The following is a 56537-nucleotide window of genomic DNA, read 5'->3' on the forward strand; positions in this document are numbered from 1 at the left end:
TGTTCAGCCGCTGGACTGCAGGTGTCGACGCATGAGTCATTCAGTGGAAGAAGTACGTCTAAGCCTGCCGCACATCGAGTTGGCGGCGCATTTGTACGGTCCTGAAGACGGCAAGCCAGTCATTGCGTTGCATGGCTGGCTCGACAATGCCAACAGCTTTGCCCGGCTTGCACCGATGCTCCCTGGGTTGCGCATTGTTGCGCTGGACCTGGCCGGGCATGGTCATTCCAGCCACCGCCCGCCAGGCGCGAGTTATGCGCTGGCTGATTACGTTCACGACGTATTGCAGGTTGCCGAACAGCTCGGCTGGCAGCAGTTTTCATTGCTGGGCCATTCTTTGGGGGCGATTATTTCGGTGTTCCTGGCGGGTGCACTGCCTGATCGTGTGTCGCGGCTGGCGCTGATCGATGGGCTGGTACCGCCTTCCGGTGAGGCAGATAACGCAGCTGAACAGATGGGCAAGTCTTTACAGGCGCAGTTGCGTCTGGCGAACAAGCGCAAGCCGGTCTATCCCGATCAAGAGCAGGCGATTTGCGCCCGAATGAAAGGGGCGGTCGCCGTCACCCATGAAGCCGCCGAGTTGCTGGCCCAGCGCGGCTTGATGCCGGTGCCGGGTGGTTACACATGGCGCAGTGACGAGCGCCTGACGTTGCCCTCGGCCATTCGCATAACGCGGCCGCAAGCCATGGCGTTCGTCGAGGCCATTCGCTGTCCGACACATTTGGTAGTAGCTTCTCAGGGGTTACTGGCGCAGCAGGAAGCGTTGCTTTCAACGTTGCCTTTTGAGGTTTCAGGCCTGTCAGGAGGCCATCATCTGCATCTCAACGATCCCGTCGGCGCGCGTGCTGTTGCAGACTGTTTCAATCGCTTCTTCGCTGCGCCTTGACTTGCGTCAGGCAACTGTCGAGGCTGGGCGGGTTGAAACAGGAATCAATCATGATGGATCTATGTATCGCTGCACCTTTTAAACTGCCCGTAAACGCTTTCTTCCCGAACGTGACGCAATGAGCGCGCGTATGGGGGTTACTCGTGCATTTGGATTGACCTTGTGTGCATCTGCACTCAGTACATCCTTGTGGGCTGCCGACGTCCCCGGCAGCAGCGATCTGCAGATCGTGCCGAGGCTGACGGATGCCGAGATTGTCGATTACCGTCCTGCTGCCGAGCTTGAGCGCATCTATCCCATGGGTTCGATCCGCAAAATCAGCGGGCAATTGCGCTTTGATGGCCAGATCAATGCCCGCGGCAATGTCACTGGCGTGACCTATCAGCTACCTGCTGAACGTACCTCATACGAGGCTTTTACCGCTGCTCGCGAAGCGTTGCAGGCGCAAGGTGCCGAGCTGTTGTTCTGGTGTCAGGCAAGGGATTGCGGCGAAAGCAGCCTATGGGCCAACGAAGTGTTCGGCAACGCCAAACTGTACGGTGCTGACGAGCAACAGGCTTATCTGTTGCTGCGGCTGGCCGAGCCAAAGGCCGACACGCTGGTTGCCCTATACAGCATTACGCGTGGTAATCGCCGGGCCTATCTCCATGTAGAGCAGTTCGACTCCGCTGCGCCTCTCGGCGAACTGATGCCCACTTCGGGTACGCTGCTTCGGCAATTGAAAAGCACCGGTAAGCTAGCGCTGCCAAAACTGATTGGCGCGCCTCAGGACGCGTGGCTGACAGTGTTGTCGCGTGGTCTGAATCTGGACAGCAGCTTGCGTGCCACGGTCTCGGGTCCGCAGGCTGAAGCCTGGCGTCAGGCACTGGTTGGTAAAGGCGTGCGAGCGGCGCGACTGGAGGCGGGAACCGGCGATACCCCCGGGCTACTTATCGAACTCATTCGCTGAGTAGCGCTCTTATCCGCTTCCACGGCGAACACTGACGTTGTCACTGTTCGCCGGTATGCTTCACTTCTGATGTCCTGACGATTCTTGACTGGAAAACCGCCCCATGTTCAATAACGACCGTCTGTTGGTGCAGATTCTGCTCCTGGCGCTACTGGGTGCCTGTGTCTGGGTGATGGCGCCGTTCTGGTCGGCGCTGTTCTGGGGCGCAGTGCTGGCATTTGCCAGTTGGCCTCTGATGCGCCTGCTGACCCGCTGGCTCAAGGGGCGCGAGTCTCTAGCGGCGCTGATTCTGAGTCTGGGCTGGATGATCCTGGTGGCCGCACCGCTGGTCTGGCTGGGGTTCAACCTGGCGGACCACGTACGTGACGTCACTGTGTTGATCAAAGACATACAGGTTGATGGGTTGCCCGATCCTCCGGGTTGGCTGGGCAGTGTCCCGCTGGTAGGTGAGCGCCTGGTTGCATTCTGGAACAGCATTGATCAGCAGGGCGCAGCGTTGATGACCACCATCAAACCGTATCTCGGTCAGGTCGGTAACTGGTTGTTGGCGCGCAGCGCGCAGATCGGCGGCGGCATTCTCGAACTGACCCTGAGCCTTGTGTTCGTGTTCTTCTTTTACCGTGATGGCCCGCGGCTTGCGGCGTTTGTTCTGCGGCTCTTGGAGCGATTGATCGGTGAGCGTGCGCAATATTATCTCGATCTCGTGGCTGGCACTGTGCAGCGAGTTGTCAACGGCGTGATCGGTACTGCTGCCGCACAGGCTGTGCTGGCGTTGATCGGCTTCCTGATTGCAGGTGTGCCTGGCGCGTTGGTGCTGGGCATCATGACCTTCATGTTCAGCCTGATCCCGATGGGACCGCCACTGGTGTGGATTCCCGCAACCGCCTGGCTGGCGTGGAATGGCAGTTACGGCATGGCGATTTTCCTTGCCATCTGGGGCACGTTCATCATCAGCGGGGTCGATAACGTGCTCAAGCCTTACCTGATCAGTCGCGGCGGTAACCTGCCGTTGGTTATCGTTCTGCTGGGCGTATTCGGCGGCTTGCTGGCCTTCGGTTTCATCGGGCTGTTCATTGGCCCGACACTGCTGGCGGTGGCCTACAGCCTGGTGACCGATTGGGCGCGTAGCGAGCGCCCGGCAAGAAGCTGATCCAGGGCGCTTTCACACGACCGGGAGGGCGGCGTCTGTCGTCTCTTCCGGACGCTTAATGACGGTCCGGGTTTCCGGCAGCTTCAGCAGCAACAACAGCGCGGCTGTCGCAATTGCGGCAAGTGTCAGAAACGCCGCGCTATAGCCCGCATGCTGAACAATCAGCCCTGCCAGGCCGTTGCTTAAAGCAGCACCCAGACCAAATATCGTCGAAATGACCCCAAGGCTGACGCTGAAGCGCCCGGTTCCCTGAGTCAGGTCCTTGACCACCAGGGGGAATAACGCTCCGAACAATCCGGCACCGATGCCGTCGAGCAGTTGTACTGCAACCAGCCAGAACGGGTTATCGGACAGCACATACAGCACGCCGCGGATCGGCAGAATCAGAAAGCCGGCCAGCAGCAGCGGCTTACGCCCCCAGACGTCGGCCTTTGCCCCCACCAGCAGCGCCATAGGCACCATGACCCACTGTGCGGCGACGATGCAGGCCGATGTCAGCGGTGTCGCCAATTGCAGGTTCACCTCAGCGAGCTTCTGGCTCACTAACGGCAACATCGCCGCGTTGGCCAGGTGGAAGAGGGCGCAGCAGGCAGCGAACAGCAACAAGGTTTTATTGCTTGCCAATGCTTTAAGGCCTGAAGGCTGTGCGTGGTGCTGTGCATCGCCAGTGCTCAGCTCCCGAGCCACATCGTGATCAATTGCAGCCGCGGATACGCAACTGACGGCGATGACGCTGGCGACCGCCATTGCCGCCATCAAATAGAACACTGCGATCGGGCCAAACAGGTACGCGAAACCACCTGCGAGCATGGCGGCACACGCGTTACCCGCGTGATTGAAGGTTTCGTTGCGTCCGGTGCGCCGGGTAAACGCCTTGGGGCCTGTAATACCCAGAGAGATGGCGGCAATAGCCGGAACAAAAACCGATGCTGCGATCCCGCTGATTGCCTGGGTGATGGCAATCAGGCTGACTGAGGACGTGAAGGGCAGGATCAGACAGCTGGCGGTTACCAGTAGCGCGGCGACTGCAATCACCGCCCGTTTGTAATGAGTGCTGTCGATCAGCGCCCCGGCCGGACCTTGGGTCACCAGACCGGCGATTGCCGCGACCGTCATCACAATACCAATGCTGGCCGGATCCCAGTGATGCACCGCCAGCAGATAGATCGCGAGGTAAGGCCCAAGCCCGTCTCGAACATCGGCGAGAAAGAAATTGAGGGCATCCAGTGAACGGTTGTTGCGGCGTTGGGTATGGGCGTCCACGGAGTTTCTCGATCAGGCAGCTCTGATTGAGCTTTGAGCTGTCGAGGCAAAAAAGGTTTGGTGCCCTCAGGACTGTTTTTGCAATCAGCCGCGTTTTTTCGGGAAACCCTGTGCTAAAGCCGCCTGTATGACAGGCAGCTTTAGCGTTGTCGTGCACATTACTGTCTTGAGAGTGCTCCACCTCTATTGTTGAGCGTGGATACCCTGTCTGACTCGATCCAGATGGTGCTGGTGTTTCGGTTAGCGAGCTCCTTTGAATTCCAGTTATTCGCGGTCTGTGGGCTGGTAGTGCCGGTCAGGCATGACGCCTGTACATCACAATATGAAACGGCACTGTCCACCACTGAGGGCGAAATGGCCTGTAGCTGGCAGGTTTGTGCTGCTGAGCTTTGCTGGAAGGAAGCTGCGTCACATCCCGCGTAAGCCATGCCGCTTGTTACCAGCGTGAGTGGGGCAGAAAGCATCATCCATAATGCCTGGGTTTTCATTTTTCAATCCTCGGTAGTTGTCAGTTCAGGTGGTTGCGATGCAACCCCCGACCTTTAAAGCATAGGGAGGAATAACCGTTACCTTGCGGGGTTACTGATCAACGGGGCGTTATGAAAAGACTGTCTTGAAATGACGCTCGCGCCGTTAATCGCGCGGGGCGATGATGGCTCCCCGATGAGAAACTTGCGGTCAACGGCTTGCTTTCAGGCCCTCCATTTCGGCGAATGAAAAGCATCATGATCACGGCTCAAAATTGTTGAATTCGTAACTCTCTCCAATTGTCCTACCGACATTGGGCAATGATCCGTCGTTGCTGAGAACTTGTTCCTCAGCAACGTTTCGGGTGCTCGTTGGCATGGAATGGAGGAACCATGAGTCAGGCAGTCCTTGATAGAGAAACCGATCGTCGACAGTTGCAGCGCATTATTGGTGGTCTTTCTGATGGCGTTCTCTTGATCGAGCTGGATCAGAGCATTCTGTGGGCCAATGAATCCGCGCTGGAGATGCACGGCGTCAGCCACGTCAAGGAGCTGGGTAGTAACGTCAACGAATATGCTTCGCGGTTCAACCTGCGCTATCGCAACAATCACCCGCTTGCGCTGGAGAATTACCCGATCAGCCGTATCGCCGAGGGCGAGTCCTTCAGTGATGTGGTGGTGGAGGTCAGGCCGGTGGGTAACGAAGACAAATGCTGGGTGCACCGCGTGCGGAGCATGGTGCTGGATGGCCGCTCCGGTGAGCCTGAGTTAATGGCGCTGATTATCACCGACGCCACCGAACTGGCCAGTGCCGAGCAACGCTTCGAGCGAACCTTTGCTGCCAATCCGGCACCCGCCGTTATTTGCAGGCTCAGCGATTTACGTTACATCAAAGTCAATCCGGGCTTTCTGGAAATGACCGGCTACACCCGTGAGCAGGTCATCGGACGTTCCGTGTATGAGCTGGACGTTCTGGAAAACGCCGAACGCAAGGATCTGGCCATCGAACGTCTCAACGATGGCGGCACCATCCCGCAGATGCAGGCCGAGCTCAAGCTGCCCGAAGGTGGCAGCAAGCTGGTGATAGTTGCCGGACAGCCGCTGGATATCAATGAAGACGACTGCATGCTGTTTTCCTTCATGGACATGGAACCCCGTCGCAAGGTCGAGACCGCGTTGCGACAAAGCGAGGAGCGCTTTGCGAAAGCCTTTCGCCTGACCCCCGTACCGACTCTGGTATGTAACGCCGAGTCGCAGTTCGTGGTTGAGGTCAATAATGCATTCATCAACACCACCGGGTTTACGGCTCAGGAGCTGACTGGAAGATCCGTGGAAGAGTTGGGTTTCATTGACGGCAAAAAGACGTGCGAGCAGATTTTCGAGGTATTGAAGAAGACTGGCAGCATTGAAGGCATGGAGCTCAAGGTGCGCAAGCGTGGCGACGAGCTGATAGATTGCGTGCTCTCTGCCGACACTGTCGTCATTCAGGACATCCCGTGTTATTTGCTGGTGATTATGGATATCTCGGAGCGTAAGCGATCCGACCTTGAGCTGATCGCGGCGATTGAAGAGGTCATGCAGGATGCATCATGGTTCGCGCGTTCTTTGATCGAGAAGCTTGCCAACGTCAAGAAGGGCAAGGCGCCGCAACTGCCGGGCATTTCGCTGACAGATTTGACCAGTCGTGAAAAAGACGTATTGGGTTTGATCTGTGAAGGCCTGGCAGACAAGGAAATCGCGGCACGCCTCAAGCTGGCGCCTAATACCGTGCGTAACCACGTGGCAACGATGTACTCCAAGCTGGGCGTGCACAGTCGCGCTGAGGCGATTGTCTGGGCACGCGAGCGTGCACTATTCACTAGTGACAATCGCAAGCAATAGCACTAACAAAAAGTGCAAATGCACTAGTGCTATCAGTGCAAATTCGTCTGGCTGATCGCGCATGGCGTTCTTTACCCTGACGGTCCATTTTCTGGACCTTGTCAGGGGCCTCCGTTGCAGACTTTTAAACGCTCCCGGATTCAAGATGGCTGGCCACAGGGTGGTCAGAAGTGAGCTGGCTATCACAGGTCCGCCGTGAAATCGAAAGCAGCTTCGAACCTTTGGCGTGCGAGTGCGTCATTGGCGCCGACGCATCCTTGAGTGTGCGCATTTATGATCGTGATTCGGGGCGCGTTGATCTGATGGTCATCGGTATCGCCCTTGATCAAGTGAAGACGCAGCACGACGTGGCGGCATTGATCAGCGAGTTACGTGATGAGCTGGGCAGCGTCGGCATGAACCCTCTCGATATAGAGCCGTCCTCACAGGCTTGAATGCCAGGGGATCGGTTCGCGGCTGGGCTGCTGCTCTGCGCTGCCCAGCCCGACCATCTCGTCATGCACGGCGGGTTGGATCAGAAACAGCGGCACCTCCGGTACACCTTTCAGATTCTTGCGAGCCTCTTCCATTGAGGCGACATGCAGGGTGTCTCCCTTGGCGTTGATCAGTGGGTGAGACTTGCCACTCTTCAATGCGTGCATGACGTAAGAGCCACCCTCCATCGCGACCAGATGGACTTCTTCGATCTCACCTGCTTTTACATGAGTGGCCAGCTTGCTCAGTTCCATGACGTCACCTTTGTCTGCGTGGCGGGCGATTGCCTGCCTCTTCGGATTCGAGGCGCAAGGACGGGCTGAGTTCGAACTGATGGATTAATGGTCGGCGAAGTGACCTGTGCGCTGCCCGCGTCACCAGCACGGTCAACGCCATCGAGAATCGTAGCCAGACTGTGCAGTACCCCAGCATTGATGTGGCGCGTCTGCCTGTTCAATCCAGGCACGTCAGTAAGGTGCTGGAGGTGATCCGTGAGATTGCCGAGCAGACCAATCTGCTGGCCTTGAACGCGGCTATCGAGGCTGCACGGGCGGGTGAGCAGGTTGACGCTGATCGCCACCGTTTCACAGCAGCAGGCCCAAGTGGCTCGTTCGGCTGACGGCAACCTCATGAGCATTCGCGATTTATCGATTCAGAGTGCGAATGGTGCCCATCAGGCAGCAGCGGCGAGTTCCGGGTTGTCGCGTCTGGCAGTAGACATGAACAAGCTGGTGGGACGATTCTCGCTTTAATTCCTGCAGGGGAGAGGTGTACCGGGCGAAAAAGCCGGTACGCCTTGTCCAGTCACTTCGTATCAACCCCGTCGCTCATACGCGACGCGCAAGCGTTCACGAATATTGCTCAAATGGCGGCGCATGGCGGCTCTCGCACCGTCCGGGTCACGATTGGCGATGGTCGCGTAGATGTCGTGATGTTCCTGGCGCAGTCTGGCGCTGTAGTCTTCGATAGCGGTATTGGCCAGGGCTGCCGAGTTGAGCCGGTTGCGGGGAATCAGTGTCAGGCCCAGATGTTCGGTGATATCGGCGAAATAGCGGTTGTCAGTGGCCAGCGCAATTTGCTGGTGAAAATCGAAATCGGCAGCCGCCGCTTCGGCTCGGCTTACCGTCGGGTCCTCGATGATCTTCAGCGCCTGGTGCATGCGCGCCAGTTGTTCCTCGGTCCTGCGCAGAGCGGCGAAGCCTGCGGAATCGACTTCGATACCGATGCGTAATTCGATGACGGCCATGACGTCGCTGAGCGTGCGGTCTGCTTGCGGGTCGATCTGATCAGCGCGCTGCCGGACCACAAACGTGCCGATGCCATGCCGGGTTTCCACCAGCCCGTGGGATTGCAGGTGGGAAATGGCTTCTCGCACCACGGTACGACTCACGCCATGTTCCTGGGTGATATGTTTTTCCGGCGGGAGCTTGTCACCGACCTTCAGTTGGCCGTCTTCAATCATGCTGGTCAGGATATTGGCCAGCGCCAGAGTCAGATTGCGCGGACGTCTTATGGACGAGTCGGTCTCTGCTGGTTCGGAAATCGGGGTGGGGTTCATGGTGTTCCACCTGATGAAAAAATGCGCTTTCCAGTCGCACCCATTGTCGCGCTGTCAGCTATTCACGACGTTCACATAAAGAAACGGCGCGGCTTGAGGGCCGCGCCGTTTCTTTTACAGAGCACTGATCAGGTCAGTCTCAAGCGATGGGCTGATCGCTCCACTCGCTGTTGACCAGACGCTTGAGGCCCAGTGGGTTAGCGTTCTGCAGCGCTTCTGGCAGCAGGCTGTCAGGGTAGTTCTGATAGCAGACCGGACGCAGGAAGCGATCGATGGCCAGAGTGCCCACCGAAGTACCACGTGCATCGGAAGTCGCCGGGTATGGACCACCGTGGACCATGGCTTCGCAGACTTCGACGCCGGTCGGGTAACCGTTGACGAGGATACGGCCGACTTTTTCTTCCAGCACCGGTACCAGCCATTGGTACTTCTTCAGGTCGCTCTGCTCGCCGATCAGGGTGGCGGTCAGTTGGCCGCGCAGGCCTTGCAGGGCGCTTTTCAGTTGCGCGTCGTCAGCGACTTCGATCACCAGGGTAGTCGGGCCGAATACTTCTTCCTGCAGCAGTGGGTCGCCATTGAGCAGCAGGCTGACGTCAGCCTTGAACAGCTGAGCCTGAGCCTGTTTGCCCTCCTGCGGTTTACCCGCCAGGTGCGTAACACCCGGGTGCGACAGCAGGTGCTGAACGCCTTTGCTGTAGCTGCGCAGGCCGCCTGCGTTAAGCATGGTTTGTGGAGCCTGGGCGCCCATGTGTTCCTGAAGTTGCTCAAGGAACTTGGTGAAGGTTGGCGAGCTGATGCCGATCACTACGCCAGGGTTGGTGCAGAACTGGCCTGCGCCCATGACCACCGACGCTGCGAGGTCCTTGGCCACGGCATCGCCGCGAGCGGACAGCGCTTCAGGCAGCAGGACAACCGGGTTGATGCTCGACATTTCCGCGAAAACCGGGATTGGCTCAGGACGTTCGGCAGCCATTTTGCACAGTGCGTCGCCACCGCTCAGGGAGCCAGTGAAGCCAACGGCCTTGATCGCCGGATGCTTGACCAGACCTTCACCAACGCCGCTGCCGAAAATCATGTTGAACACGCCTTTCGGCATGTTGGTTTTTTCTGCGGCACGAATGATCGCGGAGCCAACCAGATCGGCAGTTGCCATGTGGCCGCTGTGCGCTTTGAACACAACCGGGCAACCGGCAGCCAGTGCTGCAGCGGTGTCGCCGCCAGCAGTGGAGAAAGCCAGCGGGAAGTTGCTCGCGCCGAAAACAGCAACCGGGCCCACACCGATGCGATATTGGCGCAGGTCAACGCGTGGCAGTGGTTTGCGATCCGGCAGTGCCAGGTCGATGCGTGCACCCAGGTAGTCGCCGCGGCGCAGGACTTTGGCGAACAGGCGCATCTGGCCGCTGGTCCGTCCGCGCTCACCCTGAATACGGGCAGCCGGCAGGGCGGTTTCCTGGCAAACGATGGCAACGAAATCATCACCGAGCTGGTCCAGCTCGTCGGCGATTGCATCAAGGAATTCTGCACGACGCGCCGGGCTCAGCTGGCGGTACTCAACAAAAGCGCCTTTGGCTGCCAGAGCTGCTGCGTCAATTTCCGCATCAGTGGCCTGATAAAAGCTGTAAGGCAGTGCTTCACCGGTAGTGGCGTCGAGACTTTTGTGTTGCGGCTCGCCAAGTGCGCTACGTGCGCCTGCGATGAAGTTGTGGCCGAGAACATTAGGCATCTGTGTCTCCTGTTTTTATTTGCGGGTTTAATCAGGCTGGTGCCTGTCTTAGAGATCTGCCGACCGTTCGATGACGGTGTGAGCGGCCTGTAACTGGCGTGGCTCAAAAATGTTGACAGTCATCGTACAACCACGATTGAAAGTGCGCAACTGTGGAGTGTCGGGCACCCAGTGTTCGCTTTAAGGCACATAGGTTATAGAGCTGGAATACTGCCACAGGGCCGCGTTTCAAGTCAGGATTTGCAGTCGCTTTAGCCCTCGCAACGCATCAACAACCTCGCGCAACGCCCGGTTGACCGGCTTGTCCTGACGCATTACCAGGCTCAGGGTACGAACCAGAGGCGGCGTCAGGTTGTGTATTTGCAGGTTGCGCTGATGGTGGGCGGTGGCTACCGCGATGCGTGGCACGATGCTGTAGCCCAGCCCGGCAGCGACCATCTCTTTGATCGCTTCGATGCTGCCCAGCTCCATCACCGGTTTAGGTCGAACACCGGCTTGCTGAAACCACTGATCGATCAGCAAGCGCGTGCTGCTGCCTGCTTCGAACACCACCAGAGGAAGGTTGCTCAAGGTATCGGCATTCAGGGGCGACTTCAGATCGGTCTGTTCAGGGGCAAATATCCCGACCATTTCGTCTTCCAGCAGAGCCGTGACGTGCAGGCTACGACCGGCTGCGGGCAGGGTGACCAAGGCCAGGTCAATGCGGTTTTCTTCCACGGCCTTGAGGATCGCCTCGGTATTGCCGGTGCGAACCCGTACATCCAGTTTCGGGAAAGCCGTGCGCAACGCTTTCAGGATGGGCGGCAATAGATGAATACACGCGGTGGCGCCAGTGCCGATGACCACCTGGCCAGCGACCCCTTCGGCATGACTGGCCAGATCCTGCAGGGCATCGTCGATCACCGAACCGATACGACCGATATGGCGTAACAGAGTCAGCCCGGCCGTTGTCGGTTTCAGACGCTTGCCCACCCGCTCGATCAGGCGCAGGTTCAGACGTTGCTCCAACAGACGTATATGCAGGCTCACAGCAGGCTGTGTCAGGTTCAACGCAGTGGCTGCAGCCGAAAAACTGCCGTGGTGGATGACCTCGGAAAAGCTGTTCAGGTGATTCAGGTTCAACGGCTGCATGGCAAAGTTTTACTTATGCTTGGGATGAGTAATCATAGCTTTATTAAGGTGTCGGGCGTCGTCATGATTGCCGCACTTGTAGTCGTTACCGAGAACCAAGATGAATCACGATCTAATCCTGCGCACCGCTCGCGAGGATGACATGCCCGCAGTACAGGCGATTTATGCGCACCACGTGCTGACCGGCATTGCCAGCTTTGAACTGCAGCCGCCGACAGTGGAGGAAATGTTACGCCGCCGCGCTGAAGTGCTCTCACGCGAATTGCCGTACCTGGTTGCCGAACTGGCGGGAGAGGTCGTTGGCTATGGTTACGCCACCCTGTATCGACCCCGACCCGGCTATCGTTTTACAGCGGAAGATTCGGTGTATATGGCAGAAGGCATGGCCGGTAAAGGCATCGGTCATGCGCTGTTGAGCGCTGTCATCGATCACTGCGTGCAGGGTGGCTGGCGCCAGATGGTGGCGGTGATCGGCAACAGTGAAAACCACGCCTCGCTGCGCCTGCATGAAAAGCTGGGCTTTCGTCGGGTCGGCGTTTTTGAGTCGGTTGGCTTCAAGCACGGGCGTTGGGTTGACACCGTGTTGATGCAGCGAGCGCTGGCGGAGGGGAGCAGTACGCTGCCCAACGATCAGTGATGGGCGATGGTCGATAGACTATTTGCATATTAGTTTAGAATTTAAATGCATTTTCGGAATAAATAATCCAGTGATAAGGTTTTAACCAGTCACTGGAAACCTTGAGAAAAGTTATAAGAAAGGGATTTCGGCTGGCGGCCTGACTTATAACTTCTCAAGGAATACCTGCATGGCAGCTTTTGATCATCTCACCCGCCGTCGTCTGCTTGGCCTGACCGGTGTTGCTCTTGCCAGCCCGTTACTGGCTTCTGTTCCCGGGTTTGCCTGGGCTGCCGACGAACATGCCGGGCACAACGTCGGCGGCGCTGATGCCGAGCCCGCGGGCACCGGGGAATTCATCAAGCTTGCCGAAACACGCAAACTCAAGCTGGCGGTCAATCTCAACGCGGTATGCCTGGCGCCGGTGGTGATTGCCCACGGCCAGGGTTTCTTCACCAATCACAATCTGGACGTCGAACTGGTCAATTTCGGCAACTCCACAGAAGTGCTGCTTGAGGCCATAGCCACCGGTAAAGCTGACGCCGGTGTCGGCATGGCCTTACGCTGGCTGAAAGCATTGGAGCAGGGGTTCGACGTCAAACTCACCGCGGGCACTCATGGCGGCTGCCTGCGTCTGCTCAGTGCAGTCAACAGCCCGGTGCAGAAGCTCGAAGACCTCAAGGGCAAGGCCATCGGCGTGACTGACATGGCCAGCCCGGATCGTAATTTCTTCTCGATCTTGCTCAAGAAACACGGGGTTGATCCTGTGCGTGACGTTGAATGGCGACTGTACCCGGCCGACTTGCTGGGCACCGCTCTGGAGCGCGGTGAGGTACAGGCAGTCAGCGGCAGTGACCCGTTCATGTACCGGCTTATTCAGGGTGGCAAAGCCCGCGAACTGTCGAACAACCTGGTCGATGAATACGCCAATCTCAGCTGCTGCGTGGTGGGCGTTACCGGCAAGCTGGTGCGCGAAGAGAAGCGCGTCGCGGCGGCGTTGACCCAGGCGATTCTTGAAGCCCATGACTATTCCGTGAAACACCCGGAAGTCGTCGCCAAAGGCTTTCAGGCCCACGCGCTGAACACGTCGGTCGAAGAAGTGAAGGCCATCCTTCATGACCACACCCACGGCCACCATGCGGTAGGTGCAGCATTGACCAAGGAAATCGTCACCTACGTGACCGATTTGCAGACGGTTGAAGTGATTCGCAAGAACACCGACCCCGTGGCCTTCTCCAGGGAGATCACCGCCGATGTCTTCAATTGAAGCTGCACCGCAAATAGCTGCGCTGGAGCGAGCACCCGCCAGATTCTGGCGGCAGGGTGCGGTGGCCGTTGTCGTCTGGATCGGCGTCGCGCTGCTGATCGCTTATTTCCCTAACGCTACCCGTAACTGGCCGATGACGCAGGGGCTGGCCAATCTGTGTCTGGCGGTCGCCGCGTTGATTGGCCTGGCGGGTATTCTCGGTCGCTGGTTTCCGGTTGTGCAGCGTCGCGCCCATCCCGCCGGTGCCTGGCTGATTGCCCTGCCACTGTTGTTAGGGATATGGGAGCTGCTCACCGCCAAGCTGGCAGTGCTGCCTGTGCCTTTTTTTGCGCCGCCACAAGCGCTGCTCGATGTGTATATCGAAGACTGGCCGCGGCTGGCCGACAGCTTGCTGAACTCGGCATTGCTGTTGGGTACGGGGGTGGCCTTGGGGGCAGTGACCGGTTTTGTCGCGGGTGTTGCCATCGGCTGGTCGACCAGCATCGGCTACTGGCTGCATCCGGTCTTGCGCATTCTGGGGCCGGTGCCGTCCACCGCCTTGCTGCCGCTGTGCTTCTTCCTGTTCCCGAGCAGTTGGAGCGCCAGCGTGTTCCTGATTGCACTGGCGACGTGGTTTCCGGTCACGGTGCTCACCTGGTCGGGTGTTGCCAGCGTCGACAAGGCGTACTACGACGTTGCCCGGACACTGGGTGCGAAGCCGGGCTTTCTGATTTTCAACGTGGCGATTCCAGCCGCTTTGCCTCATGTGTTTGTCGGTCTGTTCATGGGCCTGGGCGCATCGTTCTCGACCCTGGTGGTAGCCGAAATGATGGGCGTGAAATCGGGCATTGGCTGGTACCTGCAATGGGCCCAAGGCTGGGCCGCCTACGCCAATATGTATGCGGCATTGTTGATCATGGCGCTGGCCTGTTCCGGGTTGATTTCCGGACTGTTTCTGATACGTGATCGCTTGCTCGCCTGGCAACAAGGAGCCATGAAATGGTAGCCACTGCATCTGCTTCAACAGTTTCAACGTCCGCCGGGCTGGCGCTGCGCATTGAGCATCTCAACCACGGTTTTGCGCTGGACGGGCAGCATCTGCCTGTTCTGGAAAACGTCTCGCTGGACGTTGCTCCGGGTGAGTTCGTCGCGCTGCTGGGGCCGTCGGGATGCGGCAAGTCTACTTTGTTGCGATTGGTAGCCGGGCTGGAGCCCGCTGACAGTGGGGCGCTACTGGCGGACGGCTTGTCGATCAGCGGCCCCGATCCGAGTCGTGTCGTCGTCTTTCAGGATCCCACGCTGTATCCGTGGCGACGTGTGTGGGACAACGTTGCGCTAGGGCTGCAAGCTCAGGGTCTGCTGAAGACTCACTCCGGCAAAGTGGATGCTGCATTGGCCACGGTGGGGCTCAGCAGTTTCGCCCGCGCGTATCCGCGACAACTGTCGGGTGGTATGGCCCAGCGTGTGGCGCTGGCCCGCGCGCTGGTTAACGAGCCGCGGCTGCTCATCCTCGACGAACCTCTGGGCAAGCTGGATTCGCTGACCCGCATTACCATGCAAAAGGAATTGATCGACTTGTGGCAACGCCAGGGCTACACCGCGTTGCTGGTGACGCACGACGTGGAAGAAGCGCTGCTGCTGGCCAATCGCGTCATTGTCTTCAGCGACCGACCGGCCAGCATCAAGGCTCAACTGACCATCGAGCGGCCATATCCACGGCATCGTGATGATCCGTATCTGGTCGACCTGCGCAAGCAGATTCTAGGGCTGCTCGGGTTGGGGGAAAGCTGGTAGCGGTTTTGGAAACAGTTTTCAGAAACGGGCTTTTAGAAGCGGGCCTGGGCTGAATACTCCGGCCCGTCATTGAAGCAGGCCAGGTCTACCAGCAGGGTTTCCCACTCCACGCCATCGACGAACTGGTCCAGATGCGCCTGACCCGCGTCGGCATCCTCGGCGGTGATGCTTTTCATCGGTTCCGGCTGAACGGTGAAGCTTTGCGGCGTGGCAGTTTTGATCGCAAGGCGAGAGAGCAGCGATTCCTTGAGCAACAGTAGATAGGACATGGGCTAATTCCTTTCTGATGGCGTGAGTATCGGTCTGCGCTGCACTGTTATTGGACCAAGCACCGGCGCAAGACTTCGAATTGGTGCGCCTTGGGCAACGATAGGTCCGGCAGTGCGGCAAATAGCGGCCTGACACCCGTCTCCTTGAAAATAGCGTGCCAACCTGGAACGCTCGTTCAGTTTTATGGCCGGACTTCAATGATTGCGACGGTTTGTCTTTGCCGGTAGGGTAGCCGGCTGTCTGGCAAGGAGCTTGAAATGACTCAGTTAACCCCGCCCGGAGTGGCGGCTGAAGCGCTTGAACGTCCTAAACAGCGTCGTGCCCCCAAAGGTGAAAAACGCCGTGAAGAGCTGCTCGATGCGGCCTTGCAGGTGTTTTCCCTGGAGGGCTACAGCGGCGCCTCGGTGGCACAAGTGGCGTCAATCGTGGGTATTTCGGTCGCCGGGCTGTTGCATCACTTCCCCAGCAAGATATCGCTGTTGATGGGCGTGCTGGAGCGTCGTGACAGGGCCAATAGCCGGATTGCCGAGGAAGTTCGTTCAGACAAGAGTCTGACCGGCTTGCTGGGCAGTCTGCGCGCAATCAACCGTTCAAACGCAACCGCGCCTGGCGTGGTGCGGGCGTTCACCATTCTCAATGCGGAAAGCCTGGTCGAAGGGCATCCGGCCTGGGAGTGGTTTCAGGATCGCTACGAGTTAATCCATGGAAGGCTGATCGGACAATTTACCGATCTGGTCGAAGCGGGGGAGGTGCGGGCCGATGTTGACCTGCCGGGGTTGGTCCAGGAGATCCTGGCCATGATGGATGGCTTGCAGATCCAGTGGCTGCGTTTTCCGGAGAAGGTTGATCTGGTGGAGCGTTTCGACAGCTACATCGCACGGGTCGATGCGGCGATAAGGGTTCGTCCCTGAACCCGTCTTAAAACTTCTATCCTTGAGTCAGCCGATCAATTACTCGGCTGTTTCATCACTATCGCTGTTTTGGTCAAGCAAGCCGCCAGTTTTGACAGCCGACTCGCGCAACGTCGAGTTCAGCGCCGAACGCGGCAGCGGGTTGCTGGTCGTGGTCGACAGTTCCTGACGGAACGAGTTGGTCAGCTTGGCGTTGAGGCGAATGTCCTGAGACGACGCGCCCACCGACAGGTTGAAGCTGTCCGCATCGACGATCCACTGCTTGCTCTTCTCATCGAAGTAAGCGAGCGAGCGGTCGTTCAGTTCGATGGTTACGCGCTTGCTTTCACCCGGATTGAGGAACACTTTCTTGTAGCCCTTGAGCTCTTTGATCGCGCGATCCACTTTAGGGTTCTGCTGGCCGACATACAGCTGGGCCACTTCCGAACCGCCCACCTTGCCGGTGTTGGTCAGGTCAAACGACACTTTGATCGGCGTATTGCCCACCGCGACACCTGGGGTGACGCTGATGTTGCTGTAGCCGAACGTGGTGTACGACAGACCGTAACCGAACGGGTAGAGCGGCTTGATGCCTTTCTTCTCGTAACCGCGATAGCCCAGGAACAGGTCGTCCTTGTAGTCCATCGTTTCAAGCGAGTTGTCGTTGGCAAATTTCGGGAAGCTCTCGAAGACCGGGTTGTCTTCGATGTTGCGTTCGATACTGATTGGCAGCTTGCCCGACGGGTTGACCTTGCCGAACAGAATCTCGGCCAGGGCCTGACCACCGTTCTGGCCTGGGTAGAACGCATGCAGCGCTACCGGAACCTGATTGATCCAGTCGCTCATTTTCAGGCCAGTGCCGCCGAACATGGTCACTACCGTGTTCGGGTTGACCTTGGAGATGCTCTGGATCAGTTGGCTCTGGTATTCCGGCAGCTCAAAGCTGTGGTCGAAACCTTCGCCTTCGTATTCAGCGCTGTTACCCACAGCGACGACTACGGCGTCATACGCGGACAGATCCTGCGGAGCGTTGAGCGATGCCCAGCTCATCTGCACGCCTACCAGGCCGCCCATGGTCGACAGGTATCCGGCACGACGCGAGTATTCAAGCTTCACGTCGTAGGATTTACCGGCTTCCATTTCGACTTTGGCGAATTCCGGAATGGTTGGCGGAATGCTGTTACCCGGGATTGGATTGCCTTCGCCGTTATCAATGATCTTCTTGCCGTTGACCCACAGACGGATCGCACCGTCAGCACGGACCTTGAACACTTGCTCGCCACTTTGGGTAGGAGTGACCTTGCCGCTGTAGCGAATCGACGTGGAGGAGGTGTCCCCGTTCAGTTCGCCAGAAGTCGAGCCTTTGTTGGTGTACGGGTCGGAGCTGCCGGTATTGCTTTCAAACGGCAGGTCGGAGTCGTTTGCCCAGTCCAGATCAATACGCTTTTCTGTGCGGGTCACGGCTGGGTCGCCGGACCAGTTGGCATTGGCGAAGTATTCGGCTTTCAGGCCCTGAACGTCGTTGCCAGCAGTGTTGGTGCTGGACCAGACCGAAGTGGTTGGGTCCAGAGAAAGGCCGTCGATGAACTCGACTTTGGCGCCCGGTGCCAACTGCTGCAAACCGCTCAGCTCGCTGATGTAGTGAGCCGCTTCAACATTGGCGCTACCGAAACCGGTCGGTGGTGCGTATTTGGCGAGGTTGCCGACGACAGCGATCTTCTTGACCTTCTGCTTGTCCAGCGGCAGCAGGTTGTCCTGGTTCTTCAGCAGCACGATGCCTTCACGCGCAGCGTTCAGAGCCACCTTGTTGCTGGTGGAGCTGTTCATGTTGTGCGTGGTCAACGGCGCTTTGCTGTCGAACTTGTACAGGTAGATCTGCTTGAGGATGCGACGGACCTTATCGTCGATGGTCGCAGGGTTCAGCTCACCGCTGTCCAGGAACGGCTTAAGCACGCTGCTGTTCATCTGGTAGCCCATCATGTCCAGGTCGGCACCGGCCTGAGCGGCAGGAAGACCATGAACGATGGCGTTGTAATCGCTCTGAACAAAGCCTTTGAAGCCCCATTCGCCTTTGAGGATGTCGCTTAGCAGATGCTTGTTTTCGCAGGCGTATTCGCCGTTGATCTTCTGGAACGAGCACATCATCATCGCGACTTTGCTGTTCTTCGACGCCGACTCGTAGGCTGGCAGCGACATTTCACGCAGTACGCGCTCGCTCATGATCTGATTCAGCTTGAAGCGGCTGCTTTCCTGGTCGTTCGCGGCATAGTGCTTGGCGTTAGCCCACACGCCACGCGACTGGATGCCGTTGATGACGGCCGGAGCCAGGCTTGCGCCCAGGAACGGATCTTCACCGGAGAGGTATTCGAATGCACGTCCACCATAAGGCATGCGATAGAGCGTGATGCCAGGGCCGGTAACAAACTGATAGCCACCGGTAGCCGTGTCATAACCCAATGCGCGACCCAGATCGATTGCACGACGTGGGTTCCAGGTGGCGGCCAGGTTAGGGCCGGACGGGTAGACCACGCCTTGAGCGTTGCCTTCGCTGGTGTAGCGGACGCCGATGCCGCCATCCGTACCGTGAATCTGCGGTACGCCATATTGAGTCAGGGGCTTCACGTCCCAGCCGCCGATACCGCCGATATAGGCCAGCTTTTCTTCCATGGTCATTTTGGCCAGGGTTTTTTCTGCGGCTTTTTCGGCACGGCTGACTTTGCCTTCATCCAGCGCAGGGCTGGTGGCTGCATGGACCTGCGAGACGGCCAGTGCCAGCAACGCAAGGGCTGACTTTGCACCGATCATTTTCCGTTTGTTCATGTATTTCTCCGACTACTGATTTTCAAGTTCTGTGCTTTTTAGAAGCTGATAACGTCTGATTGCTCACGAATTTTATTCGGGCAATAGTTCACCTTCTTCGCGACTTTCCGAGTGTTGATCTCAGTGCAATAGTTAGTGTTTTTCAGGTGTAGTTATATTGTAAGAATTATGTGTTGCATGTCTTTACTTGATATCTAAGTGCCATCGCAAGGTGGCACTTTGATTCGCGTTGGCGGCGTAATTAAGGCAATTCCGGGCTTCAAATGTCAAATAAAAGCTGGTTTTTAGCGAAATTTGTTTTTTTTGCTTACAAAAATGAACTCATGCTAAACCTACTGGTCGATTGGTTTAAGAATTTTCGGTGTGTCGAGTTTCTCCTGCCGCTGGTGGGGTGCCGAAGTTCAGCTTAGTTGCGTTGTTAGTGCTCCCGGCAAGGGACCGCTTTTGCGTGGCTTATTATTTTTATTGTTTGGAGAATCGTTATGAAGTTGCCTCTGATCGGTGCAGGTGTTGTATTGGGTTTCGTATTGTGTGGCGCAGCCGTTGCAGCTGAAGCGACCGATGCCGATGCGAAATCCGGTGCTACCGATTCCACCGTGCTGACCCAGACTCAAGACGCCAAGGCGCTGAAAAAGCAGCAGGCACAGACCACCAAAGGTGGCCGTCCGCTGGACAACACAAAAAACAATTCGCAAAAAACCTCGAATTGATGGTCTAACCGTTTTTCTCCCGGCCTCCTGATATCATCAGCGGCCGGAAGCCTTGCTCCTTCGATCTGTACAGATGCCCGCACCTATGTTGTCAGCCCCCGTCGATACCTCCCGATTAGTGATCCCCGATGCCGAGCAGGTCTGCGCGTGGCTGATGGAAAATGCCGGTCTGAAGACCGTTGATCTGGAACGTGCCCGTCGTTTGGCTCAGGAATCGGCTCAGGAATCTGAAGCTGCCGAGCTGTTGGGCCTGCTGACTCGATTGGGTCTGGTCTCCGAATTTGAACTGGCCCGTGCCTGGGCGGCGCTGCTCAATGCGCCGCTGGTATTGGCTGAGTCCGCGCCACCACTGCTTGACCCGTTGCCGCCGTTGACCGAGCGCTTCATGCGCCACTACCAGATCGTGCCGCTGGGCTGGAGTCATGGTGGTTTAAGTGTGCTGGCGGCCAATCCGCACTTGCTCTATCCATTCCAGGCGGTGGCCTATGCCTGTGATGTGCCGATCTGGCTGTCGGTAGGGCCACGTAACGAAGTTGAAACGCTCATCGAGCGTTATTACGGCCAGGGTCGTTCAGCCATGGGCACGCTGATCGAGAACCTCGACGAAGAGGGCGGCTCGCTTGAAGACATTGAACACCTGAAAGACATGGCGTCCGAGGCACCGGTGATTCGCCTGGTCAACCTGATCCTGCAGCGCGCCGTTGAACATCGGGCATCGGACATTCATATCGAGCCGTTTGAAAGCCAGCTCAAAGTCCGTTACCGCATTGACGGTGTACTGCACGAAGCCGAAGCGCCGCCGTCCAGTTCATCGGCGGCGGTGATCTCCCGCGTGAAGATCATGGCCCGGCTGGACATCGCCGAGCGCCGGTTGCCGCAGGACGGGCGGATCATGCTTCGGATTCAAGGCAAGGAGCTCGACTTGCGGGTGTCCACCGTGCCTACCAGTTTTGGTGAGTCGGTGGTGATGCGTCTGCTGGATCGGCAGACCATCAACTTCGACTTCCCGAGCCTCGGTTTCGACGGCGAACGCCTCGACGAATTTCTTGAAGTGCTGGAGCGTCCTCACGGCATCCTGTTGGTGACCGGGCCAACCGGTTCCGGTAAAACCACCACGTTGTATACCGCGCTGTCCCGGCTTAATACTGCCGAGCGCAAGATCATCACCGTTGAAGACCCGGTTGAATATCAACTGGAAGGCATCAACCAGATTCAGGTCAAACCCGCTATCGGTCTGGACTTCGCCGGCGCACTGCGCTCCATCGTGCGTCAGGACCCGGACGTGATCATGATCGGTGAGATGCGTGACCTGGAAACCTGCCGCATCGCGATTCAGTCATCGCTCACCGGTCACCTGGTGCTCTCGACCCTGCACACTAACAGTGCCGCAGCCAGTATCACGCGCTTGCTGGACATGGGCGTCGAGAGCTACCTGATTGCTTCAACCGTGAACGGCATTCTGGCGCAGCGGCTGGTGCGTCGTCTCGATCCTGCGACCCGCGAAGCTTTTGAAGCGCCGCCTGAGCTAATAGAAGAGCACGGGCTTGATCGTTTTACTGACGAACGTCCCATCATGCTGTACCGTCCACGCCCCGATGCGCCCGGCGGCGGTTATCGCGGACGAAGCGCGATTACCGAATTGCTGGTCATGAACGAGGAACTGCGCAGTCTGTTGATGCGTCATGCGGACGCGTCGACCCTTGAACAAGCCGCTCGCCGTGGCGGTTTGCGGACCTTGCATGAAGAGGGGCTGCGTCAGGCTGTGGCCGGTGTCACCTCTCTGGAAGAAGTCCTGCGAGTCACCCGTGGGGAAGGCAATTGAGCCTGTTCAAGTTTCGTGCGCTGGACAGCCAGGGTGTCGCTCAGAACGGGACGCTGGACGCCAAGGATCAGGACACTGCCGTCAGCGTTTTGCAAAAGCGCGGCTTGCTGGTCCTACACATTGAAGCGGCGGGCATGGGCGGTCTGCGCAAGGCGCTGGGTCGAGGCATGCTTAACGGCGCGGCGCTGGTCAGTTTTACTCAGCAGCTGGCGACATTGCTGGGGGCCGGTCAGCCTCTGGAGAGATCGTTAGGCATTTTGCTCAAACAGCCCGGCCAGCCGCAGACGCGAGCGCTGATCGAGCGTATCCGCGAGCAGGTCAAGGCGGGTAAGCCGTTGTCGGCAGCGCTGGAAGAGGAGGGTAGCCAGTTTTCTTCTCTTTATATCAGCATGGTCCGTGCGGGCGAAGCGGGCGGCGCGCTGGAAAGTACCTTGCGGCAACTCAGCGACTACCTGGAGCGCAGCCAGTTGCTGCGTGGTGAAGTCATCAACGCGCTGATTTACCCGGCGTTTCTGGTGGTGGGCGTGCTGGGTTCTCTTGCATTGCTGCTGGCCTACGTGGTGCCGCAGTTCGTGCCGATTTTCAAGGATCTGGGTGTGCCGATCCCGATGATCACCGAGGTGATTCTGGGGCTGGGTGAATTTTTGAGCGCGTATGGGCTGGCGGTGCTTGCCGCAATCATCGCGTTGATCTGGTTCATGGCCGTGCGCATGCGTGACCCGCAAAGGCGTGAACGCCATGACCGACGTGTGCTGGGTATTCGCATCATCGGCCCGCTGCTGCAGCGGGTCGAAGCGGCACGTCTGGCCCGTACGCTCGGCACGTTGCTCAACAATGGCGTAGCCCTGCTGCAGGCGCTGGTCATCGCCCGGCAGGTCTGTACCAACCGGGCGTTGCAGGCCCAGGTGGCGCAGGCCGCCGAATCGGTAAAAGGTGGCGGGACGCTGGCAAGCGCTTTTGGCGCACAACCGCTGCTGCCTGACCTAGCACTGCAAATGATTGAAGTCGGCGAACAGGCCGGTGAGCTGGACAGCATGCTGCTCAAGGTCGCCGACGTGTTCGACGTCGAGGCCAAGCGCGGCATTGACCGCATGCTCGCGGCGCTGGTACCGGCGCTGACCGTGGTCATGGCCGGGATGGTGGCGGTGATCATGCTGGCGATCATGCTGCCGCTGATGAGCCTGACCAGCAATATCTGAATTTTCGAAAGAGGAACGATCCTGATGAGCTTCAGCCGTAAACGCTTTAAACCTGGCCGCAAACAAAACGGCTTCACCTTGCTGGAAATGCTCGCGGTCATCGTGCTGCTGGGTATCGTCGCCACCATCGTCGTGCGTCAGGTCGGCGGTAACGTCGACAAGGGCAAATACGGCGCGGGCAAGGCGCAACTGGCAAGCCTGAGCATGAAAATCGAAAGCTATGCGCTGGACGTCGGCTCGCCGCCCAAGTCTTTGCAACAGTTGGTCGAGAAGTCCGGCAATGCCTCCGGCTGGGCTGGCCCGTACGCTAAACCCTCGGACCTCAAAGATCCGTTTGGCCACGCGTTCGGCTACCGCTTCCCGGGTCAGCACGGCACCTTTGACCTGATCTTTTTCGGCCAGGATGGCCAGGCGGGCGGCGAAGGTTACAGCGCCGACCTGGGCAACTGGGAATAACCACCGATCATGAACAGTCGTGCTGCAAACCGTGGTTTTACCCTGATGGAAATGCTGGTGGTCATCGTTCTGATGAGCATCGCCATTGGCCTCGTAGGGTTCGGCCTGCAGCAGGGTCTGAGTGCAGCAAAAGAGCGTCAGACTGTCGGGCAGATGGTCAATGCGTTACGTGCCACGCGGGTCAAGGCGATTGTCACCGGTCAGCCCGCACGTACGGTTTTTGACTTGCGCAGCAAAGCGTTTCAGGCCCCTGACCAGCGCGTTCATCACTGGCCTGCGGAGTTGCAGGTTACCTTGCAAACCGCCGCCGAGATGGGCTCGACCGTAGAGTTCTACCCGGACGGCGGTTCCACCGGCGGCAACCTGACACTGATTAATGGTGACAGGCGCTGGCGCATCGATATTGGCTGGCTGACCGGCAGCGTGCAGTCCAAGGCGTTGCCATGAGCGGCGGCACTCAAGGTGGTTTCACCTTGCTGGAAATGCTCGCAGCGCTGACAGTCATGGCTGTGTGCAGCAGCGTGTTGTTGGTCGCTTTCGGTCAGAGCGCGCGGTCCTTGCAGCAAGTGTCGCAGAGCGACCGGCTGACACATGCCGCGCGTACGATCATGGATCAAGAGGCTGCCGGTCCGCTGGAAAGCGGTACGCGACAGGGCGTGCTTGCGGGCGATATCCGTTGGCAACTGGATATCCAGCAGATGCCGGGGCGTAACGGTCAGGCGCGGATGTTCCGACTGGATCTGGACGTGCGTGAACACCAGCGCAGGGCGCAGTTCAGCACACTCAGGTTGCGTGGCGCTGTCACTGGAGCCGGCTCTTGAGGCCGGCCCAGCGTGGTTTCACGCTGCTGGAAATCATGCTGGTGCTGAGCTTGTTGGGTGTGTTGTTGACCCTGGTGGGCGGCGCGATGCTGGGCGCTAATCGGGCGGTGCTCAAGGCTCAGCGTTACACCACCAGCCTGGACGAGATGCGTGCTGCACAGAAATTCCTGCGCAGCTCCATCGGGCAGGCGCTGCCGCTGGACAGTTCGGAAGACGACAGCGAAAGTAGCGGCTTTTTTGTCGGCTCAGCGCAACGTTTACAGTTTGTAGCGACGTTGCCGGGTGAGTTGGGCGGCGGGATTCAACTGCACACCCTTGAGGTGAAGGACCACGATTTACAGGTGGCCTTCGCGCAGATCCTGAGCACTGCGGATGGCACGACGTCCAGGCCGTGGGGCGATCCGCAAGTGCTGATACGTCATGTTGAGTCCTTGAATTTGAGTTACCGCGGTGTAACGCCCAAGGGCGAACCTACCGGCTGGATGGCCGACTGGCCTTGGCCAACAAGGCTGCCAAGGGCCGTACGCATTGATGCGAAAGTTAATGGGCCGGTGCCATGGCTGACTGAGGTCGTGGCGCTGCGTCTGGACCTGTCTGGTGGAGCGGGGGGCCAATGAGGCCTTCATCTGGCCAGCAGCGCGGTGTTGCCCTGCTGCTGGTGTTGTGGGCGTTGGCGCTGCTCAGCCTGTTGCTCGGTGGTCTGGCCAGTTGGGTGCAACTGGAAAGCCGCCAGGCATTGTGGGCACGGCAACATACTCAGGCGCAGTTGGCGGCAGAGGCCGGTCTGGCCATGGCGGTGCAAGGCTTGAGTGACCCGCAACAACGTAAACGCTGGGTAGCCGACGGCCGGGAAGTCGCCCTGCGCTTCAATGACGCACAACTGCGCGTCAGTGTACGCAGCGAGCGTGGCAAGCTGGATCTGAACAGTGCCGTGGTTGGCGACATTGCCCGTCTGGCTCAGGCGTGCGGTGCCGCAAAAGATCAGGCCACTGCTATGGCGCAAGAGATCGAAAGCCGCCGAGGCTCAGGCTCGCCGCCGCTGCGGGTGATTGAAGAGGTCCGGCAACTGCCGGGGATGACGCAGGCGCTGTACCGCCGGATGTTGCCGGAGGTGACCCTGTGGAGCGGGCTGGATCGGCCGGAGCCAGCGTTTGCTTCGCCTTTGTTGCGGCGAGCCTTGAACCTGCCGAATCAGAGCGCGGTGGGCAGCGATCCGGGAGAAGTATTAATGATTGAAAGCTACGCGCTACGTCCCGGCGGGTTTCATGCCGAGCTGCAGACCACTGTTTTATTGAGCCCATCGGAGGGAAGCGCACAGCCTTATCGGGTGCTGCGTTGGCAAGAATGAATCGATTATTTTCAGCGCGGCAGATGACATTGCCTGCGCCCTTATTGGCCTTTGCCGAGCGCATTGCACAGCAGTGGCGCGGCAGTCTGCTGCAACGCGGCTGGCGTTTATGGCTGCTTGAGCTGCGGGCCTGCATGCCTGAAAAAATGCAGCGGTTGTTGATTCATGACACACCGCAGCATCTGCATGCCTGGCCATTGGTCGCGCCCTTGCCCGTGCTGTCGTCCAGTGTGCAGCAGATTTTGCTGTTGCCCCCGTCAGCCGTGCTGGTGCAAACCTTGCAGCTGCCTTTGGCTGCGGCCCGTGATTTGAAAACGGTCGTCGGTTACGAGCTGGACCGCTTCACGCCGTTCGATGCCTCGCAGCTGTATTTCGTTGCCCGGCAAGAGAAGCGCAGCGGAGCGTTTATTCAGGTCACGCTAGTGGCTATTTTGCGTGAGCGTCTGGATGCGATTCTCAATGAATGCGCGGCACTGGGCTTGCAACCCCATGCGGTAGACGTGGGGCATGACGAAGCGTCACGGTTGCAGATTGACTTGCTTCCAGCGCCCTTGCGTCCGCGTCAGCAGCGTAATGGACTGGGCCTGCAACGCAAACTTCTGTGGCTCTGTGGGGGCCTGTTGCTGGTTGCGATGCTGCTCTGGCTCAACAACCGTCAGCAGCTTTTAGATGAAATGGAGAGCACGGTACAGGCGCAGAGAGCTCAGGTCGCGCAGATCCAGAAAGTCCGTCAGCAGTTGACCAACACCCGCGGTGCCGCCAGTTACCTCATACAGCGCAAAGCAGCACAGCCTACTTTCGCTGCGCTGCTTAATGAACTGACGGCCTGCTTACCTCGTGACACCTGGATTGACCAACTTGAAATCAATGACAGCGCCGAAGTTTCGTTTTCTGGCCAGAGCGCCAAGGCCAGTGCCTTGATCAGTCGGGTCAAGGACTGCCGCAGCCTGGATAACGCCCAGTTCCAGGGGGTTATCCAGCCAGATCCGCAAACCGGCAAAGACCGCTTTTCACTGCGTGCCCATCTGCATCAGGAGGCCGCCCATGCGCCGACCACTGACCAGCCGTGAACGGCGCGGTGCCGCGTTGATCGTCCTGGCTCTGGTGCTGTGTTTTGCTTACTGGCTGCTGATTGACAGCTGGTTTGCCGGGCCCCTGCGCGACATGAACGAGCAGGCCGGGCAGTTGCGTGAACAGCAGCAGCGCTACGCCGGTTTGTTGAGCCAGGGTGACACGCTTAAAAAACAACTGGAGCAGGCCCGCAATGACCCGGCCAGCAGCACCAGCTTGCTGCCTGGTGATGACCCCAGCGCGGTGGCTGCAGACTTGATGCAACATATCGCCGACCTGATCAGCAGTCACGCCACGGCAGGGGGCGGCTGCGCACTGACCCAGCGCATGCCAATCACGCCTGAGCAGGACAGCGCAGAACCCTATCGCCAGGTGAAAGTCAGCCTGACCCTGGAATGCGCCATTGAACCGCTTACCGCGATCCTGCACGAGCTGGAATATCAGCGACCCTTCCTGTTCATCGATGAGATGAGCGTGCGCCGTGGTGCTGATGCACCGAGCAAAGGTGGGGCCGGTAAACTCGTGGCGCATATGCTGGTACGCGGTTATCTGCAACCTGCAGGTGCCGAAGAAGTATCGCAAGAAGCGTCCGAAGAGGAGGCCCAATGATCGGTTCATTGCGCTCCACCGAATGGGGCTTGATTGGTCTGGCGGCCGTTCTCGGTCTGGTCATTGCCGGAATTGTCAGCGGCGCCGCCAACTCACCGGACTGGTTGCCGGAACAAGCGCCACGTTCGCCAGGCGATAAAGCAGCCAAAGCCCATGTTGCGCCAACCGCGACGTTGCAAAGTCTTGCGCAAACCTGGCAGGCACCATTGTTCAGCACTGACCGGACACCGGACCGTTCGGTTGGCAAGGCCCAGGCGTCCAGCCTCGCAGGGCTGACACTCACCGGTATCATGATCGACGGGGATCTGCGCGTTGCCATGATCAAACGCGCTGACGGACCACCGCTGAAGGTTCACCAGGGTGAGTCACTGCCCAATGGCTGGAAGCTTGAAAAGCTGACCCCGATGCAAGCCGATTTTTCCTCCGATGGCCGCACTCAAAGCCTGGCGCTGCGTGCGCTGCGCCTGCCGCCGCCGTCCAAAACACCACCGATTTCTCTTCCTCGCGAGTCCACTCAGTAAATGGCTACTTCTTCAGGCGTTCGTCAATTCCCTCGCTTGCGCACCCCCGTGTTGTGCCTGGCCACAGCTGTCGCCCTCGGCGGCTGTGCTACCGCGCCCAACAATTACGATCAAGACAGCGACATGTTGCGCGAAGCCCTGCAAGGCACCGGCTCGCAACGACCGCCGGTTGATCCGCGCAGTGAGCAGGCTCCGCAGGAAGCGTCACAGCCTCAACCCGCCACAGCGCCCACGCGGCAGTTGATTCGTGGCAACCAGCAGTTCGTCCGCAGACCTGCTCCGGCCCCTGCAGCCCGCGATTCTGAAACCGGCGACATCGTGTTCAACTTCACCAATCAGCCCATCGAAGCCGTGGTCAACAGCATCATGGGTGATCTGCTGCAAGAGAATTACAGCATTGCGCAAGGCGTCAAGGGCGACGTCAGTTTCTCCACCTCAAAACCGGTGAACAAGAAGCAGGCACTGTCGATTCTCGAGACGCTGCTGTCCTGGACCGATAACGCCATGATCAAGCAGGGCAATCGCTATGTGATCCTGCCTGCCAACCAGGCCGTGGCTGGCAAGCTGGTGCCGGAAATGGCCGTGTCCCAGCCTGCGGCGGGCATGTCGGCGCGCCTGTTCCCGCTGCGCTATATCTCGGCTACCGAGATGCAGAAACTGCTCAAGCCGTTTGCCAGGGAAAATGCTTTCCTGTTGGTTGATCCGGCGCGCAACGTGTTGAGCATGGCCGGTACGCCGGACGAACTGTCCAACTATCAAGACACCATCGACACCTTTGACGTCGATTGGCTCAAGGGCATGTCGGTGGGTGTGTTTGGCTTGCAGCGCGCCTCGGTGGGCGAACTGATGCCCGAGTTGCAGAAGATGTTCGGCCCCGATAGCGGCATGCCGTTGGCCGGTATGGTGCGCTTCCTGCCGATCGAACGGACCAACTCGGTGGTGGCGATTTCTTCGCAGCCTGAATACCTGCGCGAAGTCGGCGACTGGATTCGCACCATCGACGAAGGCGGTGGCAACGAGCCGCAAATGTACGTCTACGACGTGCGCAACATGAAGGCCACCGATCTCGCCAAATACCTGCGCCAGATCTACGGCAACGGCGCGATCAAGGATGATTCGGCAGCCAAAGTCGCGCCGGGTCTGCGCACCCGTTCACTGTCGTCGTTGAGCTCGGGTGGTACTTCCAACGGCATGAACAACAGCACCGGTGGTTTCGGTGGTGGCATGGGCGGTGCGAGCGGTGGCATGGGTATGGGTAACAACCAGAGCCAGGGCATGGGCAGCGGCGACGAAGAGCAGGACAGCGAAGGCGGCGAAGAAAGCCTGGACAGCGAAACCGACAGCGGCATGGAGCAGGGCGGTGGCACAGGCAATGCACCCAAGGGCATCGACGCCAGCACCCGCATCACTGCGCAGAAGAGCAGCAACCAATTACTGGTCCGCACCCGCCCGGCACAGTGGAAGGAAATCGAATCGGCCATCAAGCGCCTCGATAATGCGCCGCTGCAAGTGCAGATTGAAACGCGGATTCTTGAAGTCAATCTGACCGGTGAACTCGACCTCGGCGTGCAGTGGTATCTTGGGCGTCTGGCGGGCAATACGGGCACCACCAACATCTCCAATGTCGCTGGTAGCCAGGGCGCATTGGGTGGCGGAGGCCTGGGGGTTCAGAATTCTTCGCTGTTTTATTCGTTTGTCAGCAGCAACTTGCAGGTCGCCCTGCGCGCGCTGGAAACCAATGGCCGCACCCAAGTGCTGTCGGCACCGTCTCTGGTGGTGATGAACAACCAGCAGGCGCAAATTCAGGTCGGCGATAACATTCCGATCAGCCAGACCACGGTCAACACCACCAACTCCGATACCACCCTGAGCAGCGTCGAATACGTGCAGACCGGTGTGATTCTGGATGTTGTGCCACGGATCAATCCGGGCGGTCTGGTGTACATGGACATCCAGCAGCAAGTCAGTAATGCGGACACATCGTCCATCACCGAGACGCAGACCAACCCGAGTATCTCGACTCGCTCGGTGTCGACTCAGGTTGCCGTACAGAGCGGCCAGACGGTACTGCTCGGCGGCCTGATCAATCAGAGCAACGCCGAGAGCGACAGCTCGATACCTTATCTGGGCAGAATTCCAGGCCTGCGCTGGTTGTTCGGCACCACCAGCAAATCCAAGGCACGCACCGAGCTGATCGTGCTGATCACGCCACGTGTGATCACCAGCAGCAGCCAGTCGCGGCAGGTGACGGATGATTACCGTCAGCAAATGCAGTTGCTGCGTCCTGAGAAGGTCAGTCACACTCGTATGACTGAATAACCTGTATGCCCACTCAGCGCTGACCTGAATGCAGGCGGCGCTTACCCCGAGGTCACGATTCATGCTGAAAGTGTTTGCCTTCATGTTGTTCGCTATGTGCGGGCTGGCCCAGGCCGAAGAACCGTTGCTCAGCGATTTGCCGCTCAAGTACGTTGCGCAGGCCAGTACTGAGACAAAGGACAAGCCGCTGATCATCTTCCTGCATGGCTACGGCGGTGATGAAACCAACCTGATCAGTTTCACCGCTGCGCTACCCCGCGATTACAACTACCTGTCGGTACGCGCGCCGCTGAAGGCTTATCAAGAGGGCTACCAGTGGTTCAATCAGCGTCCCGAATCGGCTTACTACGATGGCAAGACCGAGGACCTGAAAAGCAGCGGGCAAGTGCTCGAGCAATTCATCGAGCAGGCCACCCGCAAATACCAGACTCAACCTTCGAAGGTCTTTCTGGTGGGCTTCAGCCAGGGCGCAATGATGAGTTACGAGGTGGTTCTGCGTCATCCTGGGCTGGTCGGTGGTTTTGCTGCCTTGAGCGGGCATATGCTGCCGGTGCTCAAGGCTGAACTGAAACCTGACCCGGCGCGGCAGAAACTGGCGGTGTTTATCGGTCACGGCGCCGTTGACACACTGATCCCGGTGCAAGGCGCAAGTGATGCCGAGGCCTACCTGAAAACCCAGGGCATCAAGCCGCAGTTTCATTCTTACGCCGGATTACCTCATGGCGTGAACGAGGCCGAGGTCAGGGATCTGGCGGCCTGGTTGGAGAAAGCTGTTAACGCTCGTTAACGGGGTGATTGCACAGCGCTACCGGTTAGCGCTGAGTCGGGCAGGAGGCAACTTGTTGGCGAGAGGGCTTGATGTGGTAATTCAGGTCTGCCGCCTCGCGAACAAGTTCGCTCTTGCCGATCTGGGTTCGCATCGCTAAATAATGATATCCAGGCGCTTCAAGCGCGAAGCCAGCGTCGTTGGCTTCAGCCCCAGTAACTCCGCCGCGCCGCCTTTACCAAACAGCTTGCCATTACTTGCCTTGAGCGCTGCCTGCATGTTGCTGCGTTCCAGTTCTCGTACCTGTGCGTCAGTCATGATGCTGCTGGCGGTGGCAAGCAGCGCGGGCAGGGCTTCGGCTTTATGGGGCTCGTCCGGCAGGTCCATGTTCAGGTCCGCACCGTGGGAAGTAATGAGCGCTCGTTCGATGACGTTCTGTAGCTCGCGAATATTGCCCGGCCACGAATAGCGCTGCAGGCGCTCTATGTCAGTGTTGCGCAGTCGGCGGCCTGGCATGTTCAGACGCTTGGCGGTCTGCTTGAGGAAGTGTGCGGCCAGTGGTGCGATGTCCATCGTACGGTCGCGTAACGCCGGAGACTGGATAGGAAAAACATTGAGGCGGAAGTACAAATCCTCACGAAAATGTTTGGCGGTCACCTCCTGACGCAAGTCCCGGTTAGTCGCAGCGATAATCCGCACGTCGACCTTGCGCGTGCGCTCTTCACCGACCCGCTCGAACTGACCCTCCTGTAACACCCGCAGCAGTTTGCTTTGCAACTCCAGTGGAATCTCGCCGATCTCGTCAAGGAACAGCGTGCCGCCATCCGCCAGTTCAAAGCGGCCGACGCGGTCACGAATCGCTCCGGTAAACGCGCCGCGGATATGGCCAAAAAATTCGCTTTCAAACAGCTCGGTGGGGATCGCTGCGCAGTTGACGCGAATCAGCGGGTTGGCGCTGCGTCGACTGGCTTGGTGGATCGCCCTTGCAATCAGCTCTTTGCCGGTGCCGGACTCACCATTGATCAACACGCTGGCGTCGGTGGGCGCAACCACGTCGATCTGCTTGATGATTTTCAGGATCGGCTCGCTCTGACCGACGATTTCCCGGAAGTTATGCTCGATGTGGATTTCTTCCTGCAGATAGGCGTTCTGCTCTTCGAGACGCTGCTTGAGCACCTTGAGTTCTTCCAGTGCATTGTGCAGCTGGTTTTCCGTGGTGCGCCGCTCGGTGATGTCGCGGAACACCACCACCGCACCGGCAATTCGACCATCGGCGATCACCGGCGTGCTGGTGAACTCCACCGGGAACGAGCTGCCATCTCTGCGCCAGAACACTTCCTGCCGACCTTCATGGACCACGCCATCGCGTACCGCTTTGTAGATCGGGCAGTCTTCCACCGGGTAATGGCTGCCGTCGGCGTGGGTGTGATGGTGAATGCGGTGGATGTTCTTGCCGATCATGTCTGCCGGTTCCCAGCCCAGCATCCGTGCGCCCGCCGGGTTGACGAAGGTGGCCAGGCCATCGGTGTTGATACTGTAAATGCCGTCTCCAACGGCACTGAGCAGCAATTGGTTATCGCGCTCGGTTTCCTGGAACAGGTTGAGAATATTGCGCCATTCCAGCAGGCCGCCGCGCATGGTGCGCTCGGTGTGGGCCTGATCACGCTGGTACTTCTCATGGCTGGCTTCGCGCATGACCAGAATCAGCTGCGGATTGCCCTTGACCTGCAGGATGGTGGCCGACAATTCCAGCTCGATACGCTCGCCGGTCTTGCAATTGCAGCTCAGGTCTTCAGTCCAGCCACGGCCTTTATTCATGACGGCTTGGGTAAAGACGATCAGGTCGGCCAGTTGATGGCCGAACAACTTGCTGACCGGCAACTCCAGCAACTCCTGACGTGGATAACCGAGCAGCTTGCAGGTGGCCACGTTCAGGTCGCCGAAGCGATCTGCGACAGGGTCCAGCAGGGCGATGGCCTCGGCGCAGTGTTCGAACACCATGTGCCGCGAGGAATAGGCCAGGTCGGCCCAGCCGGTCAGAGAGTCTGGCTCGCTCATTACGAAATCTCGTGATTCAGCGCTACGAAGATTCGTATTTCTACGGGAATGCGTGATCCAGCGATAGGCTCAGATAACCCGGTAAAAACCGGATCAGATTTGAATCTTCAGCCTAATCATGGGTTTAGCTGTTCTGCAAACATGTTTTTTATTGTTGGCACGGCGTTCGCTCTTGTCCTGTTGTCACCCCGGCGGTCCCAAGCCGCTGATAAAAACATGACTTACTGGAGAACGACGATATGCCAAGCGTGGACATTGCTCACTATCAAGACGGCGACTTCCTGGTCAATTACGAAGAAAAAGTCTTCGAGGACGTCAAAGCCGAACCCGGCGAAAAGGCCCTGCTCACGTTTCACACCATCGCTTTCGAAGGCTCCATTGGCCTGGTCAACATGCTTCAGGCCAAGCGCCTGCTGCGTAAAGGCTTCGAAACCAAAATCTTGTTGTACGGGCCGGGCGTACAGCTGGGTGTGCAGCGTGGTTTTCCGACGCTGGGTGCAGAAGCCTTCCCCGGCCATCTGGCGGTGAACAACCAGATCAAGGCGTTCATGTCTGAAGGTGGCGAAGTCTACGCCTGCCGCTTCGCTTTGCAGGCCCTCTACGGCCAGACCGAAAAAGCCCTGATCGAAGGCATTCGTCCCATCAACCCGCTGGACGTCATGGACCTGCGCCTGCTGATGCGCCGTGAGGGCGCGATGATCATCGATACCTGGACGGCTTGATATCGAAAGATAGATACAAACCCTGTGGGAGCGGTGCTTGCCCGCGATGGATTCAACCTGATTTACAGGCATGCGCCGAGTCATCGTTTATCGCGGGCAAGCACCCACATTTGGATCTCATTTCAAATCAGATTGTTTGTGTGTCGTTGATGAAAGCCGCCACAACTTTTCAGGACATAACCATGACCACCATCCGCGCCGCCGCCGTTCAGTTCAGCCCGGTGTTGTACTCCCGGGAAGCCACTGTCGCCAAGCTCTGCAATACCTTGCTGGCGCTGGGGCGAGAAGGTGTGCAGTTCGCGGTTTTCCCGGAAACCGTAGTGCCGTACTACCCCTATTTTTCCTTCGTCCAGCCGCCATTCGCCATGGGCAAGGAACACCTGAAACTCCTCGAGCAATCCGTCACGGTGCCCTCCGACGTGACCCGGCAGATCGGTGAGGCCTGTCGTGAAGCCGGGGTCGTCGCTTCTATCGGTGTCAACGAGCGTGATGGCGGCACGATCTACAACGCACAGTTGCTGTTCGATGCTGACGGCACGCTGATTCAGCATCGCCGCAAGATCACCCCGACGTATCACGAGCGAATAGTCTGGGGGCAGGGCGATGGCTCTGGCTTGCGTGCGGTGGACAGTGCCGTCGGGCGCATTGGCTCGCTGGCTTGTTGGGAGCATTACAACCCGTTGGCCCGCTATGCGTTGATGGCCGACGGCGAGCAAATTCATGTGGCGATGTTCCCCGGTTCGTTGGTGGGGGACATTTTTGCCGAGCAGATCGAAGTGACCATCCGCCATCACGCCCTTGAGTCAGGTTGCTTTGTGGTCAATGCCACGGCCTGGCTGGACGCTGATCAGCAAGGACAGATCATGCAAGACACTGGCTGCGGTCTGGCGCCGATTTCTGGCGGGTGCTTTACGGCCATTGTCTCGCCAGAAGGCAGGTTGCTCGGCGAACCGCTGCGTACGGGGGAGGGCTGGGTGATCGCCGATCTGGATTTGGCGCTGATCGACAAGCGCAAACGAATGATGGATTCAGTGGGGCATTACAGCCGCCCGGAACTGCTCAGCCTGCTGATCGACCGTACACCCACGGCTCATGTGCATGAGCGCGCTTCACAGTTGAAAGCCGAGGAGCTTGCCCATGCAGACCAATGAATTGCTGGCAGAGCTGCAGTGCCACGGGGTGCGCTGGCCCGCCGCGCAGAACGGCTTGTCGCGGCAAGGCGGGGCAGGGCCATCGGACCACAAGGCGCTGAGTTTCGGCAGCCGGACCATGATGGTACCGATCCTCAATCAGGCCTCTCAGGATTCGCCCTATCAAGCGCAACCCAGCGAAGACGGCAGTCAGGCACTGATTTTTCGTCAGGGTTTGCAGGTCGGTCAGGTACAGATGCCAGGCGTGCCGAAGTTTTACGGATTGAGCACCGATGACGGCATTCCGTACTGGAAAATCGCCACGTTGCACAGCAGCGATGTGCTCGCAACGACCGTCCTGCAGCATTGCATCCGCTTCAATGATCGGGGTACTTCGTGCCAGTTCTGCGCCATCGGCCAGTCTCTCGCTGCCGGCAAGACCATTGCTCGCAAACGTCCGCAGCAACTGGCTGAAGTGGCAAAAGCGGCGGTCGAGCTGGATGGCGTCAAGCACATGGTGATGACCACCGGCACACCACAGACGCCTGATCGTGGCGCCGCCATTCTGTGTGAGTCCGCCGCTGCGGTGACCGCCGCCGTTGACCTGCCGATTCAGGCGCAATGCGAGCCGCCCGATAACGACGCCTGGTTCACGCGTCTGCGTGACAGCGGGGTGGTGTCGCTGGGCATGCACCTGGAAGCGGTCACCGACGAGGTTCGTCAACGGATCATGCCGGGCAAGGCTGAAGTGCCACTGACACGCTATTTCGAAGCGTTCAGCGCGGCCGTTGAAGTCTTTGGTCGTGGCCAGGTCAGTACTTACATCCTTGCCGGCCTAGGCGACAGCGAAGCGGCGATCACCGCGATGAGTGAGCGTCTGTGCGAGCTGGGTGTGTATCCGTTCGTAGTCCCTTTTGTCCCCATCGACGGCACGCCACTGGCCCGTCATCCCAAACCCGACAGTGCCATGATGGCTCGCCTGTATCCGCAAATCGGCGCAAGCCTGCGTCGCCACGGTTTGCATTCCGAGCAGATCAACGCCGGTTGCGCCAAGTGCGGCGCGTGTTCGGCCCTGAAGAATTACGAATAAGCGGTTCATCCAGGAGAAGCGCCCATGTCCAGCCTTGCCTTCGCTTTAGTCGACAGTACGTTCGAGCCTTTCCGTGCGGGTGAACTGTTGGTCAAACCGGCCACCGAACACTGGGAGAAGCAGGCTTATTACGCGCTGCGTCGCTCTGTGTTTTCCGATGAACAACAATTGCTGGCGCAAGACAAGGATGGCCATGACTTCCAGGCCATTGCCATCGTTGCGCTGGCAGGCAATTGCGGGATGGCGGACCAGGTGGTGGGCGCGGTGCGTATCTATCAAACCGAACCCGGTGAGTGGTTTGGCGGGCGCCTGTGTGTGGCACCTGCCTACCGACGCCACAGCATGATTGGCAAGGCGCTGGTCAACGAGGCGGTGTCGCGAGCGAAGGATCTGGGCTGTGAAATTTTTCACGCCACCGTACAGACGGCGAACGAGCTGTATTTTCAGGCGCTGCACTGGCAAACCCTGAGTCATCTTGAGTTGCTTGGGCAGCCTCATTGCCTGATGCAGGCCGATCTGGCGCGCTACCCCTTCATGCCGCGTCAGGTGTCGTTGCGCACGTTGCAGGGAGCCCGCCATGCGTGAGATCCACGATCTGCCAGCGCTGCTCGACCGAGTGCGCACGACGCCCGCGATGCTTGCCAAACAAGCGATTCAGCAGCCCGCGTCATTGATCGGTGTGACTGGCAAACCGCTGACCCGCACCGAACTGTACGCGTTGCCCGGTGACGACACCGCGGCCATTGCCTGCGGCGAGCAGTTTCAACTATTGGCGATCGAAGGCATGTTGCCCGGTTTCGTCAGCGCCGCGCCGTGGTTCGCGGGCTGGTCGGCAGTGATGGCCAATGTCAGCGATATCACCGCCATGGGCGGTCGCGCCACTGCGGTGGTCAACGCCTATTGGCACCATGATCAGGATGCTGCGCAGCAGGTGTTGGCCGGGATTCGTGCCGCATGTGAAGCCTACGGTCTGATTCTGGCGGGCGGGCATACCAGCCTGGCCTCTGGTAATCCGACTGCGTTGGCTGTGGCGATTACCGGGGTCGCCAACAGGTTGCTGTCGAGCCTGCATGTCGCGCCGGGGCAGGTCATCGCCATGGCGGTCGATCTCGAAGGCCAGTGGCATGCCGATACTCCCTACTGGAAAGCGTTTGAAGGCGTCCCAGCCTCACGGCTGCGCAGCAAGCTGGAAGTGTTGCCGCGTTTGGCCGAAGCGCAGTTGCTGCATGCCGCCAAGGACATCAGCAATGCCGGAATATTGGGCAGCCTGCTGATGCTACTGGAGGCCACCGGTTGTGGCGGGCACGTGGATTTGAATGCGTTGCCATCCCCGCCAGACGCTGACCCGGAGCGCTGGCTGCAGGTCTTTCCCAGCTACGGCTTTGTGATCACCCTGGATGAAAAAGACTGGCCCAACGTACAGGCCGCTTTCGAGTTTGACGGGCTTTGCTGTGCGCGAATCGGTCAGGTCAACGTCAGTGCCGCCCTGACTGTGCAGGCCGGTTCGCAACACGCCGAATTCTGGAATCTGGGGGAGCGAGCTTTCACCGGATTCAGTTATGCCCATCTTGATCTGTCCTCATTGAACACCCAACAGGAGCACTGACATGCCCGCTGTCAATTTCACCATTCGCTGGCCCAATGGCAAGGAAGCTTGCGGTTACTCACCTTCGACGGTGATCTACGACCACCTCCAGGAGGGCGCAAGTTACCCGCTGACAGACTTTCTGGAGCGTATCGAAGGCGGCCTCAACAAGGCCTCGGAGCGGGTCAAGCAGGTCAAGGGTTTCTACTGTAGCTCGGCGCTGGACACCCTTAATTCCCTGAAGGGCCAGGCCATGCGCCAGGAGGAGGGCGCCGTGCAAGTGATCAGCATGCGTACTGAAGGCGGTGGACGAGTGCCAAGTTCGGGGTGGAGTTCTTTTTAGTTCGCCTTCAGACCTGAATTGCCTGGGCTGGCCCCTTCGCGAATGAATTCGCTCCCACAGGATAAACGCGTTCACCCGTGGGAGCGAAGTCATTCGCGAAGGGGCCGTTCAAGCCAACGTCACCTTTGCTGATTTACCGGAGTTTTCAAATGCCCAACCCTCTCCCACAGGAAAACGCGTTCACCCGTGGGAGCGAATTCATTCGTGAAGGGCCATTCAAGCCACCTACACCTTTGTTGATTCAATGGAGCCCCCATGCCCAACCCTCTCACTTCAATCAAACCACCTCATCACAGTGTGATCATTGTCGGCGGCGGTCAGGCCGGGTTGTCTGCCAGCCATTATCTGCAGGCTCACGGCATCGATCATCTCGTGCTGGAAAAGCACAGCCTGACCCACACCTGGCGAACCCAGCGCTGGGATGCGTTCAGCCTGGTAACCCCCAACTGGCAGTGCGCGTTGCCGGGGTATCGCTACAGCGTGGAGCATCAGGGCAAAGACCCCCACGGTTTCATGACCAAGGACCAAATCAACCAGTATCTGGCGGGCTTTGTCGCGTCGGTCAATGCGCCTGCGCTCGAAGGCGTGGTGGTGCAGCGTGTGCTGCCACGCGCTGTCGGTGGCTTTGAGGTGCACACCTCCAAAGGCGAGTTCACGGCTGATCAGGTGATTGTCGCGTCGGGCGGTTATCACACGCCGATCATCCCGCGCCTGGCCGAGCGTGTGTCGGCGCACATCACCCAGATCCACTCTGAGCAATACCGCAACGCTCAGTCCTTACCCGAGGGTAATGTGCTGGTCGTTGGTTCAGGGCAGAGCGGGGCGCAGATTGCCGAAGATTTGCATCTGTCCGGGCGCAAGGTCTATCTGGCGGTCGGCGACGCACCGCGTTGCGCGCGTTTCTATCGTGGCAAGGACGTGGTCGACTGGCTAGCCGAAATGGGCTACTACGACATCGGCGTCGACACACATCCGCTGCGTGAAGGCGTGCGCGATAACACCAACCACTACGTCACCGGGCGTGACGGTGGCCGGGATATCGACCTGCGTCGCTTTGCTGCTGAAGGTATGGAATTGTTCGGTCGTCTTGAAGGCTTGCGGAACGGCACGCTGACCTTTACCAACAACCTCAGGCAAAGTCTCGACAGCGCTGATGCGGTCTACAACCGGATCAATGGCTCCATTGATAAATACATTCTGGAACAGGGCATAGACGCTCCGCCCGGTGAGGTTTACGTGCCGCAGTGGACGCCGGAACAGGAGCGTATCGAACTTGATCTGGACGCGGCAGGCATCACCAGTATCGTCTGGTGTATCGGCTTTACACCGGACTTCAGCTGGGTCGAAGCACCCGTGTTCAACGGTCGCGGTCATCCGGGACACAAGCGGGGTATCACCGCACAGCCGGGCCTGTATTTCCTCGGCTTGCCATGGCTGTACAGCTGGGGCTCCGGCAGGTTTTCAGGCGTGGCGCGGGATGCCGAGTATCTGGTCGCGCATATCGCTGAAGCGTTGGCGCCTGTGCGGCGAGTGGGGGCGGGGTAGGCGTTTGTCTATGCGCGGTGCTCCTAACACCACACCGTGGTGGTCTGAGCACATGATCCATGTGGGAGCGGTGCTTGGTCTTGGCGGCATTCCGACGATAAAGGCGACGCGGTTTGAAGGATAAACCGCGGTGTTCTTATCGCGGGCAAGCACCGCTCCCACATAAAAACCTAATTTATTCAGTGAGTTATATTTTTTTGATAGGAGCGGTGCTTGGTCTGGGAGGCATTCCGACGATAAGAACAACTCGGTCTATCCTGAATCGCGTCAAGCCTTCGAGGGCAAGCACCGCTCCCACAGGAGTAAGCTTTACAGTTAGGCCTTCACCAACGAATCCGCGCTCCCCAACGGATGGCTCTTCGCATCAAAAAAACTCAGCTCGATGTCCAGATCGCCGAACAACTCTTTGTAATGGCGCTTCTGGAATTCGATGAACGCATCGCTGCGCGGCAGCACGGAGATCGCGATGCGCTTCGGTCGGGCCTGACGAATCGCGGCGACGATGTGTGCATCCTGCTTGCCCAGCGCATGGCCGAAGATGCACAACGCATCACTGTGCTGCGCCAGTTGCCCGTGACAGAACGACAGGTAATCCGAAGTGCGGATGAGCTTCATCTTCTCGGCGCTGGTGCCTTCACTGATGAACAGCGGTACATCGTCCAGTGCATTGATGGCGAAGCTGCCCAGCAACGAGCTTTCCGAGGACAGCAGCTTGCGCACCGAGCCGTCCAGATTCTTCACCAGATGCATGCCGCCATGCAGATACAGGATCCGGGTCGCGTTAGCCTGGGTTGCATGCAGATTGAACGTCGCGTCGTCGTTGAACAGATCGTCGAAGTGTTCCGGCGCATGCATCACCGCCCAATAGGCCAGCAGGTCGTAGTTGCTCGAGTAGACGCTGGCATAGCGCTGCAACTCGGTGTTGATCCGCACGAGGGTATCGGCTTCGATCATCTTCCACGGGATGTGCACCGAGCGGATCGCATGGATCAGCGCTTCCTTGATGGCGAAGTACCGGTTGCGCGGTGACGACGAACTGATGGTCAGTGCAGCATTGACCCGCATGGCTGATTTCAGTGCCGCCAGTACGGGCTCGAAGTTATGAGTGTCCATGGCGCTGAACACCGCCAGTTCGGTCCGGCTCATGGGGTTGCTGCGGGTGGTTTGCGAAAGGTCGAACAGCGAGTCGTAGGCGAAGTTTTTCCAGACAGCCAGACTGGCACCATTGCCCATCAACAACCCCCATTCTTCATCGTGGGCAGTTCGCAGTGCATTCCAGTCAGCCAGTCCAGCGTCAATTTCCGTCAATTGCATCATCTCGCTTCACTTCTGATTCAGGGATCGCCCTCAACGACGGGCGTCTTGGGCTGAAACCTGGCCATCTTATAGAACGGAGCGAAAAAATGTGACCGGGTTGCTCTTGACGACCTTTTGTATCAAGACAATACTTCGCTGCACATTCATATAGATGACTAGATAAATAAAAATATGAACAGATTATCCAGTGATGAGCGTCTACCCCTTTATCAACGTCTGCGTGATCAGTTAGCCGAGCAGATTGCCAACAATCGCTGGCGGCCGGGCGAGGCGATTCCTACCGAAGCAGCACTCTCCAGCGAGTATTGCCTGTCCACCGGCACGGTGCGCAAAGCCATCGACATGCTGGTTGCCGACAACATTCTTGAGCGGCAGCAGGGGCGCGGAACGTTTATCCGTCGCCCGCAGTTCGAGTCTTCGCTATTCCGCTTCTTTCGTTTTCAGTCCGCTGCTGGCGCACGCCAGGTTCCGGAAAGCCGAATTCTTTCGATTGAACCAATGACCGCGCCTTCAGCTGTTAGCCAGGCCCTCGGTTTGATTTCAGACGCTCCCGTGATCCGCATGGTCCGTCTGCGCTTGCTCGATGCGCAGCCAATGCTCGCGGAAGAAATCTGGCTGCCTCGGGTTCAGTTCCAGGCATTGCTGGATAACGACCTGCAACGCCAGGGACCGTTGCTTTACCCGATTTACGAAGCGCTATGTGGCCAGGTGGTCGCTTACGCCGAAGAGACCCTGACAGCCGAGGCCGTCAGTGAAGTGCATGCGCGTCTGTTGCAGATTCCAGCCAACAGCCCGGTCGTGGTGATTGAGCGTCTGGCGCGCAATTACGCGGGCGAACCTCTTGAATGGCGCCGTTCGCGTGGGCACGCCAGTCATTTTCGTTACAGCGTGGAAATCCGCTGAGGCTGATGCTTCGGCTCTTTCACTGATTCACTTTTATCAAACGATCGCAACGGCCTGGATTGGAACAGGGTGCACAGGTGGGAGCGAATTCATTCGCGAAAGGGCATTTACATCCGACGCAAACCCGTCGGCTGGAATATCGATTCGCGAGAGAACCTGCTCCCACATGGCCTCTGTCAGGGGCTCCGGGTAACTTTATATAAGGACAAAAACCATGTTCAGTTGGTATCGCCAAGTCACTCCTCGGGAGCGCAAAACGTTTTGGGCGTGTTTCGGCGGCTGGTCGCTGGATGCGCTGGAAGTGCAGATGTTCGGCCTGGCGATTCCGGCGCTGATTGCCGCTTTCGCCCTGACCAAGGGCGATGCCGGTTTGATCAGCGGCGTGACGCTGGTGACCTCGGCGCTGGGCGGCTGGGTCGGCGGTACGCTGTCTGATCGCTATGGCCGGGTACGCACCTTGCAGTGGATGATCCTCTGGTTCTCGTTCTTCACTTTTCTCTCGGCGTTCGTCACCGGCTTCAACCAGCTACTGATCGTCAAGGCCCTGCAAGGCTTCGGTATCGGTGGTGAGTGGGCGGCCGGTGCCGTGTTGATGGCTGAAACCATCCAGTCCAAATATCGCGGCAAGGTGATGGGCACCGTTCAGAGCGCCTGGGCGGTTGGCTGGGGCCTGGCGGTGCTGGTCTTTACCCTGATCTATTCGTTGGTGCCGCAGGATATTGCCTGGCGGGCGATGTTCCTTGTCGGTCTGTTGCCATCGCTGCTGATCATCTGGGTACGCCGCAATGTTGAAGAGCCGGACAGCTTCCAGCGTCAGCAAAAAGACAAGACCACGCCGAAAAGCTTCTTCAAGTCCATGGCGGGTATTTTTCGCCCTGAATTGCTGCGTGTAACCCTGCTCGGCGGCATCCTGGGTCTGGGGGCTCACGGCGGTTACCACGCGGTGATGACCTGGTTGCCAACGTTCCTGAAAACCGAGCGCAATCTCTCGGTATTGAACTCTGGCGGCTACCTGGCGGTGATCATTGTCGCTTTCTGGTGTGGCTGTGTGGCCAGCGGCTTCCTGATCGACCGCATCGGTCGTCGCATGAACATTTTGCTGTTCGCCATCTGCTGCGTGGTCACTGTGCAGTGCTATGTATTCCTGCCCCTGACCAATACCCAGATGCTGTTTCTCGGCTTCCCGCTGGGTTTCTTTGCCGCCGGTATTCCAGCCAGCCTCGGTTCGTTCTTCAACGAGCTTTACCCGGCGGATGTGCGCGGAGCAGGGGTGGGCTTCTGCTACAACTTCGGCCGCGTGCTGTCCGCTGTATTCCCGTTCATGGTCGGTCACATGAGTGAATCCATGTCGTTGGGCTCGGCCATTGGTATCGATGCCGGTATCGCCTACGGCGTGGCAGTGATTGCCGCACTTTGCCTGCCTGAAACCCGTGGTCGCAGCCTGGAAGCGACCGCGCCTGAAACTGAAACAACTCAAGGACGTGAAGCCCCACAGCAAGCCTGACGTGCCGTCTGGGTTGCAGTAGATCCACGCGCGGTGCGTTTGCACCGCGCTTCCTTGATAGATGAGTTCCATGCCTGAGTCCCGTACTTCCCCAATCATCGGTATCGATGGCCATGCCCATGTGTTCAGCAGTGATCTGAGCCTGACGGCGGGCCGCCGTTACACCCCTGACTATGACGCGACGCTCGATGCCTACTTGCGGCAGCTACGCGAGAACGGTCTGAGCCATGGCGTCCTGGTGCAACCAAGCTTTCTGGGTAGCGACAATCAATACCTGCTGGACGCGCTGGCCAAGGCTCCAGAGCAACTGCGCGGTGTGGCCGTGGTCGATGCCGACATCAGCCGTGACGAACTGCGGCACATGGACGAGCAGGGCATTGTCGGGATTCGCTTGAACCTGATGGGCAAGCCTTTGCCGGACTTTACCGAGCCCGGCTGGAAACGGCTTCTCGATGAGGTTTCGGCGCTGGGCTGGCACGTGGAGTTGCATCGCGGGGTAGAAGATATTCCAACCCTGATTCGCGGTCTTATGCCGTTTGGTTGCAAGATCGTGGTCGACCACTTTGGCCGTCCGGACGCGCCGCTCGGGGTTGATCATCCGGCGTTTCAAGCGTTGCTGGAATGCGGTTTGAGCGGTCGGGTATGGGTCAAGGTTTCAGCGATTTACCGCCTGGGCGGCAGTTCTGCACAAAATGCTGAATTCGCCCGCGCGGCCTTGCCGCTGCTGCTGACATGCTTTGGTTCGAACCGTCTGGTCTGGGGCAGCGACTGGCCGCATACGCAGCATGAGCGTGAGGTTGATTTCGCTCATGTGATAAAGCAGCTACAGGGTCTGCAATGCTCGGACCCCGTGCGCCACGCGTTGCTGGTCGATGCGCCGCAGGTATTGTTTGGTTTTGCGGTGCCTTGAAATACCATGGGACCTGTGGGACCGGATTCATCCGGGAAGAGGCCAGTAGATCCGCCACATCGTCGGCGTCTGGAGTGCCGCCTTCCCGGATGAATCCGGTCCCACAGGTACTGCGTAGATTCAGATAATTTAGGGGTGTTTGCTCAGTTCCTGTTTGTCAGGTCATTAGCCGTGCGGTTAAACCAACGCCACTGTCTGCCGACACTCCAGGCTCAATCTCGCGCCACCCAGCGGGCTGGTGCCGATATGCAGGGTGAAGCCGTGCAGATTGACGATCGCAGCAACAATCGATAATCCCAGACCAAAGCCGTGTTTCTGAGTACTGCCTTCGCTGCGATAGAAGCGCTGAAACACCGCCTGGCGTTCGGCTTCGGGAATGCCGGGACCTGAGTCCTGGACTTCAAGACACGTGCTGTCGCCGTCGGCGCGGGCACTCAGGATCACGCTGCCATTGGGCGGGGTGAACTTGATCGAGTTGCTGAGCAGATTGGCCAGCGCTTCGAAGAGCAAGGCGCGGTCGCCGAGTAGCTGTGGCAGCGGATCCTCTACGCGCAGGTAAAGGCTGACGCCGCCTTCTTCTGCCAGGGGCAGGTAGAAATCATGGACTTCTTGCAACAACGCGCCGGGGTCGATCTCGATGAATGCCGAGCGTCGCTGGTGATCTTCGATTTCAGAGATACGCAGCAAACCGCGAAAGCGCGCCATCAAGGTGTCCGCTTCGGCGATCACCTGATCCATTTGCGTGGCGACCAGCGAGTCTTCCGGTGATTGCTGCTGAATGCGGTACAACTGTGCCCGAAGGCGAGTCAGCGGTGTACGCAAGTCGTGGGCAATGTTGTCACAGACACCCTTGACCTCGTTCATCAGCTTTTCGATGCGATCAAGCATGGCGTTGACGATGACTGCCAGCATGTCCAGTTCGTCGCGCCGTGCTGACACCGGCAAACGGCGCCCGAGGTCGCCGGCGACAATCGCTTCGGCGCTGGCCTGGATACCACGAATGCGTTGCAACGGTCGGCGGCTCAGCAGATGCCAGCCAGCGATGCCTGGAATAATCGTCAGCGACAGCCCCCACAGCAGGGCGCGCAAGATCAGGGTAGTCACCGCAAACAAGGAGCCGTTGTCACGCACCAGTACCAGCCAGTGACCGTCACGCGTCTGGCTGGCCACTGCATCGCAGGTGTCCTGCGGCATGTGCGGGTCTTCAGAGTCGACGCAGTTGCTGAGCTGATGAATTTTACCGTCCAGCGGCAGGCTTGGCGGGACCGTCTTGATCGGGCCGTTGAGCGGGCGTAGCTCTGCATCGAACAAGCCGTAGGCGTCTACGGCGCGCATGTCAAAGGTCATGCTGGAGGTCAACGCCTCGATCAGTTGTTCACCTTCGAACCTGGCGAACAACTGCTGGCGTTGCATGAGGGAGTGACGGGCAAGGTTTTCCAGGTAGCTGCTGACTTCCCAGTACACCACGCCGATCAGGGTGCAGCTCCAGGCCACAAACAGAAAGCTGTAAAGCGCCAGCAAGCGGCTGCTGGAAGATCGCCAGCCTTTAGACGGGTTCAGCAATGACATAACCCGAGCCTCGTACGGTTCGAATCAGTGGAGTCATGCCGGGCGGATCGATTTTTTTGCGCAGGCGGCCGATGTGCACATCGATGAGGTTGGTCCCGGGATCGAAGTGATAGCCCCAGACTTCTTCGAAAATCATCATGCGCGTGATGATCTGCCCGCTGTTACGCATCAGGAATTCCAGCAGTTTGTATTCCGTGGGCAGCAAGCTCAACGGGTGCTGGCCACGGCTGGCTTCACGCTTGATCAGATTCAGTTCCAGGTCGGCGACTTGCAGAATGGTTTCTGCCGCCGCCACCGGATTGCGCCGGCGCAGCAGGACTTCAACACGCGCAGCCATTTCGTCGGAGGCAAACGGTTTGGCCAGGTAGTCATCGCCACCGGCACGCAGGCCACGGACGCGTTCGTCGACATCGGAGAGGGCGCTGATCATCAGGATCGGAGTAAAGATACCTTGTGCCCGCAAGGTCGTGACAATCGCCAGGCCGTCTACTTCGGGCAACATACGATCCAGGGTGATCAGATCGTAATCACCGCTTACTGCTCGGGCGAGGCCTTCGCGACCGTTATCCACCCAGTCTACTTCGAGGCCATGGTTGCTCAACTCGGCGACGATTTCCCGGGCGGTCACGGCGTCGTCTTCGATGGTCAGAATTCGGGTCATCTTGCCTGCCTGAAGGGGTTACAGCCAAAAAGCTATTCTGGCTCATCTAACCTGAACAGATTCTGAAAGAATTTTCATCTGGTACAGGTTTTGGTATGGAATACCGCTCCCACAGACTGACGCTAGTCTCAAGCTCAATGGCGGCCCGGTGGGACCGAATTCATTCGGGAAGGCGGTATTTCAGGCGATACTTTGGTTGCGGATGTACCTGCACCTTCGCGAATGAATTCGCTCCCACAAGGGAGAGCATTCGAGTTCAAGTCGTTTTTTCGACGGCAGCAGCCTGTTCTTCTTCCTTCAAACGCTTCTTCTCTTCAATCTTCTTCAACCGGTCCCGTTCCAGTTTGGCCGTGGTGTCTTTCTCGCTCCGGATCTGCGCATGGCTGAGGATTGCAAAAATGAAGCTGCCGCCGATAATGTTGCCGCCCAGTGTCGGTGCTGCGAACACCAGCCAGAAGTCACTCCAGGACAGTTCACCTGCAAACACCAGATAAGAAACTTCCGCCGAACCGACCACGATGTGGGTGAAATCGCCCAGTGCCATCAGGTAAGTGATCAGCACGATGATCCAGATCTTGGCGGCTTCCATGGAAGCAATCATCCAGACCATGGTGGCGATCATCCAGCCAGACACAATGCCTTTGGAAAACATATGGGTAACGTCGTTTTCCATGACCTTACGGCCGATTTCGAGGAAGGCGTGATCAGTCTTGCTGTCGAAAATAGGCAAATGCAACATCACATAAGCCACCAGCAACGTGCCGCACAAATTGCCGAATAGCACCACACCCCACAAACGAAATAACCGACCCAGGTTGCTCAGGGTCGGCTGGCTCATGACCGGCAGTACCGCGGTCAGAGTATTTTCGGTGAACAGCTGCTGGCGGGCGAGGATGACTGCGAGAAAGCCGGCGGAGTAACCCAGGCTGGCGATCACATGGCTGGATTCGATATCCGGGAGGCGGGATTTGAACAATCCCATGGCCATCAGCGACAGGCCCATGGTCAAACCTGCGGCCAGCGCGGACCACCACAACGCGGCGACGCTACGCTCCAGTTCGTGATCGCCCTGAATGCGGATGGTCTCGTGCAGCACCGCCGGTCGCGGTGGCTGATTCTCGTCGACTTCCCGTACCTCTTCTGCGGACAACCCGGGTGTTCTGCCTTCTGCTTTATCGTCCATACAACATCCTTAAAATGCGAGTGAAGGCGTAGGTGTTTAAATGCTGCGCCGGGCTGATGGTTGAGACACAATCCACCGCTGGTCGTTCGCCATTGAACCCATCTGATTGATTAATAAAAGCCAGTCTTCAAGGAGATAACCGTGACATTGCAGATACGTGAAGCCACCCGCGCGGATGCCCAGGTAATTCTGGGCTTCATTACCGAGTTGGCTATCTATGAAAAGGCCGAACATGAGGTCCTGGCTGACGTTGCGGATATTGAGCGGAGCCTGTTTGACGAAACATCCCCCGCCCGGGCCCTGATCTGCCTGCTGGACGATCAGCCGATAGGTTTCGCGGTTTATTTCCTCAGTTACTCCACCTGGCTGGGCCGCAAGGGGCTGTATCTTGAGGACCTGTTCGTTTCGCAGGTTCATCGCGGTGTGGGGGCTGGCAAACACCTGTTGCGCCATCTCGCAAAAATCGCCCATGACAGTGGTTGCGGACGTTTCGAGTGGAGCGTGCTGGACTGGAATCAGCCTGCGATCGATTTCTACAAGTCCATTGGTGCCGAGCCGCAAGACGAGTGGGTGCGGTATCGAATGGAAGGAGACAGCCTCAAGAACTTCGCTCTGGGTGGGGCCTGAACCCTGACGTGACGTAGCAGTCAGACTGCTAACGTCACATCCTCAGGTATGTTTAATGCTAAGCCGTACGCTGTTCCCCGTGTTCATGGCCGCTCTGGCGGGTGTTTCGTCGGTGCAGGCTGATCAGGCCTTGCGGGTCGAGCGCCTGCAACGCTGCGACGATTTGCTCGGGCGTGAGCAGCAGACATTCTGTATCGGTGTGCAAGGGCTCAAGCCTGGGGATGTGCAGCTCAAACTGGATGGCAAAGCGCTGCCCGCGCAGTTGTTCGAACGCGACGGCGAGCGGCTCAAATTACGCCTGACCGCTGCCGACTGGCGCAGCGGGCCGTTGTGGCTGGAGCAGGGCGGACAGAGCAGCAATGCGGTCTGGCTGAGCATGGCGGGCAGTCATGTACTGGCTGCAACGCCTCAGCAGGTGGCGAAGAATATGGATGGCCTGACCAGCTATGTGGACCTGGTCAGCGTCATCATCGAGGAGAAATTCCCGGCCGCAAAAGAAGCCGAGCGCATCGCAAACAAATTCGGTGCCACGGTGGTTGGCTCGATTGCGCCACTCAATACTTACCAGTTGCGCCTGCCGGTCACTGATCTGGTGCAGCGCGACGCCATGGTTTTGCGCATTGGCAGTGAAGTCAGTGTCGACGCGGTGGTGGTTGAAGAGTCCGCTGCCGAGTCTCCGGAAGCCGAAGCCGCACCCAGCGATGGCAAGCAAGCCAAACCTACTCAGGATCAGTGGGCTGCCAACCGGTTCATGGACGCAGTCAACTATTACCAACGCAGGATTCCCGCTGTCACCTCGCCGATCAAGCCGGTGCCGATCCGCATCGGCGTCATTGAACGTGAGGTGGACTTCGATGCCCCTGACTTTGCCGACTACCTGGGCGACTGCAAATCAGGCAAACCACGTACCTGTCTGTATGCCCGCGATGCCGGCAAGCCTGACGGGCATGGCTCCACCGTGGCAGGAATTCTGGCGGCGGATACCGGCAAAGGTGGCAATACCGGCTTCCTCCGAGCGCTGGACGGCGTCAGCAACGGCTTTGAGGTGATTGTTGAGCGAAACTCTGACGCGGGCATTACCGCCAATGTCGCGGCTTCGGTGAACCTCGTGGAAGACGGAGCAAGGGTGATCAACTGGAGTTGGGGCCTGCACAGGGTCGGCGCGAAAAATGTTCAAGGCGATGAGGTGGATTCGCTGATTCGTTCCGGCATCGCCATGTCAGGTTACGAGGAATTGCTGGAGGAGTTTTTCCTCTGGTTGCGGCAAAAACACCCTGATGTGGTGGTGATCAATTCGGCCGGTAACGGTTCTTCGTTCTCCGGCACGGATGAGTATCGACTGCCTTCGTCGTTCATCACTGATCAATTACTGGTGGTAGGCGGGCATCAACGCAGCAAGGATGATGATTTGCCTATCGATGATCCGGCCTACGTCGAGAAGCGCGAATCATCCAACGTCGATAGCCGCGTCGATATCATGGCTGCGGCTTGCACACGCGCATCGACTCTGACTTCTGGCGAGCAAGGCGCAGTGCATTGCGGGACGTCCTACGCCACACCGATGGTCACCGGGATTGTCGCGGCCATGCTGTCCATCAATCCGAAGTTGACGCCCGAGCAGCTGCGTATGCTGCTACGACGCAGCGCCATGCCCATTGGCGGCAACTTTGACTTCGAAGCGATGGACGCTGATGACCTGACGGCGCCGATTCTACCGTCGGAGCGTAACTATCAGATGGATGATAAAAACGTCGGTCGTTCAGCACGTCTGGACATGCAGAAGGCGCTGGATCTGTCGGTGAAGAGCCTCAGCCGGGAGCGTTGAGATCCTGTGGCAACAGCTGATCTCCGTAGGAGCCATCGGAGGTCACGACGGTCGCGATACGGTGTGTCAGGCAGACGTTGTTCTCCCGACACAGCCGTCTTTACGACTTCAGTAATTCACTGCTTTGAATGCGCGTCACCCCGGCCGCTGACATGTCCTGCCAGGCCTTGCCTAACGATCCATTCATGTCGATGGCGCGGCAGGCATCTTCGACGACCAGCGTAGTGAAACCCGCAGCCCTGGCGTCCAGTGCCGACCACGCGACGCAGAAGTCCAACGCCAGGCCAACCACGAACACATTCTGCACGCCGCGCTCTTTCAGGTAGCTGGCCAGGCCTGTGGGTGTCTGGCGATCGGCTTCGAGAAACGCCGAGTAGCTGTCGATGTGCGAATTGCAGCCCTTGCGCAGAATCAGTTGCGCATGGGGCAGGTCCAGTTCGCTGTGCAACTGCGCGCCATGGCTGCCCTGAATGCAGTGATCCGGCCAGAGCGTCTGTGGGCCGTAGGGCAGGATGGTGACCTCGAACGGAATACGCCCGGAGTGGCTGGACGCGAAGGAAATGTGCCCCGCCGGATGCCAGTCCTGAGTAATGACGACAGCGCTGAATTGCTCGCCAAGCCGGTTGATCAGCGGCACCAGCGCATCGCCCTCGGCCACCGCTAAAGCACCGCCTGGCATGAAGTCATATTGCATGTCGATGACCAGCAGCACGCTGTCGAGGCCGAATGCGTTTGGGGTCATGGTGTTGCTCCTGAAACTTCTCGGTTTATTTCTGTAGATGCAGAACCTTGTGGGAGCGGCATTTCAGCAGGGCTCGGCTCAGCTTTAACCAAACACCCGAATCGGCGCCCCGGCATGCCAGGCCTGAATGTCTTCAATCATCTGGCTGAAGAACATCCGGTAGTTATTTTCCGTGACATAGCCCACATGAGGCGTGGCGAGCAGGTTGTCCAGTGTACGGAATGGATGCTCGACAGGCAGCGGCTCGACAGCGAAAACGTCGAGTGCAGCCCCGGCAATACGTCGTTCTTGCAGGGTTTCGATCAGCGCGGCTTCATCGACGATGGGGCCGCGAGAGGTATTGATCAGGTAAGACGTCGGCTTCATCCAGCTCAATGCTTGCGCGTCTACCAGGCCGCGGCTGCGCTCGCTTAGCACCAGGTGGATGGAAAGAATGTCCGCCTGCTCAAACAGTTCCTGCTTGCTGACATAAGTTACGCCAGACTCAGCAGCCGCTTCAGCCGTGAGGTTTTCACTCCAGGCAATGACTTTCATGCCGAACGCCAGACCGTAGCGAGCGATCCATTTACCGATACTGCCCAGGCCGAGAATACCCAGGGTCTTGCCGTGCAAGTCACTGCCAATGCCGATCTGCCATTGGCCGCTGCGCAGCGAATTGGCTTCATCCACCAGATTGCGTGTTACGCCCATGATCAGCGCCCAGGTCAACTCGGGTGCGGCATGCTTGTAGCTTTCGGTACCGCACACCTGAATACCTGCTTTCCCGGCGGCTTTGACGTCGATCGCGGCGTTGCGCATGCCGCCAGTCACCAGCAACTTCAGGTTGGGTAGCCGAGCCAGCAGCGCCTCGTCAAATACTGTGCGCTCACGCATGACGCAAATGACATTGAAGTCTTGCAAACGCGCAGCCATGGTGGCGGTGTCGGCAGGGTAATCGTGAAGAAAACTGACTTCGCCAATGCTGTTCAATACAGACCAGTCCACCACTTCGCTGGCCACGGATTGCCAGTCATCAAGCACCGCAATTCTCGCTCGGGTCATCTCAGATTCGCCTTTATCCACGTTTTTCAGGGTTGTGCCGCCACATTAGCGCCAGATTGCTGCTTAGCCAAACAGCCCGGCGGCAAGATTGATCGAAAAACCAAGGATTGCCGTATTGAAGATAAAGCCGATCAGGCTCTGGGCCAGGACAATCTTGCGCAGGCCCGGTGTGGCAACGCCAACATCCGAGGTCTGAACGGCAACGCTGAGCGTGAAGGAGAAATACAGAAAGTCCCAGTAATCCGGATGTTTCTCGCCGTCGGCAAAGCGCAAAGCAGGCTCCTTGCCTGTCCAGGTATAGAAGAGACGGGCGTAATGCAGGCTGAAGATTACTCCGGTCATCAGCCAGGAGCCTACTACGGTCAGTGCTGTGAATGCGTAGTGCAGAGCGCGGTCATTGCTGGTCATTTCCCGGCTGCCGGACAGTTCCAGCGTGATCGCCGCGAGGCTGGCCAGTGCCGCAACGCAAACGGTGACGAGTACCAGCCCGGCATTTTCATCTTCGATCATGGAAATACGTTCGGCATCTGCCGCGGTGGTGCGAAAAGTGCGTATCAGAATCAGCAGCAGATAAATCCAGACACCAACGTTCCAGGCGATCAGGCATTTGCTGGTGATGGATATCTGCGGAGCGATGATGGCTGCGGCGAAACCGCTGGCAAGGCCCAGTGCGGTGGCGATGCTCAAACGTGGGTGGGTATGAGCGATATGGGACATGGCGGGACTTCATTGCAAAGGATTCACAAACCTTAGCATGCGTCTCTGTCGCGCCATAAAAAACGACGCGCAAGGGGGTTGCGCGCCGCATGCCAGGCTTGGCAAGTATGGTTAAGGTCAGCGGTGTCGTGGGACCGGCTTTGGGCGGTCCCACCACACTGAATTCAACGCACCAGGCAAGGCTGCTTGTTGTTGAACTTCCAGTCCGGAATCAGGAACTGCATGGCGACACCATCATCACGGGCACCCAGGCCCATGCCTTTGTACAGCTCGTGCGCCTTGTGCACCTGGTCCATATCCAACTCTACCCCCAGGCCCGGTTTCTTCGGAACCTGCACGTTACCACCGACGATTTGCAGCGGCTCACGGGTCAGGCGCTGGCCGTCCTGCCAGATCCAGTGGGTATCAATGGCGGTGATATCGCCCGGCGCAGCAGCCGCTACATGGGTGAACATCGCCAGGGAAATATCGAAGTGGTTGTTGGAGTGCGAGCCCCAGGTGAGGCCCCATTCGTTGCACATTTGTGCCACCCGCACCGAGCCCTGCATGGTCCAGAAGTGCGGGTCGGCCAATGGAATATCCACGGATTGCAGTTGAATGGCGTGGCCCATCTCACGCCAGTCGGTGGCGATCATGTTGGTCGCGGTTTTCAGGCCGGTAGCACGGCGGAACTCAGCCATGACTTCACGCCCGGAAAAGCCGTTTTCCGCGCCGCAAGGGTCTTCGGCGTAAGCGAGCACATGATGCTGATCGCGGCACAGACGAATCGCCTCTTTCAGTGACCAGGCGCCGTTTGGATCCAGCGTGATCCGGGCCTCCGGAAAGCGTTCGGCCAGCGCTGTGACCGCCTCGATTTCTGCATCACCGCTGAGTACGCCGCCCTTGAGTTTGAAGTCCTGGAAGCCGTAACGGGCCTGAGCGGCCTCAGCCAGACGTACCACCGCCTCAGGGGTAAGCGCTTCCTCATGGCGGACGCGGAACCAGTCGTTATCGGCATCCGGTTCCTTGCGGTAGGCCAGATCGGTCTTCCCCTGGTCGCCGACATAGAACAGGTAACCCAGCATTTTCACTTCATCACGCTGCTGGCCTTCACCGAGCAGGGCTGCGACGGGCACGTCCAGATGCTGACCCAACAAGTCCAGCAGGGCCGCTTCCAGGGCGGTCACTGCGTGGATGGTGATGCGCAGGTCGAAGGTCTGCAGGCCGCGACCGCCGGAGTCGCGTTCGGCGAAAGTTTTGCGCACGTCGTTGAGGATCTTCTGGTAGGTGCCAATCGAACTGCCCACCACCAGTTGGCGAGCGTCTTCCAGCGTCTGGCGGATGCGCTCGCCACCCGGGACTTCGCCGACGCCGGTGTGTCCGGCGTTGTCTTGCAGGATGACGATGTTGCGAGTGAAGTAAGGGCCGTGCGCGCCGCTGAGGTTCAGCAACATGTCATCGTGGCCGGCGACCGGTACGACCTGCATGCTGGTAATAACGGGTGCTTTGCTCAGGTTCTGATTCATTGTCATAGGTCCTTTTAATAGTCGTAGCGAGCGATCAAGAGTGGGCAGCCGTGGGTGCGGTCGGCTCTGCCGGGATCTTGCCGGGCTTCGGGGTGTTGCGTGCAGCGAATACGATGATGGCAGCAATGATTGAGGTTGCGGTCAGTCCATAAAGCCCACCCTGAATCGAGCCGGTGTGCTGCTCCAGCAAGCCGAACGTCGTAGGCGCAACGAAACCGCCGAGGTTACCCACCGAGTTGATCAGCGCGATCACGGCTGCAGCGATCCGGGCATCCAGATACGCCTGGGGAATCGGCCAGAACAGCGAAGATGCCGACTTGAAGCCTAGTGCAGCGAAGCAGATGGCGACAAAGGCGAAGACCGGACTGCCGGTGGTGGACATGAACATCCCGGCAGCTGCAATCAGCAATGCGGCGGCGACCCATGCCTGCTGGCGCTTCCACTTGGCGGACATGGCGGCGAAAGCGTACATGCCGACAATCGACAGCAACCACGGAATCGAGTTGAACAGTCCGACCTGGATGTCGCTGAGGTCACCCATCTTCTTGATGATGCTCGGCAGCCAGAAGGTGGCGGCATAAATCGTCAATTGGATAAAGAAGTAGATCAGACAGAACAGAATGATCTGGCGATCCTTGAGCAGTTTGCCGATCGACGCTTTGACCGGGTTGGCGGCTTCACGGACGCGTTGCTCTTCATCAATGGCATTGACCAGCGCGTCCTGTTCTTCACGGGTGAGCCATTTGGCATCGTGAGGCTTGGAGTCGAGCCAGAACCAGACGAAGGCGCACAGGCAGACGGAAAACATGCCTTCGATGAAGTACATCCACTGCCAGCCTTTCATGCCGAACCCGGTGATCTGCAGAAGCAGGCCAGAGAGTGGTCCGGAGATCAGCGAGGCAATCGCAGAGCCGCTGAGGAAGATTGCGATGGCTTTACCGCGCTCAACCCCTGGCAGCCAGCGGGTGAAGTAATAGATCACGCCCGGGAAAAAGCCGGCTTCGGCAACGCCCAGCAGAAAACGCAGGATGTAGAAGTGGGTCTCGTTCTGGATGAAGGCCATGCAGGTGGCAACGACGCCCCAGGTGAACATGATGCGTGTCAGCCAGATACGGGCGCCGACCTTTTGCAGGAGCATGTTGGAGGGAACTTCGAAGAGGGCATAACCGATAAAAAACAGGCCGGCACCAAAGCCGTAGGCGGCTGCGCCAATGCCCAGATCTTGTTCCATGTGCGATCGCACGAAGCCGATGTTTACCCGATCAATGTAGTTGACGATAAACATGATGACGAACAAAGGCAGGATGTGGCGTTTGACCTTGGAAACAGCTGAAACCAATGTCGAATCTACCCCATCACCCGCCTGGGTGTTGGACGTGTTCACAGATGAATCTCCCACTCGTTATTTTTATGCGGGTCAGGACAAGCTGCGGGCTTGTGTCGGTAGACATCATACAAGTAGATCGTGGCGGCGCAAGAGGGCAAATCAAGATTTCTTGCAGAGGGTTAGCGAAACCAGTTGTGTCTTATTGCATTGCACAACGGCATGGACAAGTTGATATAGTTTATAAAAAACTATTTAAAACAATTACATATAGATTAAGTGACTATATTTTCGGGCTGTGACTTGCTGCAGTCTTTTTTATCAGGATTCGTCTAAACCCGTTGTTTATGGCCTCTGCGGCCAACAAGCAACAGTTTCGGTTTTGCGGTGTTGTCATACAAGTTAGACAAGTTGTGGGAGCTTGCTTGTATGACAAGTCGCGTGGTGGCGATGCTATGATCGCGCTCAACAGGTGGGCGGCTGGCGCTCACGCGTACTCAATGTTGTTCAGGACCTGTCTCCATGCAGCAGCCCATACCTCAGCCTTCCAAGCGTCGACCCCACAGTCTGGCTACCGATCTGGTGACCGAACTGAGCCAGCGGATTCTGCTGGGCAAGATCCCGCCGGGGCAGAAGCTGCCTTCCGAAAACGAGATCGTTCGCGAGCATGGCGTCAGCCGTACGGTGGTGCGCGAGGCGATCTCGAAATTGCAGGCCTCCGGCCTTGTGGAAACTCACCATGGCGTCGGCACATTCGTCCTTGAACGTACTGACAAGACCGGGTTGCACCTCAAGGTCGAGACTGTTGCCGGGGTTCGAGACATCATTGAATTGCGCATCGGCCTCGAAACTCAGGCGGTCGCGCTGGCAGCGATGCGCCGTACTGACGCGCAACTGGCTGCCATGCGTCAGGCGCTGGATGACTATCAGGATTTGCTGGCCAAGGAAGACAGCTGCGTTGAGGCTGATCGGCGTTTTCACATGCTCATAGCCGAAGCCACAGGTAATCCGTATTACACGGAAATCATGCAGCACCTGGGCAGCGCGATCATTCCTCGCAGTCGGATTGCCGCGAGCGAGCGCGTCGGTGCCAACCTTGCCCATCATGGTTATCTGGCGAATCTTGAGCACGAAGCGTTGCTCGCTGCGATCCGCCGCCAGGACCCCGATGCCGCGCGCGCGGCGATGTGGACGCATTTGAGCAACAGCCGTGAACGGCTGGCGCCGGACTAGCATTTCCGGCCGCGATGCATTGCTGTAGGAGCTGCCGCAGGCTGCGAAGCTTTTTCCTGACGTACCGCGATTTCAGCCTGCGGCAACTCCTACAAAAAACCATGCATTACCTGGAAAGCGCCTGCGCATCCTCCAGCACTTCCATCATCACCGTCGACTGCCAATCGAAATAAGGATTGAAGGTCAGGCGCGCATGGACCTTATCCGTCTCGCGGTAGCCCCAATCCGAGTACCACGTCTGCT

At 58.4% G+C, this 56537-nt stretch carries 57 protein-coding genes and 1 pseudogene (2 of these 58 only partly in view); 39 read left to right on the forward strand and 19 right to left on the reverse strand.

Features of this window, described 5'->3' with window-relative positions; all coding sequences use genetic code 11:
- The 4 genes from EE949_RS24025 to EE949_RS24040 form a co-directional block, all read left to right on the forward strand.
- On the forward strand, positions 1–35 hold the 3' portion of the coding sequence (locus EE949_RS24025) for an alpha/beta fold hydrolase (protein ID WP_122666557.1). 763 nt of this gene lie to the left of the window's left edge; the window shows 35 of its 798 coding nt (coding positions 764–798); its start codon lies off the left edge, out of view; the stop codon is at positions 33–35.
- Positions 32–886: an alpha/beta fold hydrolase gene (locus EE949_RS24030; protein WP_122666558.1), complete on the forward strand. Its 855-nt coding sequence runs from the start codon at positions 32–34 to the stop codon at positions 884–886. Before EE949_RS24025 ends, EE949_RS24030 begins: the two co-directional genes overlap by 4 nt.
- Positions 887–1016: 130 nt before the next feature.
- Positions 1017–1835, forward strand: a complete 819-nt coding sequence (locus tag EE949_RS24035; protein WP_205504744.1) for a DUF4892 domain-containing protein — start codon at positions 1017–1019, stop codon at positions 1833–1835.
- Positions 1836–1938: 103 nt separating this feature from the next.
- Entirely contained in the window at positions 1939–2985 is a 1047-nt protein-coding gene (locus EE949_RS24040; protein WP_122666560.1) for an AI-2E family transporter, read from the forward strand.
- A gap of 12 nt (positions 2986–2997) precedes the next feature.
- Here EE949_RS24040 and EE949_RS24045 read toward each other — a convergent pair whose 3' ends face one another.
- A complete protein-coding gene (locus EE949_RS24045; RefSeq protein WP_122666561.1) occupies positions 2998–4248 on the reverse strand; it encodes an MFS transporter in 1251 nt (416 codons plus the stop codon).
- Positions 4249–4406: 158 nt separating this feature from the next.
- Complete coding sequence (locus EE949_RS29555; protein WP_162873878.1) at positions 4407–4736, reverse strand: hypothetical protein; 330 nt, start codon at positions 4734–4736, stop codon at positions 4407–4409.
- Positions 4737–5108: 372 nt separating this feature from the next.
- On the opposite strand from EE949_RS29555, the gene EE949_RS24050 reads away from it, so the two are divergent.
- Positions 5109–6596 carry a PAS domain S-box protein gene (locus EE949_RS24050; RefSeq protein WP_122666562.1) on the forward strand — a complete coding sequence of 496 codons (1488 nt, stop codon included), beginning with the start codon at positions 5109–5111 and terminating at the stop codon, positions 6594–6596.
- A 170-nt stretch (positions 6597–6766) separates the two neighbouring features.
- Positions 6767–7030 (forward strand): DUF1652 domain-containing protein, encoded by a 264-nt coding sequence (locus EE949_RS24055; protein WP_122666563.1) that lies wholly within the window; start codon positions 6767–6769, stop codon positions 7028–7030.
- Here the strand turns inward: EE949_RS24055 and EE949_RS24060 are convergent.
- Positions 7019–7324: a DUF6482 family protein gene (locus tag EE949_RS24060; protein WP_122666564.1), complete on the reverse strand. Its 306-nt coding sequence runs from the start codon at positions 7322–7324 to the stop codon at positions 7019–7021. The two genes, EE949_RS24055 and EE949_RS24060, sit on opposite strands and share 12 nt — an antisense overlap.
- Positions 7325–7497: 173 nt before the next feature.
- Between EE949_RS24060 and EE949_RS30000 the strand changes: the two are divergent.
- Both EE949_RS30000 and EE949_RS29905 read left to right on the forward strand, forming a co-directional pair.
- A pseudogene (locus EE949_RS30000) lies at positions 7498–7632 on the forward strand (methyl-accepting chemotaxis protein); the annotation flags it as partial.
- Between the two features lie 40 nt (positions 7633–7672).
- Entirely contained in the window at positions 7673–7822 is a 150-nt protein-coding gene (locus EE949_RS29905; protein WP_240350435.1) for a hypothetical protein, read from the forward strand.
- A gap of 62 nt (positions 7823–7884) precedes the next feature.
- Here the strand turns inward: EE949_RS29905 and EE949_RS24070 are convergent, their stop codons facing one another.
- The 3 genes from EE949_RS24070 to EE949_RS24080 form a co-directional block, all read right to left on the reverse strand.
- On the reverse strand, positions 7885–8628 hold the full coding sequence (locus EE949_RS24070; RefSeq protein WP_122666565.1) for a FadR/GntR family transcriptional regulator: 744 nt from the start codon (positions 8626–8628) through the stop codon (positions 7885–7887).
- Between the two features lie 139 nt (positions 8629–8767).
- Positions 8768–10351, reverse strand: a complete 1584-nt coding sequence (locus tag EE949_RS24075) for an aldehyde dehydrogenase (NADP(+)) (RefSeq protein WP_122666566.1) — start codon at positions 10349–10351, stop codon at positions 8768–8770.
- A gap of 228 nt (positions 10352–10579) precedes the next feature.
- Positions 10580–11482 carry a LysR family transcriptional regulator gene (locus EE949_RS24080; RefSeq protein WP_122666567.1) on the reverse strand — a complete coding sequence of 301 codons (903 nt, stop codon included), beginning with the start codon at positions 11480–11482 and terminating at the stop codon, positions 10580–10582.
- 100 nt (positions 11483–11582) lie between these two features.
- Between EE949_RS24080 and EE949_RS24085 the strand changes: the two genes are divergently transcribed.
- The 4 genes from EE949_RS24085 to EE949_RS24100 all read left to right on the forward strand — a co-directional run bounded on the left by EE949_RS24085 (position 11583) and on the right by EE949_RS24100 (position 15138).
- Entirely contained in the window at positions 11583–12119 is a 537-nt protein-coding gene (locus EE949_RS24085) for a GNAT family N-acetyltransferase (protein ID WP_122666568.1), read from the forward strand.
- Between the two features lie 169 nt (positions 12120–12288).
- The gene (locus EE949_RS24090; protein ID WP_122666569.1) at positions 12289–13365 is read left to right on the forward strand and encodes an ABC transporter substrate-binding protein; all 1077 of its coding nucleotides are present in this window, start codon (positions 12289–12291) and stop codon (positions 13363–13365) included.
- Complete coding sequence (locus EE949_RS24095) at positions 13352–14350, forward strand: ABC transporter permease (RefSeq protein ID WP_122666570.1); 999 nt, start codon at positions 13352–13354, stop codon at positions 14348–14350. Before EE949_RS24090 ends, EE949_RS24095 begins: the two co-directional genes overlap by 14 nt.
- Positions 14344–15138 carry an ABC transporter ATP-binding protein gene (locus tag EE949_RS24100; RefSeq protein WP_122666571.1) on the forward strand — a complete coding sequence of 265 codons (795 nt, stop codon included), beginning with the start codon at positions 14344–14346 and terminating at the stop codon, positions 15136–15138. The genes EE949_RS24095 and EE949_RS24100 overlap by 7 nt, the downstream gene beginning before the upstream one ends.
- Before the next feature lie 32 nt (positions 15139–15170).
- On the opposite strand, the gene EE949_RS24105 is transcribed toward EE949_RS24100, so the two are convergent.
- Complete coding sequence (locus EE949_RS24105; RefSeq protein ID WP_122666572.1) at positions 15171–15407, reverse strand: hypothetical protein; 237 nt, start codon at positions 15405–15407, stop codon at positions 15171–15173.
- Between the two features lie 258 nt (positions 15408–15665).
- Here EE949_RS24105 and EE949_RS24110 point away from each other — a divergent pair, with 258 nt between their 5' ends.
- Positions 15666–16319, forward strand: a complete 654-nt coding sequence (locus tag EE949_RS24110) for a TetR/AcrR family transcriptional regulator (protein ID WP_122666573.1) — start codon at positions 15666–15668, stop codon at positions 16317–16319.
- 39 nt (positions 16320–16358) lie between these two features.
- Here the strand turns inward: EE949_RS24110 and EE949_RS24115 are convergent, their stop codons facing one another.
- On the reverse strand, positions 16359–19118 hold the full coding sequence (locus EE949_RS24115; protein WP_122666574.1) for a beta-glucosidase: 2760 nt from the start codon (positions 19116–19118) through the stop codon (positions 16359–16361).
- A gap of 482 nt (positions 19119–19600) precedes the next feature.
- On the opposite strand from EE949_RS24115, the gene EE949_RS24120 reads away from it, so the two are divergent.
- The 13 genes from EE949_RS24120 (at position 19601) to EE949_RS24180 (ending at position 30781) form a co-directional block, all read left to right on the forward strand.
- Positions 19601–19828 (forward strand): hypothetical protein, encoded by a 228-nt coding sequence (locus EE949_RS24120; RefSeq protein ID WP_122666575.1) that lies wholly within the window; start codon positions 19601–19603, stop codon positions 19826–19828.
- A gap of 85 nt (positions 19829–19913) precedes the next feature.
- Complete coding sequence (gspE, locus tag EE949_RS24125) at positions 19914–21650, forward strand: type II secretion system ATPase GspE (protein WP_162873879.1); 1737 nt, start codon at positions 19914–19916, stop codon at positions 21648–21650.
- The gene (gene gspF / locus EE949_RS24130) at positions 21647–22849 is read left to right on the forward strand and encodes a type II secretion system inner membrane protein GspF (RefSeq protein ID WP_122666577.1); all 1203 of its coding nucleotides are present in this window, start codon (positions 21647–21649) and stop codon (positions 22847–22849) included. The genes gspE and gspF overlap by 4 nt, the downstream gene beginning before the upstream one ends.
- Before the next feature lie 24 nt (positions 22850–22873).
- On the forward strand, positions 22874–23305 hold the full coding sequence (gspG, locus tag EE949_RS24135; RefSeq protein ID WP_122666578.1) for a type II secretion system major pseudopilin GspG: 432 nt from the start codon (positions 22874–22876) through the stop codon (positions 23303–23305).
- A gap of 9 nt (positions 23306–23314) precedes the next feature.
- Complete coding sequence (locus EE949_RS24140; protein ID WP_122666579.1) at positions 23315–23752, forward strand: GspH/FimT family pseudopilin; 438 nt, start codon at positions 23315–23317, stop codon at positions 23750–23752.
- On the forward strand, positions 23749–24126 hold the full coding sequence (locus EE949_RS24145; RefSeq protein ID WP_122666580.1) for a type II secretion system protein: 378 nt from the start codon (positions 23749–23751) through the stop codon (positions 24124–24126). The genes EE949_RS24140 and EE949_RS24145 overlap by 4 nt, the downstream gene beginning before the upstream one ends.
- The gene (locus tag EE949_RS24150) at positions 24123–24743 is read left to right on the forward strand and encodes a prepilin-type N-terminal cleavage/methylation domain-containing protein (protein WP_122666581.1); all 621 of its coding nucleotides are present in this window, start codon (positions 24123–24125) and stop codon (positions 24741–24743) included. Before EE949_RS24145 ends, EE949_RS24150 begins: the two co-directional genes overlap by 4 nt.
- Complete coding sequence (locus EE949_RS24155; protein WP_122666582.1) at positions 24740–25474, forward strand: type II secretion system protein GspK; 735 nt, start codon at positions 24740–24742, stop codon at positions 25472–25474. The genes EE949_RS24150 and EE949_RS24155 overlap by 4 nt, the downstream gene beginning before the upstream one ends.
- Positions 25471–26544 (forward strand): PilN domain-containing protein, encoded by a 1074-nt coding sequence (locus EE949_RS24160; protein WP_122666583.1) that lies wholly within the window; start codon positions 25471–25473, stop codon positions 26542–26544. The genes EE949_RS24155 and EE949_RS24160 overlap by 4 nt, the downstream gene beginning before the upstream one ends.
- Positions 26519–27154, forward strand: a complete 636-nt coding sequence (gene gspM, locus EE949_RS24165; protein WP_122666584.1) for a type II secretion system protein GspM — start codon at positions 26519–26521, stop codon at positions 27152–27154. Before EE949_RS24160 ends, gspM begins: the two co-directional genes overlap by 26 nt.
- Positions 27151–27675 (forward strand): general secretion pathway protein GspN, encoded by a 525-nt coding sequence (locus EE949_RS24170; RefSeq protein WP_122666585.1) that lies wholly within the window; start codon positions 27151–27153, stop codon positions 27673–27675. Before gspM ends, EE949_RS24170 begins: the two co-directional genes overlap by 4 nt.
- A complete protein-coding gene (gspD, locus tag EE949_RS24175; protein WP_122666586.1) occupies positions 27676–29994 on the forward strand; it encodes a type II secretion system secretin GspD in 2319 nt (772 codons plus the stop codon).
- A 61-nt stretch (positions 29995–30055) separates the two neighbouring features.
- Positions 30056–30781 (forward strand): alpha/beta hydrolase, encoded by a 726-nt coding sequence (locus tag EE949_RS24180; RefSeq protein ID WP_122666587.1) that lies wholly within the window; start codon positions 30056–30058, stop codon positions 30779–30781.
- Positions 30782–30916: 135 nt separating this feature from the next.
- Here the strand turns inward: EE949_RS24180 and EE949_RS24185 are convergent, their stop codons facing one another.
- Entirely contained in the window at positions 30917–32818 is a 1902-nt protein-coding gene (locus EE949_RS24185) for a sigma 54-interacting transcriptional regulator (RefSeq protein WP_122666588.1), read from the reverse strand.
- A gap of 239 nt (positions 32819–33057) precedes the next feature.
- Between EE949_RS24185 and EE949_RS24190 the strand changes: the two genes are divergently transcribed.
- The 7 genes from EE949_RS24190 (at position 33058) to EE949_RS24220 (ending at position 39233) form a co-directional block, all read left to right on the forward strand.
- Complete coding sequence (locus tag EE949_RS24190) at positions 33058–33540, forward strand: MSMEG_0572/Sll0783 family nitrogen starvation response protein (RefSeq protein ID WP_027900808.1); 483 nt, start codon at positions 33058–33060, stop codon at positions 33538–33540.
- A 182-nt stretch (positions 33541–33722) separates the two neighbouring features.
- Positions 33723–34691, forward strand: a complete 969-nt coding sequence (locus EE949_RS24195) for a Nit6803 family nitrilase (RefSeq protein WP_122666589.1) — start codon at positions 33723–33725, stop codon at positions 34689–34691.
- On the forward strand, positions 34678–35760 hold the full coding sequence (locus tag EE949_RS24200; RefSeq protein ID WP_122666590.1) for an MSMEG_0568 family radical SAM protein: 1083 nt from the start codon (positions 34678–34680) through the stop codon (positions 35758–35760). The genes EE949_RS24195 and EE949_RS24200 overlap by 14 nt, the downstream gene beginning before the upstream one ends.
- 24 nt (positions 35761–35784) lie before the next feature.
- Positions 35785–36345, forward strand: coding sequence for an MSMEG_0567/Sll0786 family nitrogen starvation N-acetyltransferase (locus EE949_RS24205; protein WP_122666591.1), 561 nt, complete (start codon positions 35785–35787; stop codon positions 36343–36345).
- Entirely contained in the window at positions 36338–37366 is a 1029-nt protein-coding gene (locus EE949_RS24210) for a sll0787 family AIR synthase-like protein (protein WP_122666592.1), read from the forward strand. The genes EE949_RS24205 and EE949_RS24210 overlap by 8 nt, the downstream gene beginning before the upstream one ends.
- Position 37367: 1 nt before the next feature.
- Positions 37368–37688, forward strand: coding sequence for an MSMEG_0570 family nitrogen starvation response protein (locus EE949_RS24215; protein WP_122666593.1), 321 nt, complete (start codon positions 37368–37370; stop codon positions 37686–37688).
- Positions 37689–37943: 255 nt separating this feature from the next.
- Entirely contained in the window at positions 37944–39233 is a 1290-nt protein-coding gene (locus EE949_RS24220) for an MSMEG_0569 family flavin-dependent oxidoreductase (RefSeq protein WP_122666594.1), read from the forward strand.
- A 315-nt stretch (positions 39234–39548) separates the two neighbouring features.
- On the opposite strand, the gene EE949_RS24225 is transcribed toward EE949_RS24220, so the two are convergent.
- Positions 39549–40550 (reverse strand): DUF4917 family protein, encoded by a 1002-nt coding sequence (locus EE949_RS24225; protein ID WP_430735896.1) that lies wholly within the window; start codon positions 40548–40550, stop codon positions 39549–39551.
- Positions 40551–40721: 171 nt separating this feature from the next.
- Here EE949_RS24225 and EE949_RS24230 point away from each other — a divergent pair, with 171 nt between their 5' ends.
- From EE949_RS24230 to EE949_RS24240, 3 genes are all read left to right on the forward strand, one after another.
- Positions 40722–41453 carry a GntR family transcriptional regulator gene (locus EE949_RS24230; protein WP_162873881.1) on the forward strand — a complete coding sequence of 244 codons (732 nt, stop codon included), beginning with the start codon at positions 40722–40724 and terminating at the stop codon, positions 41451–41453.
- Positions 41454–41667: 214 nt separating this feature from the next.
- The gene (locus EE949_RS24235; RefSeq protein ID WP_122666596.1) at positions 41668–42957 is read left to right on the forward strand and encodes an MFS transporter; all 1290 of its coding nucleotides are present in this window, start codon (positions 41668–41670) and stop codon (positions 42955–42957) included.
- Positions 42958–43027: 70 nt separating this feature from the next.
- A complete protein-coding gene (locus tag EE949_RS24240; RefSeq protein ID WP_122666597.1) occupies positions 43028–43867 on the forward strand; it encodes an amidohydrolase family protein in 840 nt (279 codons plus the stop codon).
- Between the two features lie 177 nt (positions 43868–44044).
- Here EE949_RS24240 and EE949_RS24245 read toward each other — a convergent pair whose 3' ends face one another.
- The 3 genes from EE949_RS24245 to EE949_RS24255 form a co-directional block, all read right to left on the reverse strand.
- Positions 44045–45436 (reverse strand): sensor histidine kinase, encoded by a 1392-nt coding sequence (locus EE949_RS24245; protein WP_122666598.1) that lies wholly within the window; start codon positions 45434–45436, stop codon positions 44045–44047.
- Entirely contained in the window at positions 45414–46097 is a 684-nt protein-coding gene (locus tag EE949_RS24250) for a response regulator transcription factor (protein WP_122666599.1), read from the reverse strand. The genes EE949_RS24245 and EE949_RS24250 overlap by 23 nt, the downstream gene beginning before the upstream one ends.
- A 256-nt stretch (positions 46098–46353) precedes the next feature.
- Positions 46354–47280: a formate/nitrite transporter family protein gene (locus tag EE949_RS24255; protein ID WP_122666600.1), complete on the reverse strand. Its 927-nt coding sequence runs from the start codon at positions 47278–47280 to the stop codon at positions 46354–46356.
- Positions 47281–47421: 141 nt separating this feature from the next.
- Here EE949_RS24255 and EE949_RS24260 point away from each other — a divergent pair, with 141 nt between their 5' ends.
- Entirely contained in the window at positions 47422–47907 is a 486-nt protein-coding gene (locus tag EE949_RS24260) for a GNAT family N-acetyltransferase (protein WP_122666601.1), read from the forward strand.
- Between the two features lie 55 nt (positions 47908–47962).
- Entirely contained in the window at positions 47963–49732 is a 1770-nt protein-coding gene (locus tag EE949_RS24265; RefSeq protein WP_122666602.1) for a S8/S53 family peptidase, read from the forward strand.
- 100 nt (positions 49733–49832) lie between these two features.
- On the opposite strand, the gene pncA is transcribed toward EE949_RS24265, so the two are convergent.
- The 5 genes from pncA to EE949_RS24290 form a co-directional block, all read right to left on the reverse strand.
- Positions 49833–50474, reverse strand: a complete 642-nt coding sequence (gene pncA / locus EE949_RS24270) for a bifunctional nicotinamidase/pyrazinamidase (protein ID WP_122666603.1) — start codon at positions 50472–50474, stop codon at positions 49833–49835.
- Positions 50475–50558: 84 nt separating this feature from the next.
- Positions 50559–51515, reverse strand: coding sequence for a D-2-hydroxyacid dehydrogenase family protein (locus EE949_RS24275; protein ID WP_122666604.1), 957 nt, complete (start codon positions 51513–51515; stop codon positions 50559–50561).
- A 63-nt stretch (positions 51516–51578) separates the two neighbouring features.
- Positions 51579–52232 carry a DUF1345 domain-containing protein gene (locus EE949_RS24280; RefSeq protein WP_122666605.1) on the reverse strand — a complete coding sequence of 218 codons (654 nt, stop codon included), beginning with the start codon at positions 52230–52232 and terminating at the stop codon, positions 51579–51581.
- 164 nt (positions 52233–52396) lie between these two features.
- Complete coding sequence (gudD, locus tag EE949_RS24285; protein WP_122666606.1) at positions 52397–53737, reverse strand: glucarate dehydratase; 1341 nt, start codon at positions 53735–53737, stop codon at positions 52397–52399.
- A gap of 34 nt (positions 53738–53771) precedes the next feature.
- A complete protein-coding gene (locus EE949_RS24290) occupies positions 53772–55121 on the reverse strand; it encodes an MFS transporter (protein ID WP_122666607.1) in 1350 nt (449 codons plus the stop codon).
- Between the two features lie 462 nt (positions 55122–55583).
- Here EE949_RS24290 and EE949_RS24295 point away from each other — a divergent pair, with 462 nt between their 5' ends.
- The gene (locus tag EE949_RS24295) at positions 55584–56294 is read left to right on the forward strand and encodes a FadR/GntR family transcriptional regulator (RefSeq protein ID WP_122666608.1); all 711 of its coding nucleotides are present in this window, start codon (positions 55584–55586) and stop codon (positions 56292–56294) included.
- A 106-nt stretch (positions 56295–56400) separates the two neighbouring features.
- Here EE949_RS24295 and EE949_RS24300 read toward each other — a convergent pair whose 3' ends face one another.
- On the reverse strand, positions 56401–56537 hold the 3' end of the coding sequence (locus tag EE949_RS24300; protein ID WP_122666645.1) for an alpha/beta hydrolase. Its footprint extends 1027 nt past the window's final position; only the last 137 of its 1164 coding nucleotides appear in the window; its start codon lies off the right edge, out of view; its stop codon occupies positions 56401–56403.

The sequence above is a fragment of the Pseudomonas viridiflava genome (assembly GCF_900602065.1).
In the GTDB taxonomy this organism is placed as follows: Bacteria; Pseudomonadota; Gammaproteobacteria; order Pseudomonadales; family Pseudomonadaceae; genus Aquipseudomonas.

Excerpts from the sequence above, each read along its gene's own strand:
- EE949_RS24030 (WP_122666558.1), top strand. The coding sequence starts at position 32 with ATGAGTCATTCAGTGGAAGAAGTACGTCTAAGCCTGCCGCACATCGAG.
- EE949_RS24035 (WP_205504744.1), top strand. The coding sequence starts at position 1,017 with ATGGGGGTTACTCGTGCATTTGGATTGACCTTGTGTGCATCTGCACTC.
- EE949_RS24040 (WP_122666560.1), top strand. The coding sequence starts at position 1,939 with ATGTTCAATAACGACCGTCTGTTGGTGCAGATTCTGCTCCTGGCGCTA.
- EE949_RS29555 (WP_162873878.1), bottom strand. The coding sequence starts at position 4,736 with ATGAAAACCCAGGCATTATGGATGATGCTTTCTGCCCCACTCACGCTG.
- EE949_RS24050 (WP_122666562.1), top strand. The coding sequence starts at position 5,109 with ATGAGTCAGGCAGTCCTTGATAGAGAAACCGATCGTCGACAGTTGCAG.
- EE949_RS24060 (WP_122666564.1), bottom strand. The coding sequence starts at position 7,324 with ATGGAACTGAGCAAGCTGGCCACTCATGTAAAAGCAGGTGAGATCGAA.
- EE949_RS24070 (WP_122666565.1), bottom strand. The coding sequence starts at position 8,628 with ATGAACCCCACCCCGATTTCCGAACCAGCAGAGACCGACTCGTCCATA.
- EE949_RS24075 (WP_122666566.1), bottom strand. The coding sequence starts at position 10,351 with ATGCCTAATGTTCTCGGCCACAACTTCATCGCAGGCGCACGTAGCGCA.
- EE949_RS24080 (WP_122666567.1), bottom strand. The coding sequence starts at position 11,482 with ATGCAGCCGTTGAACCTGAATCACCTGAACAGCTTTTCCGAGGTCATC.
- EE949_RS24085 (WP_122666568.1), top strand. The coding sequence starts at position 11,583 with ATGAATCACGATCTAATCCTGCGCACCGCTCGCGAGGATGACATGCCC.
- EE949_RS24090 (WP_122666569.1), top strand. The coding sequence starts at position 12,289 with ATGGCAGCTTTTGATCATCTCACCCGCCGTCGTCTGCTTGGCCTGACC.
- EE949_RS24095 (WP_122666570.1), top strand. The coding sequence starts at position 13,352 with ATGTCTTCAATTGAAGCTGCACCGCAAATAGCTGCGCTGGAGCGAGCA.
- EE949_RS24100 (WP_122666571.1), top strand. The coding sequence starts at position 14,344 with ATGGTAGCCACTGCATCTGCTTCAACAGTTTCAACGTCCGCCGGGCTG.
- EE949_RS24105 (WP_122666572.1), bottom strand. The coding sequence starts at position 15,407 with ATGTCCTATCTACTGTTGCTCAAGGAATCGCTGCTCTCTCGCCTTGCG.
- EE949_RS24110 (WP_122666573.1), top strand. The coding sequence starts at position 15,666 with ATGACTCAGTTAACCCCGCCCGGAGTGGCGGCTGAAGCGCTTGAACGT.
- EE949_RS24115 (WP_122666574.1), bottom strand. The coding sequence starts at position 19,118 with ATGAACAAACGGAAAATGATCGGTGCAAAGTCAGCCCTTGCGTTGCTG.
- EE949_RS24120 (WP_122666575.1), top strand. The coding sequence starts at position 19,601 with ATGAAGTTGCCTCTGATCGGTGCAGGTGTTGTATTGGGTTTCGTATTG.
- gspE (WP_162873879.1), top strand. The coding sequence starts at position 19,914 with ATGTTGTCAGCCCCCGTCGATACCTCCCGATTAGTGATCCCCGATGCC.
- gspG (WP_122666578.1), top strand. The coding sequence starts at position 22,874 with ATGAGCTTCAGCCGTAAACGCTTTAAACCTGGCCGCAAACAAAACGGC.
- EE949_RS24140 (WP_122666579.1), top strand. The coding sequence starts at position 23,315 with ATGAACAGTCGTGCTGCAAACCGTGGTTTTACCCTGATGGAAATGCTG.
- EE949_RS24145 (WP_122666580.1), top strand. The coding sequence starts at position 23,749 with ATGAGCGGCGGCACTCAAGGTGGTTTCACCTTGCTGGAAATGCTCGCA.
- EE949_RS24155 (WP_122666582.1), top strand. The coding sequence starts at position 24,740 with ATGAGGCCTTCATCTGGCCAGCAGCGCGGTGTTGCCCTGCTGCTGGTG.
- EE949_RS24160 (WP_122666583.1), top strand. The coding sequence starts at position 25,471 with ATGAATCGATTATTTTCAGCGCGGCAGATGACATTGCCTGCGCCCTTA.
- gspM (WP_122666584.1), top strand. The coding sequence starts at position 26,519 with ATGCGCCGACCACTGACCAGCCGTGAACGGCGCGGTGCCGCGTTGATC.
- EE949_RS24170 (WP_122666585.1), top strand. The coding sequence starts at position 27,151 with ATGATCGGTTCATTGCGCTCCACCGAATGGGGCTTGATTGGTCTGGCG.
- gspD (WP_122666586.1), top strand. The coding sequence starts at position 27,676 with ATGGCTACTTCTTCAGGCGTTCGTCAATTCCCTCGCTTGCGCACCCCC.
- EE949_RS24180 (WP_122666587.1), top strand. The coding sequence starts at position 30,056 with ATGCTGAAAGTGTTTGCCTTCATGTTGTTCGCTATGTGCGGGCTGGCC.
- EE949_RS24185 (WP_122666588.1), bottom strand. The coding sequence starts at position 32,818 with ATGAGCGAGCCAGACTCTCTGACCGGCTGGGCCGACCTGGCCTATTCC.
- EE949_RS24190 (WP_027900808.1), top strand. The coding sequence starts at position 33,058 with ATGCCAAGCGTGGACATTGCTCACTATCAAGACGGCGACTTCCTGGTC.
- EE949_RS24195 (WP_122666589.1), top strand. The coding sequence starts at position 33,723 with ATGACCACCATCCGCGCCGCCGCCGTTCAGTTCAGCCCGGTGTTGTAC.
- EE949_RS24200 (WP_122666590.1), top strand. The coding sequence starts at position 34,678 with ATGCAGACCAATGAATTGCTGGCAGAGCTGCAGTGCCACGGGGTGCGC.
- EE949_RS24205 (WP_122666591.1), top strand. The coding sequence starts at position 35,785 with ATGTCCAGCCTTGCCTTCGCTTTAGTCGACAGTACGTTCGAGCCTTTC.
- EE949_RS24210 (WP_122666592.1), top strand. The coding sequence starts at position 36,338 with ATGCGTGAGATCCACGATCTGCCAGCGCTGCTCGACCGAGTGCGCACG.
- EE949_RS24215 (WP_122666593.1), top strand. The coding sequence starts at position 37,368 with ATGCCCGCTGTCAATTTCACCATTCGCTGGCCCAATGGCAAGGAAGCT.
- EE949_RS24220 (WP_122666594.1), top strand. The coding sequence starts at position 37,944 with ATGCCCAACCCTCTCACTTCAATCAAACCACCTCATCACAGTGTGATC.
- EE949_RS24225 (WP_430735896.1), bottom strand. The coding sequence starts at position 40,550 with ATGATGCAATTGACGGAAATTGACGCTGGACTGGCTGACTGGAATGCA.
- EE949_RS24230 (WP_162873881.1), top strand. The coding sequence starts at position 40,722 with ATGAACAGATTATCCAGTGATGAGCGTCTACCCCTTTATCAACGTCTG.
- EE949_RS24235 (WP_122666596.1), top strand. The coding sequence starts at position 41,668 with ATGTTCAGTTGGTATCGCCAAGTCACTCCTCGGGAGCGCAAAACGTTT.
- EE949_RS24240 (WP_122666597.1), top strand. The coding sequence starts at position 43,028 with ATGCCTGAGTCCCGTACTTCCCCAATCATCGGTATCGATGGCCATGCC.
- EE949_RS24245 (WP_122666598.1), bottom strand. The coding sequence starts at position 45,436 with ATGTCATTGCTGAACCCGTCTAAAGGCTGGCGATCTTCCAGCAGCCGC.
- EE949_RS24250 (WP_122666599.1), bottom strand. The coding sequence starts at position 46,097 with ATGACCCGAATTCTGACCATCGAAGACGACGCCGTGACCGCCCGGGAA.
- EE949_RS24255 (WP_122666600.1), bottom strand. The coding sequence starts at position 47,280 with ATGGACGATAAAGCAGAAGGCAGAACACCCGGGTTGTCCGCAGAAGAG.
- EE949_RS24265 (WP_122666602.1), top strand. The coding sequence starts at position 47,963 with ATGCTAAGCCGTACGCTGTTCCCCGTGTTCATGGCCGCTCTGGCGGGT.
- pncA (WP_122666603.1), bottom strand. The coding sequence starts at position 50,474 with ATGACCCCAAACGCATTCGGCCTCGACAGCGTGCTGCTGGTCATCGAC.
- EE949_RS24275 (WP_122666604.1), bottom strand. The coding sequence starts at position 51,515 with ATGACCCGAGCGAGAATTGCGGTGCTTGATGACTGGCAATCCGTGGCC.
- EE949_RS24280 (WP_122666605.1), bottom strand. The coding sequence starts at position 52,232 with ATGTCCCATATCGCTCATACCCACCCACGTTTGAGCATCGCCACCGCA.
- gudD (WP_122666606.1), bottom strand. The coding sequence starts at position 53,737 with ATGAATCAGAACCTGAGCAAAGCACCCGTTATTACCAGCATGCAGGTC.
- EE949_RS24295 (WP_122666608.1), top strand. The coding sequence starts at position 55,584 with ATGCAGCAGCCCATACCTCAGCCTTCCAAGCGTCGACCCCACAGTCTG.